This is a genomic window from Xenorhabdus hominickii, from assembly GCF_002632725.1.
Classification (GTDB): Bacteria; Pseudomonadota; Gammaproteobacteria; order Enterobacterales; family Enterobacteriaceae; genus Xenorhabdus; species Xenorhabdus hominickii.
The window spans coordinates 1,354,236-1,410,414 of the sequence record NZ_NJAI01000001.1; the positions used below are offsets into that span (position 1 = coordinate 1,354,236).

Below are 56,179 nucleotides of genomic sequence, written 5' to 3' on the forward strand. Positions count from 1 at the left end.
GATTATGTTGTTTATGATAACCTTCCCGAGGAAGATCACCTGACTGGAAAGACGTTTACTCAGCGTATAGAGAGAACGAATTTAACTCAGCGTACTCGAATAAAAAGACTGAATAGAAAAACTATCAGTTATTCAAAATCCGAAGAAATGCACGATAAGGTGATAGGAACTTTTATTGAGCGTGAGTACTATTTTTGATATTCAATCTAACTATTTAATACATGACCAATTATTTGGGTAAAGCTGTTATCACCATAAGTAAAATATAAGGAATTCATCTTAATTTCAGTCTGATTAACTTATTGGATTGTATTAAAATTAAACCATTCTCAATGCCTTAATAAATTCGTAATAATACATGGGTGTTAAACGGAAGAGTTAAATGCCTCTGTTTAATCCACAATTAGGTATTAAAACGCCTTGGCAAAGGGTTGCCAGCCGTTTATGAATGAAAGCAGTTTTTTACCCTTAATAATGAAAGGATTGAAACTGACAGCGGTATGCTTCATATGGGAAAATTAAAGCAATAAAAAATATTTTTACGGGAAAGTTTGCCTGAGTTTATTGGTAAAACGGAATTAACCAATGATATGGGGAAATTCCGCTTTATTGAGACTCAATGAATTTTAGAACTGGGGAAATACCAGATGTCTATCCAAAAATATAAGGCGATAATTAAGTAGTGGCAGCCCGTACAGGGAATATGAACCTCGATATATCCCGCTGTTAATAGACGCGTGGCTGACAGAGCTTTAAAGCGCTTAATGGGATATAACGCAAAAAGTTATTCAGAGTTAGCATTTTTAGAACTCATGGCTTTTTTGTATTTCAAGTGGCGATTAGGGAAGTAGAAAGCTAGGTGTCGTAATGTTCAGGAAATATGATAAATATCACGGAGAGGGATACGACAACGGTTCATTACCGTAGCGGTGTTAATCGGTTATACCTCATCTGCTACCAGGCGGTATCTTATGGGTATCCTAGAAAAAACTAAGGGTTGCACTTTTGATGCAACCCCTTGATAAATTTGGTGGCCCCTGCTGGACTTGAACCAGCGACCAAGCGATTATGAGTACCTATCAAAGCACCCGAAAATCAATGATTTATATTTAAAAACAGTTGGTTAGATTATCAAATATTATCTACGATTATCATTATTACTCATTTCTACCGCCACTCTATCGCCACTCATCGCCAACGGATTTAACTTAACTGCATCTTCTAAATGGTCAGGGGCAAAGTGTGAATATCGCATCGTCATTTTGATATCTGTGTGACCAAGTACCCGCTGTAATACAAGTATGTTTCCACCGTTCATCATAAAGTGACTGGCAAAGGTATGCCTTAGAACGTGAGTTAATTGGCCTGCGGGTAATTCAATACCTGTTCTTTCTAAGGCAGAACGGAATGCGCCGTAACAATCAGTAAAGAGCCTGCCTTTTTTATCGTTTGGAAGAGAATCATAAAGCTCTTTACTGATGGGTATCGTTCGGTTCTTTCGGCCTTTTGTATTCGTATAAGTCACTTTGTATTTTGCTAGCTGGCTTTTACGTAGTCCTTCAGCCTCTGACCATCTCGCACCAGTAGCAAGGCATATTCTGACCACAGTTTCCAAGTCAGTATGATCATGGCGGTTACATTCAGCAAGAAGCTGTGCAATCTGTTCTTGAGTAAGCCATGCCATTTCCACTTCTTCGGTACGGAAAGGGCGCATATTCTTTAGAGGGTTTTCCCCTTTCCACTCACCAAGTCGATTCAGTTCATTAAATACTGCACGGAAATAAGCCAGATCAAGGTTAAGTGTCCGAGGGGAAACTTCTTTAACACGATTAGAACGGGCGTATTCCCCTTTGAGTCTTTTTTCTCTGTACCGAGAAAACATCTGTGCATCAAAATCTCTGGCTAACGGTTCGCCCATGCAATCGAAAGCATGGTGCATTGCCAGTTGACGCTTAAGGCCATCTTTAAGTGTGATGCCATGAGCACTATACCAAGCATCAATCAGTTCTTTTAAAGTGCGCCTGTCTTCTTTTTCTTCCTGCCACGGGTTTTGTACCGTGTACTGTTCGAAAGCTAATGCTTCCCCTTTGGTGGCGAATTTCTTTCTAATGCGTTTGCCTTTTGCCCCATTTGGGTAAAGTTCACAAATCCAGCCACCCTGAGGGTTTTTACGAACAGTCATTGATTAATCTCACTATAAATACCTACAACACGACCTAACGTTTTTATATCATTAATGCTGCATTCAAAAGGTACATTACCACCTGAGATATGCAATCTTTTACCCGGCAATTTGGTTAACTCTCTAATGCTGACTGTATCTTCAATATCAACCAGCCATAATCCATCAGAAAGCGAGGTATCTTGTTCAACAAAGTGGAGTTTGCTATCAGAATATACTCCTATTGGGTTAATAAGAGATTTACTGAAAAACTTACCTGTGATTCCCAAACTGCTTTCATTTATGAGATTTCCATCACTTAATGTGAATAGATTCACTTTTTGTGTTTCTTCGCTCATTTTTTTTTCAAATTGAGGGCCTTTTCCTGTGAGCAACCAAGAAATATTTGCACCAGTCTCAAGTGCGCAGTGCACAACAAAATCATAAGAAATTGAGCCACGACTATACCGATTAGCAAGTGAACTTGACGCAATTTCAAAATGTCTAGCTAATTGAATTTTCTGATTAAAACCATAAACCTCACAAATTCGATCTAATACTTTTTCGTTGTCTAATCCTAGTTCCTCTATTCTCATTTCGCATTAACCTATTTACAAACTCCATTTATGGAGTTAAATTAAGCCTAAACCTAGATATCTAATGATAATCTCTGATAGTCGAAGATCATCAATGATAATTATTGATAAACAAGGAATGATGCAATATGGCTTCTGAAATTACAATTGTGAAAATTCCAAGTGAGATTGTTTCTCCTTATGAATTTTCAGCTTTAGAACGAGTTTCTATCGCTACAGTTCGCCGCTGGACTACTGGTAACAATCCTTGCGTACCAATCGAACCACGAGTCATTAAACCTGGGAACATCCGTGCAAGTGGTATGGTTCGCATCTATTACGCACGCTGGAAAGAAGAACAGTTGCGTAAGTCGTTGGGGCATTCCCGTTTTCAACTCATTATAGGTGATTGATTCATTTTATGTGAATCATGGGAGTGAAACATGTTTGATTACCAAGTATCCAAACAATCTCACGTCGATAATGAGTGTTGTGCGTTCTTTAATACTCATAATGGAAGTTTAGTTCAAATTGTGGAATCCATCGGGTTAATTCCGCAAGTACTGCAAAATAAATTGAACCATGAGCAGCCTCACATGCTGACTTGTGTTGACTTAATGAAGGGGGCGTGTCGATGGCTGGTCGTGAAAAAATAGAATTTAATACAGAGTCTAATCACTTTGAGAGTGATAGCATTTTTGAAAACGAACCTTGCAACGGACTTCTAAAAAAGCTATTGGAGCAATTAAAGAAAAATAATCACCTTGCAAAATTTTATTTTGAAAATGGCGCGAGAGAATTGAATGTAGAAATGATAGCTAAAGGTCACCATTATGAGGCTATTGCCGAAACGTTATACGCTATTATTCGGGCTTTTCCTGTTTCATCCCGTTATCACGATATAATCGATGGGAGTCTTGAGTTTCTCTGTGAATTGCCAGCGCCACCAAACCTATCTTTAATTCTAAAAGAAAATAATAAGTGGGGATAAAATGAACGCGTTAAAGCAACAGCAGCACCAGTACAAACTATCCAGTAAGTCATTCCACACAAAGCAAGGTAACGGATTTGTTTTCCCCATTGTCTTATGTTCCGTTGCTTATTTTATCTTGTTTCTAATTAGGTGAGGTTTTTATGAACACGGAATACCAATTTGAATCAACAGAACAGCGGGCGGTTAAACTTGCCTTTGATGTTCGTGTTAATGGTTTAAATCAACTGGCAAAAATCAGGCAGCAACATTTGAAAGCAGGTAACGAGCAATTAGCTGGCTTTATTGATGAGATGCGAAATAAACGCAGTTCGAATTATGTCGATAATATTCGCGTACTGGCAGCAATATTCTTTATTGCCAATATTAAAAAAGAACGGCATGGGCTGGAATTAGATCAATTTAACATCGAAGAGAGAAACGAGTTAATTAAAGCAATAAATAAAATTAAGGCAGCAGTTCCATTATTACCAAAAGATTTATTACTGCCTAATTAAATAACAATAATTACCGAATTAATTTTAATGACGTCAGCACGTCAGGGAATCCCTTTATCTAAAAATAGGAAATAAAAAAATGAATATACCCGACCCTATCTTTACCCCTGCTGAAATAAACACCGATGACCACGCTGTCATTATCGAACGCTGCATCAAACAAAATCGTGAAGATGAAAGACGTGTCAGGGCAGACGGTCACGCTTCGCGTCTGCGTCACTTCGCCATGATTGCGAAACGTGATCGTTTAGATTGCGATGCGATTGTTAGCCTGCTGGAAAGCGAAGCCAGTGAAATAGAGCGTCAAGTACAGGAATGGAATTATGTTTGATGTTCGCCTGCCAACACAACGAATAAACACAATGGAGATTAATAAAATGACCAAAGGCACAATGAATACAATACATAATTTAAAAATAAGAAGTGTTGATTTTAACGCTATAAATGGCGGTGATAAAAAAGCTGAATTTAGAATCAATGACCATGAATATAAAAAAGGCGATTTTCTTGGGTTACATGAAATTGATGATAACGACAATTTTACTAGTGATTCTATTTTCGTAAAAGTTACTGACGTCACAGTCATTGATAGTGATTTGTATCCGCAGATTGGCGGGGAATTTGTTTTGCTTTCGTTTGAATTATCTTCTATGAGTTATGTGTTTGCATGAGCTTTGTAGAAAAAGCAAAACAATATAGCAGCAAATTTCAGCCAGAGATGCCACAAAGCGCAGCTCTGGCTGCTGGCGTTTCTACGCCGTGGAATAAGCCTGTTCAGCCGATAGCTAGACCGCTTCCGACCTATGCCGAACAATATCAGAGGGAAGAAAAATACAAAGCGATTGAAAAGGAGATTGAGAAAGAGAGCATGGCATTCGCCCGTGTTCTACAGCGATTAAAACAACAGCCGACTGTTGTTCGTCTTGATGTTCAATACAAAGCAAGTGTTTTAGAAAAGGAGCAAGGGACACCACGCGCCGAGGCTTTTTTATCTAAGACATTCGTTGACCGTATCTTGCCCAGAGTGACGTTAGTGACCAACCGTTACCAGATTCAGGAAATTGAAGCGGATAACGCGCTGTATATGAAGCGCTTTAACCGTATCCCTGATATGTCACGGGAAGATATTGAGCTACTGGCAAATGATATTGCACAGTTTGTTTTTCAGAAACTGGAAACAACTGCAAACGAGATGCCAGAAGCTAGCGACCTGAAACGGGTGCATGTTCTCTATATGCGTGCAGCCGTGATTACTAAAGCCTACCGTCAGGATGTACCTTACTGGGATAAGCTGGCCGGACGCTTTTTTGATGAAAAGCAGGCTATTGCGGCTATTTCTCGCATGACCTCAGATAAATGGTGGTTAGGTCGTCTACGCCGTCTGGCGGCAGCATGGCGTGAGCACTTGCAGATCTCAATCAACCGTGTCAGCAAAAAGGCCAGTATCTACGCCAGCAAAACGACTATTTCTGAATGGAAAGAGCAGAAGCAACGCACAAAAGAATTTATCAAGTCTATGGAACTGGAAGATGAGGAAGGCAACCGCGTCAGCCTGATTGATAAATATTATGGCAGTGTGGCCAACCCTGCGATCCGCCGTACTGAAATGATGGTACGCATCCGGGGCTTTGAAAATATCTGTAATGAACTGGGCTATGTTGTCGAGTTCTACACCCTAACCGCTCCTTCTAAATACCACGCCACAACCCGCCACGGACACCGGAACCGCAAGTGGAACGGATGCAGCCCGGCAGATACGCAGCAGTATTTAAGCGGCCTCTGGGCAAAAATCAGGGCCAAACTGCATCGTAATGATCTGCGTATCTTTGGCATCCGCGTCGCTGAACCTCATCACGATGGCACACCGCATTGGCATATGTTGTTTTTTATGCAGCCAGACCAAGCGGAGCAGGTGCGCGATATTATCCGTGACTATGCCTTGCAGGAAGACCGCTACGAGCTGCGGACTGAAAAAGCCCTGAAAGCCCGGTTCCATGCCGAGAAGATTGATCCAGAGAAAGGGTCAGCTACGGGTTATGTGGCGAAGTACATTTCTAAAAACATTGATGGCTACGCGATGGACGATGAGCTGGATGATGAAAGCAATCGCCCGATGAAAGAAGCGGCGGTGGCTGCTAGTGCATGGGCGGGACGTTGGCGTATCCGTCAATTCCAGTTCGTGGGCGGTGCGCCCGTGACCGTTTACCGAGAATTGCGTCGCATGGCAGACCATGATGTTGCGATGGGTTTAAGTGTTGAATTTGCCGCAGTGCATGATGCGGCGGATAACGGTGACTGGGCGAACTATATCAATGCGCAGGGTGGCCCGTTTGTGCGTCGTGACGATTTGGTTGCACGTCTGTGGTATGAGACGCAGCAGGAAACTAACGCCCACGGTGAAGATGTGATCCGTATTAAAGGGGTTTTCTCGCCGTTAATCGGTATGGATACCCCAATCTTAACCCGTCTGAAAACGTGGCAGATTGTGCCGAAGTTAGCCGAAGCGTCAGCGGAGGCGGGTTTTAGCGATGCGCCCGCATCGCCTAGGAGTTCTGTCAATAACTGTACGGGGTTGTCTGATACAGCCAAAAAACCTAGTGAGGGGTTGATTGAAAAAATTATCGATTATGCCGATTCCATCGGGATGGATTTTAGCCGATTTATGGCGCAGTCATTAATTATCGGCGGAAAAATCAGCGTCAATGAACAGCCATTTAAGTTATGGACGAATGGCAGTTTTATTCCTATGGAGTCGGAACGGCAAAAAGAGATGCGCCGCGATGGGTTGCGGGCACGGATTAATCAACTTGGGGAAATGAGGAAGCTATGACTGTGTATAAATATGATCTGGTTTTAGAAAGTGAAGAATTAGTTCAACCATGTGATGAACTGGATTTATTGGTGTATCTGCATCGTGCACGCAGGCCATTACCTTATGAAAAGCATATTGATACAAGTGCCATGACTGATGTTATCTTGGAAATGAATCGACAAGATGAGAAATGGGGCGCAAATCGCAATTTATCCCCGTTTGTCTGGCAGACGATATTGAGTGAGGAGGTTGGCGAGTTCGCTCAGGCTATTTTGCATGATGAGTATGGTGGCAGTCATGCCGGAACGGCGCGGACTGAAATGGTACAGGTAGCAGCGGTAGCGCTGCAAATTATTGAGATGTACGACCGTTTAGAGCAGGAGAAACAAAAAAATACAAGGTGTGATTGTATTGGCAAAAGAGTGCGCAATTTTTTTAAAGCATGAACGATTTGATTTTGTCTGGTTATCTCACTCACGCTGGTACTTACATAAAACCATCCTGTATAGCGTCAGCACAATGCTGGCGTCATCAAAATAGCCTTATTGCTCTAATAAAAATCTAATATTACACATTGATTTAAAAGTAAATTTTCCAATAAAAAAAAGCGATTTGCGCGGTGTTTTTAGTGAAAAATTCTAGAAATATTAGATAGGTCACACAATTAAATATTGCCTAGTGCAATTAATTCAAAGGGTAATTATATTAATTTGTATCTGTTTATATATACAGTGTTATGAGTGTCGTATTTCAAATAGTAGGAATAAAATGTTAAATTCTTTAAACACCTCCATTCTTTTAGAACGTATTGAATTAATTTGCAAAATGGGAGGTTCGGAATATTTAAATGATAATGACAGGCAGATTGCATTGTTTTGGCTTGGCGAGTTGATTAAGCAAGTAAAAAGTGAGCTGGAAACCCAAATAGAAAAGCCACTCAATAGTGGCTCAACACTGAAATTATGCGGCACTGGTCTGCAATAAATCTAAGGCCATTTGACGCTGTTGCGGATTGAGGTTATTAATCACAGTCTGCAACAGAATATCGCCCGTTTTGGCACTGGGGCTGAGTGTGTGTGAAAATGTCAGATTCATGACAAAAGTGTGCCCACATTCCACATCAGAGCATGAACAATAGATATCAGCAATTTGGCGGTGCATCCGGTTGGTTTTGCGAATAACAGATTTAGCGCCGCACTCAGGGCAGATTATTTTTAATACGCGCATGTTCCTCATTCCTAATGTCTCGATTTTCCTCGATTTTACCATTTTCTTGCTCATTCTGCACCCGAACTTCCGTTATCTTGTTGAAAACGGATATGTAATATTTCGGGGAGTTCACGGCTGTTGATGGCATTCATGAACATATTTTGCACGGGGATCACTTCATCCTTGCGATAGGCGTCACGGGCTTTTTCCGGATCACCCAGACCGCCGACATTGGTCGGAATAATGCCCGCCAGTCCTGCCGGGAATCGGTGCGCGGTCAGCACGTCTTGCGAACTGATACTTTTCACATTGGCAAACTCATCATTAGCGGAAATATCGCCGACCGGAATAAATTTAATGCCGTCCGGATCGCCATTAGGAATACTCACAAACATCGTTTCAAAGTTGCCGATACCCTTGCTTTGTTGCAGTTTCCCAATGATTTCGTCTTCGGTTTCGTCCGAGATATTCGGATCATTGGTATAAATAATACCGCCTGTGTGAGCACCGTTATGGTAGTAGCGGCGGCGAAATATCGTGGCTTCCGAGTTGAGCAAAGCGGCATGAATACCGCCGATATAATCCGGCAGGCCATAAACTTGCTGCTGGGGATCATACTGCTTGATAAAAATCACCTCTTCGGGCGAATAGACCAAGGGTTCCCCCTCTTGCAATACGACAAAATCCCCGTCTTTACGGCGGCGCAGGTAGAGTGAGGGCAAGACTTCCAGTCTGACGATATCGCCCCAGAAGTTACGCACTTTCAGGAGGGCCACATCACCGAAAATCAGGAAGTTCATCATAGCTGACTTGAATTGCTCATGCGTCAGTCCGCCACCGAGATAATCCGAGGCAATCATATTGTGCCGGGCATAGAGAACGCCGCCATGCTGCCCGTTCATGTTGGTCAGTTGGGCCAGTGCCAGACGGTCAATCGGCAGGGTGTAGTGATCATAATCATTGTCATACCAGATTTTCTGGTAATCCGTCATGGACGTGAGTATCGGCTCCGGTTTACCCAGCGTAATCAGGCTCATTTTCCGTTGACGGTTGTTATTTGTCTGTGGCGCTTTGGCGGTCTTCCTTAACGTTTTCTTACTCATTATGCGGCCTTTGCAAATGTGTATTTAGAGGTGCGTTTCTTCTCATAGTTGAGAGGTTCATTCATCAGGGCATGGGCAATGGCCCAGAACACGTCAGCGTGTCCGGTTTCCTGCGAACGGTCAGCGACAAAGGTCATGGTACCGCCTTTGGCCGTGGTGGTGTGCCGGATAGCCAGAAACGAGGCCAGAATTTCTTTTTGTTCCCCGTCCCACTCAAGGCGTTCTTCGCTGACCACATCAATCATCTTCATCACCAACTGGTTTTTGCTTTGTTGGCTGTAGTGAATGGCCTGTGTTTGCCGTGGGGCGAAGTCCTGCACCATTTCATAAACCCCGTGCCCAATCCCCGTGGTATCAATGCCGATATGGGTAAAGCGGTAACGCTTGAACAGCTCTTCAATCAGTTTGGCCTGATGTTTCCAGTTCATGCCCTGCCAGTAGAATGTGGCTAGCACCCGAAAGGCTTCCCCCGCCATCAGCGGTGGAGCCACAATCACAAAAGTGGAGGTATCCCCGGAGCGAGCCGGGTCGAAACCGCCCCAGACTTCCCGCTCACCAAACGGGCGCGAGGCGTCAGGGTTGTGATCTTCCCACAGATTGATATCCACGCCGCATTTATCAACCTGACTGTAGGTAAATACTGATGCACCGCTGTCGACAAACACACACATAAACAACATGTTAAATGAGTCTTTATTGTACTTATTGCGCAGTCGGTCGATACTGGCGAGGTTAAAGCCGCCCTTGATGGCGTCTTCCAAGGTAATAACGTAACGCCACTGACCATCAGGGCAATCGCGCCCGCCATCGCGGTATTCATCAAAAGCAGGAAAAGCCACATTCTTACGTTTAGCATCATTGCCGCGCCATTCGTCTCCTGTCCAGAACGGATAGGCAGGGTGGGTTTTCGCACTGGGGGTTGAAAAATAGGTTGTGCGAAAATGATCTTGTGTTGCCATTGCTGAAGCCACTTCATTGAATCGTTTAAAATCGGGTATCCAGAAGTATTCATCGCAATAGAGATGGCCGTTGTAAGATTGTGCCGTGTTCTTATTAGTCGAAAGAAAACGCAATTCAGCGCCATTACTCAGGCGGATATGTTCACCCGTTAACGTTATTCCGAAAAGCTGTTCGGCAAAGTTCACAATATAAGAGCGGAACACTTGTGCCTGTGGTTTGGAGGCGGATAAGAAAACTTGCCTGTTACCGTTTAACACCGCATCTTCAAAGGCTTCAAACGCAAAATACCATGTTGCCCCGATTTGGCGGGATTTTAAAATATTGCGCACACTCTTGTGCTTGTTAGCGCGTAAATGCTTTTGATAACCAAATAAATTATCATCAACAAAGATCTGGAAATCTTCTTCTGTCAGCGCCGAAATATCATTTTTACGATAGCGTTTCTTTTTCTTCGGCTCACCGTCTCCGGTAGCCACATCATCACCCTCATTGCCTGATTGTGCCCGTGTTTTAATGTCAGCCAGCTTTTCCTTGTGCTTATTCTCCTGCGCCATCAGTTTCACATGATGGGCAATCAGGCGGTCGAGTTCGTCCAGCTCTACCGCAGTTTTATCGTTGCGTTCACTGAGCAAGGCAATACGGCGATTGACTGCATCAACTACACTTTCATGGCTGAGCATATCCGCCCAGTGCCATTTTTCCGCCCAGTAGTACACGATCCGTCGATTGGGCAAATTGAGTTCACTGGCGATTTCAGCCGGAGTACAGCGGCGCAGGTACAGCGACTTCGCTACTTGTATTAATTCATCAGAATATTTCGCCATGCTTCCTTTTCCTTACTATCCTTTATTCCTCAGGCCCTCATTATGCAGGGCGAATTTTCTTCTTACGCCCGGTCAACTTCGGTTGAATTCGGTTATGCGTCATATCCGAATTCAACCGCATTGAACCCCTCGCCGCCGCCGATTGGATCCGCAATACTGTGTTGGAAGCAAAGATAAGGAATGCGATATGTCTCAGTTAATGACGAACTGGATATGTATTGCCATGGAGGGCGACACCGTTGATGGCCGGGTGATGGAGCCGCAATGGATCATGGATGCAGCGGAACTTTATAACCCTCAACTGTATACCGCTCTTATCTGGCCGGAACATGAGCGCTGGACGGGAACGATGGGGGAAGTGCTCGCGGTTAAAGCCGAACCCGGTGAGGATGGGGCTTTGCGTCTCTATGCGCAATTGCGACCCAATCACCGCTTGTTAGAGGCCAACCGGGACGGGCAACTGTTGTTTACCTCCGTGGAGTTTACGCCGAACGGTAATTTTCGCGGCACAGGCAAATCATATCTGGAAGGGCTGGCAGTCACCAGTTCACCAGCCAGTGTGGGCACAACGCGCCTACAGTTTAATAAACGGAAAAAACATCGTCGATTCGGGGCCTATAAGCCACTGGTGATTGATGAAGTGAAATACATTAAGGATAGCGATATGGCTAAAGCAAAAAATAAAACATGGAAAAGTTATTTTGGCATTGAAGAGCCGGAAGAAACCCCGCCAGAAGCAGCAAATGATGATGCGTTACAGGCACTGGCTCAGGCCGTGGCGGATTTAGAAACACGTTTGGCGGCACTGGAAACCGCGCAGGAATCGACCGAGGAAGATCTTGAAACCGTTAAAGAGGTGGTTGATACCGAAGAATTTGCGCGTTTGCGTGACAACTTGCCGAATATCGTAAAAAACTTTAAAAAACTGGATGGCCTTGCAACCCCATTGCCTTCGCGTAATCCGAAAGGCAACAAGAACAAGAACTTTAATTATCTGTGATCCCCTAATGGGAAAAGGCAAAGGGAAGAGCTATGCAATTAAATCAACGGGCACGGGCATTTTTGCAAAAATATACGGCGGGATTGGCTGAAGCCTATGGGGTTGAAGATACGGAGCGTTATTTCTCACTGACTGACCCCAAAGAAACGTCACTGCGCAATGCGCTGCTGGAGTCGGTCGAGTTTCTGAACATGATTACCTGTGCTGATGTGGATCATCTCTCCGGGCAGGTGGTATCGGTCGGTAATCCGGGACTCTTTACCGGACGTAAAAAAGACGGTCGTTTTATCCGTGCCACGGGTGTCGATGGTAATGAATATAAATTGGTAGAAACCGATTCCGGGGCAGCGCTGAGATGGGACTTGCTCTCTATCTGGGCAAACTCCGGCAATGAACAGGAATTCTTCCAGCGAATGCAGGCCTTTACCAATGAATCGTTTGCGCTGGATATGCTGCGTATCGGTTTTAACGGCCAAGGAATAGCGGATACCACCAAGCCGGACGAGAACCCGAACGGAGAAGACGTTAACCGGGGCTGGCATCAGATTGCCAAAGACTGGAATAAGGGCAAGCAGGTAGTCACGACTGCCGTAAAACTGGATGAACACGGCGACTTTAAATCACTGGATGCGATGGCCTCCGACCTGATTAACACCCTAATTCCGCAGCAGTTTCGCCATGACCCGCGTTTAGTGATACTGGTTGGCGCGGATTTGGTTGCCGCCGAACAGTACCGGCTTTATCAGGCAGCCGACAGACCAACGGAAAAAATCGCTGCTCAGATGTTAGGTAGTTCGATTGCAGGGCGTCCGGCAATGGTGCCGCCCTTTATGCCGGGTAGACGCATGGTGGTCACCATGTTACCGAACCTGCAAATTCTGACCCAGCGCAATACCCGTCAGCGTAAAGCGGAGTTTGTCGATGACCGCAAGCAGTTCGAAAACAAATATCTGCGCAACGAAGGTTATGCGCTGGAAACGCCCGAATTGTACGCGGCTTATGATGAAGAGGCTGTGACGATTGGCAAGGTGGTTGAACCTGCTGAAAAACTGGGCACGGTAGCTAAACCTGCTGAAGAACTGGATCACGAGTAATGTTGTCACCTGCTCAACGACACCGGGCTGAAGTGGAACTTCGCCAGAAACTGGAACGGCAGCAGGCTGTCGCCATTGCCGATGGCGCCAGTATGCACCTGCAAGCCCGTGCCATTGAGCAGGATGTTAAGCGGCTACGCCAGCTCACACTGACAGCCGAAAAAGTCGAAATGAAGCGGCAGGAACTGCTGCCCAATTATCTGCCTACAGCACAGCGCTATCTGGATGAAGGCGAGGTGTACTGTAACCCGATTTTCGCCTACTGCGTGATTTGGTTATTTGATGTCGGGGAGTTTGCCCAAGGGTTGGACTGGGCGGATATCGCCATTGAGCAAGGACAGCTCACCCCCGACCATTTTCGCAGTGGTTTTCCGGCGTTCGTGGCCGACACCGTTTTACTCTGGGCACAGGCGGAAGCTGAAGCGGGCAACCCGGTGGAACCCTATTTTTCAAGGACATTTCAGAATGTCACGGAAAAATGGAAGATACACGAGAAAATCAAGGCGAAGTACTACAAATTTGCTGCCTTGATCCTGCTAAAAGGGGATAGCAACGAGATTAAGGCGAGTTCGGTTGACAGACTGGACGTGCTGGCGCAGGCCGATAGTTGGCTGGCGAAGGCTCATCAGTGCAACCCGAAATCCGGGGTAAAAACTTATCGGCAACGGATTGCCGCCCGCCTGCGGGCACTGGCAACCGAAACGCAACGACTACCGCAAGCCGGAGCGGGCGCGGTGGAGGCATAGCACAATGTGCTTATGGCCGTGGAAACCGGACAGCCCGCTTTTTATTCAGGGAGAGAGGCACGATGTTTAATGGCAACACCGTGGATTACCGGGATGCACCGCTGACCAATGACGGTTTTTGGCCGGACTTGAACCTGAAAGAGTTTCAGGTCAATCGCAAGCTGCCCGCCGATTTGGACAATGACATGCTCGCCAATGCACTGCTGGCAACGGTGGCTGAGATCAATCTGGACTTGCAGCGCCTGAAATCGCGCTTGCAGGCCAAAGGCTACCTACGTGCGGCTGAGGTGCCGGGCATTTCTATCAATGGCAACACGGCGTTGGTCAGCCAGTATAAAAAAGCGGTTTATGCCCGGGCCAAGGCCGATTTATTGGGGGAATACACGACATTAGTCAGCCGTGCCCCCCATCCGGGACAGGAAAGCCCCGAAGTGCGCAACCGGCTGCTGGCTGAGGCCGCCGTGGTACTGCGTAATATGAAAGGGCGCGGACGCACAACGGTACGGTTGATATGAGCAAATTACAGCAATTAACCGCCTTCTTGCGGGAAAATCTGCCGGAACGGATTTGCGAGACGGAATTTAGCAGTGAAATGGATGAAATCCAGTTTATTCCGGCCCAACGGGATTTGGGGCTGGGGCAATACCAGATGTTTATTCAGCAATATGAGGTGGTGATTGCGTGGGGGCGCTTCCCCTACCGGGACTGTGATCCGCGCAATATCCCGCTGCTGATAGATAGCTGGCTGACTGAGCAGGGTGAAAGTTTTAATGACGCGAATGTGGAGCAGGAACGGCCCTCACTGACGGTAGAAGTGGATGGGGATACAGCGGTGGTGGTGGTGTCACTGTCACTGGCTGAACCTGTGGTGATACGCGAAGACCCCGAAGGCATGATCCCGTTTGATGGTCAGCGTTGGTCACTGGCGGATACGGAAGTGTGGTTTGCTGAACAAGGCGCGGTGCACAGTGTCGATGAAACAGGCGCTCATATTGGAAAGCGGCCAGCATGATTCATGGGCAGTTAAACAGCAACCAGCTAAAGGTACTGCAAGAGGCGCTGAGCAGCCTTGATCTTCCGGAGAAAAAGCGCCAGCGCCTGTTATGGCGTATTGCAAAATACGGGCTGATCGATGCAGCAAAGCGCAATGTGCGCAATCAGCAATCGCCCGATGGCAGTAGCTGGCCTGCCCGAAAAAGTCCGTGGCGCAAGAAGATGCTGCGTAATTTACCAAAGTTGCTGCATATCCGGGAAATGCCCGAAATTGATGCGGTGCGGGTTTATCTGCAAGGCGGGCATTACCGCAATGGCAATCAGCAAGTCCCTGCGGGGGTTGTGGGGTATGCCCAGCAGCACGGGATGCGCTTTCAGGTCAGTCGGCGACAGGTGAAAAAGTCCGTTGACCCTGAACGGATGGCAACCATCAAACAGGCCAAAAAGCTGCGTGATTTGGGCTATCAGGTCAAAAAGGGGAAACGCTGGCGTAAACCGCCGGTAAAGGAAATGACCGCCCATATGAAGTTTATTCAGGCAGGCACATTGATCCGCGAATTAAGCGGTAAAGCCCCTAAAAGCGCATGGACGATTGATGTTCCTGCCCGTGCATTCTTAGGCATGAATGATGACGAGTTCAGCAAAGCGCTGGCTCGCCAGCTACAAGGGATTGGATACGGCGCAGGGTAAGCGCCTTAATAAGGAATGAAATTATGTGGCCACATGTTCAGGTTAACCAGGTTAACCAACTGCAAGGCGAAACCAAGGAGATTGAACGGGTATTGCTGTTCGTGGGAGCAGGCAAAACCAACGTGGGCAAGACGATTGCCGTCAATACCCAGACCGATTTTGATGCCGTACTGGGCACGGCACACACCGCCCTCAAACGCCACGTACGGGCGGCGATGGCTAACGCCGGGCAAAACTGGTCGGGCTACGTGCATATCCTGCCGGAACTGGCCGACGAACGAACCTTCGTGGAGGCCATCATCGCTGCCCAGACCATTGCCAGTGTTGAGGGCTATGTGCTGACCGTGGGAGCCACCAAAGAGATAATCAAGGCGGCACAAACCCTGCGGGCCAATACCATTGCTAAATTTGGCCGCTGGCAGTGGGCGATTCTGGCGGTGGATGGCCCACAGTCTAAAGAGCCGTGGGCGGATTACGTCACCCGTCTGGCCGAGCTGCAAAAAGGTGAGGCGGTATCTTCGGTGCAGTTGGTGCCGTGTCTGTGGGGCAATGAGGCCGGTGTACTGGCCGGGCGCTTGTGCAATCGCGCCGTGACGGTGGCCGACAGCCCGGCACGGGTGCAGACCGGGCCCTTGCTGGATTTGGGCGCGTCCGATTTTCCGAAAGATGGCACCGGCAAATCCATTGATCTGGCTACCTTGCAGGCACTGGAAAAACTGCGTTTCAGTGTGCCGATGTGGTATCCCGATTATGACGGCCTGTACTGGTCAGATGGTCGCACACTGGATGTGGAAGGCGGCGATTACCAGAGTATCGAAAATCTGCGCGTCGTCGATAAAGTGGCGCGCCGGGTGCGTTTGCAGGCCATCGCTAAAATTGCTGACCGTAGTTTAAACAGTACGCCGGGCAGTACCGCCACGCATCAGGCTTACTTTGCTCGCACCTTACGTGAAATGTCCCGCAGTACCGAGATTAACGGCGTGACATTCCCCGGTGAGGTGAAATCACCGAAAGACGGTGATGTGGTGATCACATGGCGCAATAAAAACACGGTGGAAATTTATATCACTATCCGCACCTATGAATGTCCGAAAGGTATTTCAGTGAGTCTGTTGCTGGATAGCCGTCTGGAGAAAAGCGCATGAGCCAACGTATTTCAGGCCAGTCGATTGATTTTAATATGGACGGGGATCTGGTTCATGCTGAAAAGGTCAATCTGTCCATTACCGATAACACCGCCGCCGCCCAGACGCAGGGCGTACCGGATGGCTATATCGCCGGGGATGTGGCAGCCGAGGGTGAGATTGAACTCAGCACCAAATATCTGGAAATCGTCACTGCTAAAGCGCGTTCGGCGGGGTCATGGCGGGGCATTCAGCCCGTTGACCTGATGTGGTATGCCAAAGCCGGTCACGAAGAAATCAAGGTGGAGGCTTACGGCTGCAAGCTGATTGTCAGCGACATTCTGGATGTTGACCCGAAAGGCGGCAGCGTCATGACCCACAAAGTGAAGTTTGTGGTGACCAGCCCGGACTTTGTGCGCATTAACGGCATTCCCTATCTGGAAGCGGAACTGACACAAAGCCTGATAGGGTAAGGATGGGATTCATGGACGAACATGAGAAAACCTTTGTCACGCTGGTGCTATTGGGGGCACTGATTGCGTTAGGCAAGATGCTGACCGGCAACGAACCGATCACTTTACGGCTGTTTATTGGCCGTATCATTCTGGGTTCAGCGGTGTCAGTCATGGCGGGGGCGTTGCTGATTTGGTGGCCGGGCATCAGCCCGATCGCGGTCACGGGCATCGGCAGTGCATTAGGGATTGCCGGATATCAGCTTATTGAGGTCTGGTTACGCAAGCGCGGCAGCGCATTACTGACAGGGAAGTTAAAGCAATGACACTGAGTGAAAAACAGCAGGTATTTGCCGTACAGGTTGCCCGGTTGATCTTATGGGCCGAAGAGCGCGGTTATCGCGTCACGTTCGGGGAAGCCTACCGCACCCCGGAGCAGGCCAAACGGAATGTGCAGAAAGGGACAGGCATTGCCAACAGTCTGCACACCCAGCGTCTGGCGGTTGATCTTAATCTGTTTATCCGGGGCGAGTATCAGACCCGCAGTGACGCCTATTTGCCACTGGGGGAGTATTGGGAAACGCTGGGTGGCACATGGGGCGGGCGTTTTTCCCGTCCGGATGGCAATCATTTCTCGCTTGCACATAACGGGGTGAAATGATGCCAAACACCCGGACGCTCTATGTCGTTGTGGTGGCGTTGGCGTTCGGTACGGGCTGGCGCGTCAATCACTATTACCGTGACAGCCTAGAACTGAACATCACACGGGCGGCGGCGCAAACTGGGGAGAAAATCCGGCAGGAATTGCAAGCCATTTCCAGCGCGTCCGCCCGGCAACTGGAAGATAAACTGGAGGGGATCGCCCATGCCGCCCCGCGAGAAATTCGTACTGAAGTGGTCAAGCCTGTTTTTACTGCTGTGTGTGTTAGCCCTGAGTTTGTCCGGCTGTACAACGAGAACGCCGACACTATCGAGCGTACCTTATCAGGAAAACTTACTGACAAAATGTCAGGGCACCTTACCGCGACTGACGGGCACGACCGGAAATAACTTAGCCAATATCTTAATGGACTATTCCACGTTATATGGAATGTGTGCCGCACGACATAATCAATTAGTGGATGAAATAAATAAAAGAAAGGAATTAACTCATGAAAGAAAATAAAGTCATTACCTTAATTATTGGTGAAAATGAAATTAATTTTGAGCCGAATATTATTGCCTATAACAGCATGATTAATGATATGACGATGGACAATAAAATTGTGCCGATTGTCACTTATCTGCGCCGCATTGTGTGGCCTGCCTCGAAAGCCGCGCTGGACGAACTCCTGCAAATCCCCGGTGCCGCCATGCAGATGGTGGAACGGGTTAATGCAGAATATGCGCCGAAACTGGATATCGAAATAAAAAACTAAATGCACGGGTTAAGGCCATTGAGCATAGTTTATTTGAACAGGCCTTAATATTACGCCGTCATTATTTACCGAATGAAACAGATAATACGGAAAATTTAGCCCGTGCCATCTGGCTGGATAATCGTTATTGGGAAAATACGCGCATTGCCACGGCCAATGGCATTGCGCTGGCGTTCAGGGGTGAACCATGAGTCAGGAATTAAATTTTACCTTAAGCCTGATTGATAAAATCACACAACCGCTGGCGGGTGCGAAAGCGGCGGTGTCCGGGTTTGCCCAGTCTTCACAGGGCGCATTTGAAAAACTGGCGATCGGCGGGGCAGGGTTGGCTGCGTCGTTCTGGTCAATCAAGAGCTTTCTTGATCCGGCCATTGAAATGGATGAAGCGCTGAAATCCGCTTCGTTGCAGGGCATTGACAGCAGCGTGATGGATAAAGTCGCCAAAGATGCTATGACGTTCAGTTCCCGGTATGGCAAATCGTCGATTGAGTTTGTGCAGTCGGCAGCGGAAATCAGCAAGGCGGTGAACGGGTTGTCACACAGTGACCTGCCCCAGATGACGAATATTGCCAATACCACGGCGGCCGCCCTCAAATCCAGCGCCAATGATGCCGCCAACTACATGGGGAAAATGTTCACGCAGTTTGCCAGCCATGCCAACGCGGTCGGTCACCTCCGGTTTGCCGAAGAACTGGCAGGCAAGGCGGTTTATATGTCGAAGACCTTCGGCACGTCCATGACAGAGATTGCCGATTTGATGGAGGGCGCCCGCGCCGCCGGAACCCACTTTGGTATCGGGATTGATGAACAATTGGCGGTCTTGGGGGAACTTAACCGCTCGCTGGGCGGGGAAGCCAGTGGCGCGTATGAATCGTTTATCACCAATGCCGAAGCCAGCGGGAAGAAACTGGGGGTCAGTTTTACCCATGCCTCCGGTCAGTTGTTATCCATGCCGGCGATGCTGGAAAAGCTACAGGCCAAATACGGCAAAAGCATTGAGGGTAATCTGAAAGCACAGGCGGAGATTGATGAGGCCTTCGGGGATTCCGCTGTGGTCATTAAACAGCTTTACGGCAATGTCGATGTGCTGCGCAAAAACATGACGGCTCTGGGCGCGAATGATGGCATGAAACGCACGAAGGAAATGGCCGAGCTGATGGCAAACCCGTGGGAACGGCTCCAGGCGATTTGGGAAAATATCCGTATTGCCATTGGCGCTACCTTGCTGCCGGTGATTAAACCCTTGATCAACAACATGGCTAATACCAGCCAAATAGTGGTGCGCTGGCTGAAATTGTTTCCCAATATTGCCCGCTGGGTCGGTTATATCACACTGGCGATGCTGAGTTTTGCTGTTGCAGGTGCTGCCGCCAATATCGTGATGGGCATGTCGAAGTTTATCTGGCTGGGCCTTAAGGGGATCTGGGCAGCCTGTACATTGGTAATGAAGCTGTGGACAGCCGCCGTCTGGCTGTGTAACGGGGCCATTATTGTCTGGAATGCCACCTTGCGTGTGTTACGCGGGGTTTTGTTGGCCGTCAGGATTGCTGCTTTCGCAGCGGGTATTTCATTCAGTTTTATGACATGGCCTATTCTGCTGATTATCGCCGCTATTGCGCTGCTGGCGGTGGGTATCTATCTGCTGATTAAACACTGGGATACCATTAAAGCTGCGATCATGAATACTACGGCGTTTAAGGTCGTTTCAGCCGCAGTGCAACGGGTCGGAGAAAGTTTCAGCAAGGTATTTGCGTGGATTGGTCAGGCATGGGATGACCTGTGCAACGGGTTCACTAATTTTTCACTGGCAGAGACCTTTTCCAGCATGGTGGACAGTATCAGCAATATGTTCGGTGCATTATGGGACAGTCTGAAAGGCTCTTTTGCCAGTGTCTATAACAGCATTGTCGGCGGTTTAAACAAGCTACCGGGTGTCAATATTGACATGATGGAAGTGCAAAAGACCGTGGTCGAACCCGCCACTAAAGCCAGCGCACCCAATGTAGGGATGCCAGAGAATACCCAGAAACTGGCAGCGCAGCCTGTGGCAATGTTACCGCAACCCGCGCAAGTCTTTGTCCAGCCGGTGAAAGCGATGAAGCCACCCGAAACGGAGGGAGTATTAACGGGCGGGAAAAAGCAGGGGATCGGCAAGCAGGGCCTGATGAAAGAGGCGACAACGCATTCACAGACCCTCATGGATAACAGCCGTCGCTTTGAAAATGTGACATTCAATGTCGCCAATGGCATGACGCCGGAACAATTAACGGAATGGGAACAGGTGGCACATGGATGAGCCTAAATACATTGATTTATGGATTACGAGCGGTGACTTCACGCTGAACGCCGGGAATGAGCCACGCTTTTGCAATAACCGCTTTTCGGTCGGTCAGGATTGTGTCCACGCCATGATGGAAAGTGGCCTTGCCACCGAGCTGGTCGCTGAACGCAGCCCGACCTTGCGGGCGGATATTCGCACCCAGATTGAAATTCTGGTTGAGGAAGATGATCGGATTATTCCGGGCACGGTCATTATTAATGAAGAGTCACCCACCAAACTATGGATCACGGCGGAAACCTACGATTTTGGCTGCCTGAATGTGAGTGTGGGACATGGACACTAAACCAACCATTGATTATGAGAAGGTGTTGCGTGACAGCGGGATGCCGACCACGGAAGCCGACATCAGCAAAGCCTTTGCCGACGTGGTGGATGAAGCCGGGCTGGTGACCAACACCTCGCGTATGTCCCCCTTTTGGCGGCTGATTAACACCCTTGTGACGCGGCCGGTGTTGTGGCTAAAAGAGGCGTTAATCCATGTCACCTTAAAAAACATGTATCTGGCGACGGCATCAGGTTCATGGCTGGATATGTTCGCTTGGGGCGTTAACCTGAAACGCAAGCCCGCCTCTGCCGCACAGGGTATGCTCCGTTTCTATAAGATAGCGGGCGCATCAGCGGTGACCGTGCCCACCGGAACGGTGATCCAGACTGAACGCATTAATGGCGAAATCTACCGGGTCAGCACCACGGAAAGCGCGGTGATAGCTGACGGGGTGTCCAGTGCTTTGTTGCCCGTCACCGCAGAGGCCGCAGGTGGCGCATTTAACCTTGCACCCGGTTATTTTCGACTTCTGCCTGTGTCGGTGTCTGGCATTGCGCGGGTACAGAATGAAGAAGGCTGGCTGTTAACCCCCGGCGCGGATGCGGAATCCGATGATGATTTGCGTGACCGTTGCCGCAACCAATATAACTTGGTCGGTAACTACCATACTGATGCGGTTTACCGGGGCATGATTGCGGCGGTGGCGGGCTTAAGCATTGATCGCATCTTCTTTCTGCATGACGCGCCTCGTGGGGCAGGCACGGCCAATGCCTATCTGTTGCTGGATTCCGGCGTGATTAGCCAGCCGTTTATGGAGGCGGTCAACGATTACATCACCAATCAGGGGCATCATGGGCACGGGGATGATATGCAGTGCCTGTCGATGCCGGAAACGCAGCATGATTTAGCGGTCACGCTGTTTGTGGTCAGTCTGGCGAACTACAGTCAGGAGCAGATAGCCAGCCTGAAACGGGATGTGGAAAACCTGATCCGCTGCGCATTCCGGGAAAACAGTCAGTATCCGGTGAAGAAAACATGGCCCTACTCGCGCTTTTCCTTTTCCAATCTGGGACGGGAAATCCACCGTGAATTCAGCGAGATTGCCTCCCTGAGCTTTTCACTGGGGGATATTCTCAGTGACTTAAGTGTGCCGCGGCTGAAAGCACTCTCCGTGGAGGTGAAACATGGCTGAGTTTACGGGACGTCTTCAGCGACTGGCCCTGCCCTCATGGATGGATAAAGGCGAACCGGCCAAATTACTGGGGGCGGCGCGGGCATTCTGGACACAAGTTTACGGTTGGCTGACATGGCCGCTGGCCCAACTGGACGCCGAAACCTGCACCGAGGCGCTGTTATCGGTGCTGGCCTATCAGCGGGATATCCAGCGTTTTAACGGCGAGCCGTTGCCGCTGTTTCGCAAGCGGGTGAAGTATGCGTTTATTAACGCGAAAGATGCCGGCAGCATCGCCGGGTTTATTGCCATCTTTGAACGGTTGGGTGTGGGATATGTGGAATTACTGGAGCGCCAGCCGGACATTGACTGGGATGTGATTATCCTGCGCCTCAGTGACGGGCAGATAGCGGCCAATCCGGATTTGCTGATGAATATCATCCGCCAGTATGGGCGTACCTGCCGCCGTTACCGTTTTGAAGTGATCGCCAAAAATCAGTTATTGATGCGGGTGGGCAGTATCGGTGCAGACTATTGCACGTATGCCGCGGCCATCCCGACCCCGCCATTATGGTTAAAAGTGGGGCATATCGCGGGCGTTGCCGTCTGTGACAGTGCCCGCCTCAAGGAAAGCCCCGCACCGAACGTGACCTACGGTGCGTCATTATAAGGAAATAAGAAACATGTCCTCCGTCATTACTTTGGACTTTGAAAAATGGAAGGCGCAGCAGGTGGCTGCAAGCCAGCCGGTTGTCTTGGATGAATTTGTTTTCGCCTATGTGCCGGATTTAGACCCTGCGCAGGCCATCAACCGTGATGAGAAATTGCCTGCGGAAAGTCAAATTGTTCACCGTCAGGCCGTCAACAAAACCGGACTCGCCAGTGAGAACGCAGTGGCTTACAGCGTCACGCTAGGCACTGAGGTTGGTAATTTTGATTTTAACTGGATTGGCCTGATGAATAAGGCTTCCGGTGTGATTGGGATGATCGCCCATGCGCCTGCGCAGAAAAAAATCAAAACCGCCCACGGCTTGCAAGGCAATGTGTTAACCCGTTCTTTCCTGCTGGAGTTTGACGGTGCGGCGACAGAAACCGCGATCACCACCACAGCGGAAACATGGCAGATTGATTTTACCGCCCGTTTGATGGGTATTGACGAAATGCAGCGCCTGATGAATACCGACAGTTACGGCGAAGCGGCCTTTTTCGGTGAGAGCTTTTCTGTGGTACGTCAGGGCGAGCAGTACATTGTGAAAAAAGGGTTGGCCTATGTGGGGGGATTGCGAGGGGTACTGGCGTTTGACCAGACGTTAAACAGCCTGCGCAATACCTGTGTGTATGCCAATTTTAGTTATCAGGGCAATCTGGTGAGTCAGTGGCAAACCGTAGTAAAAATCATAGCGATGAATGAAATGAAAAACTATGTGGATGCGGCAGGGTATCCGCATTATGCCTTTGCTATAGCCCGTATTGATAGTGACGGAAATGTGACTGATTTACGCCCCCAAGGATCATTGAGTGACCGCGAGATTGGCAGAATAAAACAGGATTATGCGACTCAGCAAGCATTAATCAATGGATTGAATGGCGTAAGAGAGCTAGCCCACACCGCTAACGACAACGCCAACCGTCGCCTCGAAAAATCGAAAAACGGGGCAGATATCCAAGACAAAAACGCATTTATTGATCACCTCGGCTTGCGGGATACTGTCAGAAATGCGGAGCGTCTCATTGGCCTGCCTGCTGGTGAGACACGGTTGCTCAGCGGAAACCACAGTACCTATTTGTATGTGACCGATAACAATCAGACCGGTTCATATAATACGCGCAGTGGCCATGTTTGGGCGTTTGACAGCACCGGAACGATGACGACAGGGTTGATACCCATTCAATGTGGCGGTACAGGGGCCCGCACTGCCGAAGCGGCCTTGTTGGCACTGGGCGCGGTTCCCGGCTATCGAGCTATCAATGGTAAGTCACTGACTGCCGATATTCAGTTAACGGCGGCCGATGTCAAGGCGTATCCGGCTGACGACCGCCTGATGAATTTACCCTCCGGTGAAACTCGGCTTCTGAGCGGCAATAAGAGCACTTATTTATACGTCACCGATGATCGTCAGACAGGGTCATATAATACACTTGGCGGATATGTCTGGTCGTTTAATGAAACAGGCACAATGGAGGCTGGATTAATTCCGATAAAGTGCGGCGGGACAGGCGCAAGAACGGCTGAGGAAGCGTTAGCCGCGTTGGGGGGACTGCCCCGTAATCGGGTCGGATACGCGTTACTGGATTTTGGTCGCATACAACGCTCGCAGCGGATTATCAGGCCTAACCCATTTGGCCATGATACGCCTTGCATTGTTATTGCTGAAGTTAACCGCGGCTATGAAAAAAATATATGGCTGGATACAAAGTGGGTGTACCAGAACGGGGGACATGGAGTGGCGGCCTCCTGTTCTGCTGAGGGTATTGTTGTTCAGGCCGGATCAGTTTCATTTTGGGCGACGGGGGCTGATTCTGGCTCTTCTGCGGGTGAGACCAGTGGTAAAGACAGTCGAGATTGGCCTGATGTTGCCTGTCGGGTACACGTTTGGAAGGTGATGTAATGAATATGAAAACAATCTATGTGTTAACACGGGATTACCGATCATACACTATTGGGATACGGCCGATAGAGCCTCACATTGATGTTAATGTTCCGGAGGATTTCTCAGGAGGGGCGAAAACCTATGATCCTGATACAAGGGAGTGGATACCGGATGAACCCTCTTCAAGAAAATAACCCTAACCACGTGGAAAAATACCGGGTACTGCTCAATTGGGTAGACGGTTCCACCGCCCTTATATCCACTGGCCGGAGCAACCCGAATAATGCACTGGCAGCGTAAATCCCTGCAATTTCCCCCGGATTTATCGGGGCTGTCTGCCGCCATTGTGCCCGTTCATCCGTTTCTCTACGGTATCGGGCAGCAGACTGACAGTGGCAGTTATCTCAGTCCGGCCAATGCCATTGAGACGCTGGCGAATAAACTCACGGGCGCGGGGAATATCAACAGTCTGATACTGATGGTCTGTGCCAAAACGCACGATGAATTTATGCAGCATCTGACGCAGTTCTCAGCGGTGCTGCCGCTGCCTGCGTTTGCCCAGGTCAAACGGATGGCAAAAACCGCAGAAAGTCTGGCCACGACGAAAATGCAACTGCCGGGCAAGCTGGGCGGTGGGCTACCACTGCCGCAACTGCTATCCACTGCGACCAGCCGTCTGGCGGTCAATGCGCAATTAATCGCCAACGCCAACGCACAGGCCAGCGCGGGTAGCAGTCTTGCCGGGTTAAAATCCCAGTTAACGGCGTTGACCTCCGCCCGGCAATCCGCGTTGCAGCACGTCACCGATGCCATGAGCGGGTTGGTGGGAAAATCGGCCACAGTCTGGGCGTTCTCTGGGAAAGGGAACGGCGCCCACGTGGCAGAAAAATTACGTCAGCATATCCCCGAACCGGACGCCGTTTACACGTTAGCAGTCCTGTTTGCCGGGGACGATATCCGTCCATTAGAAAGGATGCTCCATGAGCCAGATTATCACCCTCGCCCTTGATGGCGAGGCCATTCCGTTAAAAAGTCTGACCGTCACGCCTTCCATGATGTTTCAGGATCAAGACCAGAGTGGCCAGTCTTCCAGTACCGCCGTGGCTGAACAGGGTATTAAGCCCAAAGAGCTGCGTGTCACGGGCATTATTCCCTTTACCGAACAGAAAACCCTGTCGCGCCTGTTTGCACTGGCGGAAGCCAAAGACAATGGCAACCTGAAACGCTATCGGGTCGCTAACCTGACTGCTCAGGCCATTAACTTTCGTATCGGGACGTTTACGGGCACGATGGATGCCAGCAAGGTGGACGGCAAACAGGCATGGCAGGTGACGTTTACCTTGCGGGAGCATTTATCGGTGGCGGAAAAACGCGATGCCCGTGCCACTGGTTCTGTTCAGGCGAAAAAGCAAACCGGACAGGGGGGCAAGAAAGCCGGGGAAGACCCGGAAAAATTAAGCTGGTTTGAACGCAAGGTATTGAAGCCGATTAACGACGGCATCGGAGGTGCCAGCGAATGAAACCCATCCAGCGACTTTACTTATCCGGTGATGAGGTTCATGTGGTCGATGCCAATCTCATGCTGGAACTGTCCGCCTGTGGTCGGGGCTTTATCACGGCAGAGACGACCACCGATTACACCGGAAAGCTGGTGCGTCTTGATGTGGGCTATACGGATTTGGTGCTGCGCTGGTTTACCGGCTATGTGGAACGCGCACAGCCTGCCCAGAACGGCTATCAACGTTTGTTTGTGCGTGAGCTGGTCGGTGTGTTTGATAAAGCATGGCCGTGCTCGTTTCAGCATCCGACATTACGCCAGATGGTAGCGTGGTTACAGGCGCACAGCGGCCTGACGTTCACGCTACCGGATGCGCCTTATACCGATAAACCCATCCCGCACTATACCCATAACGGTACCGGCTATCAGTTACTGGGCAGTCTGGGGCCGCTTTTTGCCATTGAGGACTATATCTGGCACCAGTTGCCGGATGGTTCGGTCTATCTGGGCAGTTGGGCGCACTCGATGTTTGCCCAAAAACCTGTCGAAATCCCCAATGAATTCAGCCAGAGCCAGTCGGCCGGCAATGCCATGACTATTCCCATGATCCAATCCCTGCGCCCCGGTTTTGTGGTCAATCAGCAGCGGCTGACCAAGGTCAATCTGTTGAATGAAAACATGAGCATCACATGGCAGCCAAAAGGCCAGACGGTGAACAAAACCCCTGCCCAGCGCCAGATTGATGCGGCCTATCCTGAGTTATCCGCCGGGCTGCATCTGCCCAAACTGGCCCGTATTGAAGCCCACACCGAAAACACCGTCAGCGGCGATATGTCTGACCCGTTCCGCCCGCGCTATGCGGTTGATGTGCAATTGTTGGAGGATGACGGCAAAGACGCGGCTGCCCCGGTTTACCGTGCCGTGCCGCTGCCTCTGCCGATGGCGGGCGGTGAATCGGGGATGTTCCAGTATCCGCCCATTGGCACGGTGGTCGAAATTGCTTTCGAAGGTGGACGGCCGGACAAGCCGTTTATCCGTCAAACGTTGAGTCAGGGCAACACCCTGCCCGATATCCAACCCGGCGAACAATTGCAGCAGCAGCGGGCGGAAGTGTCGCAGCGGGTGACGCAAGAGGGCAGTTGGATTAGGCAGACTGACCAGACCATTAATGAATCTTCCATGCACCGTGAAATTAGGGCAGACACGGAAACACGCACCATCGTTGCACGGGAAACCACGGTACAGGCCACGGATAAAGTGACTGTCTTGGGAACGTCTACCCTACTGGCCGGGGCTATCCAGCAGGTTGCAGACGGCGATTACAGTGTGGCAACCTCATCGAATTTCGTCGCCAGTGTGGGGAAAGAGGCCAATATTGAGGTCGGGCAAAAACTGATAGAGAAAATTGGCCTGCTTAAGCAGAGCATCGCGGGAGTCAGGCAAGAGATTATTGCGCCCGTGGTTTGGTTGGGCAGCCAGCAAATTAACGTCATGGCATTGATGTTAGAGACGCTGGATGTGGTTAAGGAGCTGGCCGAACTGACCGCCGCCCATACTCACCACAACACAGGCACACCGGAGAACGCCAGCGCGATAAGAAACACGGCCCATAAATCCGAGGGGCTGAAACAGAAGTATTCGCCTGTGATTGGCTAAATCAATCGACCTCGCGCTAGCGGGGTTTATTTTTACCTCTTCAAAAGTGTAAACAAAAATGTTGACATGGTAAGCATAAATGTTTACTATAATTGCATGTTCAACAGAATGGAGGAGTGGTGAAGCAAAGCGAGTTTAGACGGTGGCTGGAAGCTCAAGGCGTTGAAGTTTCAAATGGGACAAACCATCTGAAACTGAAATATCAGGGGAAACGAAGCATCATGCCGAGGCACCCCAGCCAAGAGCTTAAAGAACCACTGAGGAAAGCAATCATTAAGCAATTAGGATTGTGATAAAAACCAGCCTCATAAGGGGCTGGTACTCGCAATGGATTCACCCTTAAAAATATGCGATATCCAGTCACACTAGAGCCAGTAGAAGAGGGCGGTTATTTTGTCTCGTTCCCGGATATCCCCGAAGCCTTAACGCAAGGGGAGACACGGGAAGAAGCGCTGGAGATGGCCCTTGATGCGCTAATAACGTCCTTTGAATTTTATTTTGAAGACAATGAGAAAATCCCATCACCAAGCCCTGTGGGGCAAGGTGATGATTATGTCGATGTGCCCTTAAGCGTGGCCTCAAAGGTGCTGATGCTTAATGCGTTTGTTGATTCCCGATTAACGCAAACTGAGCTTGCCCAGCGTATGGGGGTGAAAAAGCAGGAAGTCACCCGCCTCTTTGACTTACACCATTCGACCAAGATTGATACGGTAGCTAAGGCAGCAACAGCAATCGGGCATCAATTAACTGTGTCCATCCTATAACGATGATCACCTATCAAAAGGCTGCGTGAACCGTGGCCTTTTTCATGCTCTCATCAAGCGCAATCAGACGCCCTATAAACTATTCATCTATTAATGTATAGGTCATCTGCGTTTAATTTGGATCGCGTCCCTGCGTCGCGCTCATGCTGCGTAATCCCCACGAAATAAACGTAAACCTGACGTAAAACGCACTACACCGCACCCGCCTGCACGTTTTGGATCAAAAATTTTTTTCAGTTTGAAAATCCGACAAACCGAATCGCCAGACCGCGCCAGCGCTGGCGCGGTGGGAAAAATTCCAAACTGAAAAGATTGAAAGGATTTTCAGGCAATTTCAGTTTTTGGATCAAAAGCGGATCGCGGAGAAAATATCAATACAATGATATTAAAAGGAAAATTCTATTTTACGTGGGCAGTTAGATCACAAGGGCAGACTAAAGAAAATTTCAGAACAGAGTAGCCGTGCGGCTTTGAGTCTATTAGGAAATTGAAATGAATTGAACCCGTAAACATATTGTCACTGACTGAAAGAAAATTTTCGGTTGGGGAAAAAATACTCAATTAAAAAATTAAGATAGCGGAGGCTTAAAAATCCCTATCGCCATTTTGTCGCCACTGACTTATAAAAACAAAAAATCCACTTTTTAAAAGTGGCCTAATGTGCTGATTTCACAGCTAAAATTTGGTGGCCCCTGCTGGACTTGAACCAGCGACCAAGCGATTATGAGTCGCCTGCTCTAACCACTGAGCTAAGGGGCCATTAAAGTGGGGAGATTATACGGTAGAGTTTGGTACTAGGTCTAGTCCCCAAAATTCATATGCGTGTTTTATATACAAATATCAGTGTCTTTTGACGTATTTCAACTATTTATAAGTCTTCTAAAATGTTTTTTAGTGATTTGAGTTACCTTTTCAATAAATCTTTCTGATTATTTATTGTGTTTTGACCATACTCGGGTCCACAAAACGTCATCGATCAGGTTTTGTGCTGCTCATTGATTTTCAGAAACTTCTATTATTTTCCCATAAAGCTATTTTTTGTGAGTCAATATGAATAACTATTATTTATCAGAGGCTATTTTGGCACATCGTCAAATAGAAGATTATTTTTTCTCATCTATCAGCCAGATGTATCAACATATTGGCAACGGGGTTCGAGCCTATGTAACAGGTGTTGAGACTCATGCGTTAAATTTTTTGCTGGTGGCTGATGAGTGTGGTCAAACCGCAAAAGATCTGAAAATGGGTATCCGGCTGTTAGATGAAAAAATTAACGTTCCTTTTTCGATTGTTGTTATGGAGCCTGATAGCATGGAGCCAGATAATCAAATTTTGGCTGCTATCCAGCAGGAAGGTTTTGTGTTCGATCCTGATAGCATAACCACAGCCATGGAACTTGATTTGACGAGTTGGCAGGTAAAGGATGGGAATGCTGCGGGATATAAAATCCGGCGAGCAGATCACTGTTTGGCTGATTGGGCGATCCCGATAGAGAGCGCGTTTGAGACCGGAGGTTCAATCTCTGAGCAGTATCTTAAATGCCATCAGGCAGCATTGGATGCAGGAAAATGTTTGTACCATTACGCACTGTATGTGGATGGCCAGCCAGTTTGCTCTTTAACTTTATCAAGACTGGGTAATATCGTTCGTCTTGATGAGATTAGTACCGTGGTGGATAAACAGAGACGGGGATATGCTTCTACCTTGATCAACCATGTATTGAGCGAAGCTAAACAGCATGGTGCGACTGCGTGTTATTTGGATGCATCCCGTGACGGTAATGGATTGTACCAGAGCATTGGATTTAAGCCATTATTTGAATATCAGGGATTTATGCGCGAATAATAAAAAAGCGTCTGCCGGAACAGACGCTTTTCAGGTTTATGAACAAGTTCGTTGATTAGTCATCAAGGAAGCTGCGCAGTACCTCTGAACGGCTAGGGTGACGCAATTTACGCAGGGCTTTGGCTTCGATCTGACGGATACGCTCACGCGTTACGTCAAATTGTTTGCCCACTTCTTCCAGTGTATGATCAGTGTTCATGTCGATACCAAAACGCATACGAAGCACTTTCGCTTCACGTGCAGTCAGGCCAGCCAGTACATCATGAGTTGCAGAGCGCAGGCTTTCTGAAGTTGCAGAATCCAGCGGCAATTCGAGAGTGGTATCCTCGATAAAATCGCCCAGGTGTGAATCTTCATCATCACCGACTGGTGTTTCCATTGAGATCGGCTCTTTGGCAATTTTCAGTACCTTGCGGATTTTGTCTTCAGGCATCAACATACGTTCTGCCAGCTCTTCCGGTGAAGGCTCACGACCCATTTCCTGCAACATCTGGCGGGAGATACGATTGAGTTTGTTGATGGTTTCAATCATATGTACCGGGATACGGATGGTACGCGCCTGGTCAGCGATAGAACGGGTAATTGCCTGACGGATCCACCATGTAGCGTAAGTTGAGAATTTGTAACCACGACGGTATTCAAATTTATCAACCGCTTTCATCAGGCCGATGTTACCTTCCTGAATCAAATCGAGGAATTGCAGGCCACGGTTGGTATATTTCTTCGCAATCGAAATAACCAGACGCAGGTTGGCTTCAACCATCTCTTTCTTCGCACGGCGGGCTTTCGCTTCACCGATTGACATGCGACGGTTGATATCTTTGACCTGTTCAATTGTTAGGCCAGTTTCTTCTTCAATTTGGCGTAACTTTTGCAGGCTACGCATAATTTCTTCTTCAACTTCCAGCAATTTATCAGACCATGGTTTGTTCATTGCTTTTGCTGCAGTGAACCATGTGTCTGTCGTTTCATTGCCAGAAAATAGAGTGATGAAGTTTTTCTTCGGCATTTTGCACTGCTCAACACACATCTTCATGATCAGACGTTCTTGAAGACGGACGCGATCCATCATAGAACGCATGTTGTTGACCAGATAATCAAATTGTTTTGGTACCAGACGGAACTGTTTAAATACTTCGGACAGAGTTAAAATCTCTGCGGCAGTATTCGGATGGCTGCGGCCATGGCTCTTGATTGCCTGACGGGTAATTTCATACTGTTCATGCAGTTCCTGAAATTTCTGGCGAGCCAGTTCTGGATCGATGCTGTTATCATCTTCGCTGTCAGCATCATCTTCTCGATCTTCGTCGTCATCGTCATCGTCGTTAAGCTCTTCCTGAGGTAGTTCTGAGCCAACGTGAGTCGCTGTCGGTGCGAGCTCTTCTTCTGCGTTAGGATCGACGAAACCTGTGATTAGATCGGACAGGCGGCTCTCGCCTGCTTCGACGCGCTCGTACTGCTCCAGCAGATAGGTAATTGCTTCAGGGTATTCGGCAACGGAGCACTGTACTTGGTTGATGCCATCTTCAATGCGTTTTGCAATGTCAATCTCACCTTCACGAGTCAAGAGCTCAACCGTACCCATTTCACGCATGTACATGCGAACCGGATCAGTAGTACGACCGATTTCTGACTCGACACTGGATAACACTTGCGCAGCCGCTTCCGCCGCGTCTTCATCGGTGTCGTTTGTGTTTTCTGCCAACATGAGGTCATCAGCATCAGGTGCTTCTTCCATTACCTGAATGCCCATGTCATTGATCATTTGGATGATATCTTCTATCTGATCAGAATCGACGATATCTTCCGGCAGATGGTCATTGACCTCAGCATAGGTCAGATAGCCTTGCTCCTTACCTCGGGTGACAAGTAGCTTTAGCTGTGACTGCGGGTTTTGCTCCATAAGACGGTATCCACACTTCAGAGTATTGGTTGGTGTTGGTCGGCGAAACAGATATGCCAACAATAACATTTAGGGGCGTTTTCATTGCATTGCCGCTGCCCTCAATACGGCAATTGTAGGGTTATCTCCCCACCTAATGCGGCATTTAAGCCGTGAATTCTGTGTCTATGATCTTACATTTCGGGTTTAAAACCTGTTCCATCAAACTATATTACGACTACGAACTGTATTGCGACTGCGAACTATATTACGGCTACAAACGTATTGAGTGAGTAAGCCTGGTAATCAATAAACTCGGTAATATAGTATTGTTGAGACAGGCTCTTATTTCCTCGCGCCGGATTCCGTAATTAATCGGACTTCTTCGCGTTCTTCAGGTGTCAGACCTTCGGTTCTTTCTTTAGCAATGAGAAAATTAAAACGTTCATCAAGTGCTGACGCGAAAAGATGGTTTAGCGCATCGCTAAATGTTTTTTCAGCAATTTCCTCTACCTGTATATCGTTCCATGTAGCGAGTTTTTCAAGCTGTTTTGCGTACTTATTATCGCGGTACAGCTCTAAAAGTTGCCCTGTTGTTAAACCTGGTTGGGCAAGGCACGTGTCGACAAGCTCTATAAATAACGGCAATCCCGCTATCGGAGCAGAAAACATTCCTTGTAATGAAGGAACTAACGTCGCTAAATGCGGATTTTGCACCAACAATGCGATAAGGATACGCATTGTTGTTGGTTTCAGTTTTAGCGCCTGATATGCATCGGTATCTCTTTTGACAAGTTTTGCCAAGAATCGTTCCAATTGTGTTGTATCAGGTGTACCTAACAGATTTCCAAGTTCTTTAAGCAGGTAAAGTCGTAGTACTTCCCCAGGGATTTGACTGATCAGTGGCATGGCCAGCGAACTGAGTTTGGTCGCTCCTTCTGGGTTACTAAAATCAACCTGTGGTAACAGTGATTCGAACAAAAATGCAGATAAAGTCAGCGCCTTATCCATTCTTTGCTCGAATGCTTCTCGCCCTTCTTTGCGGATCAGTGAATCTGGATCTTCTCCATCAGGCAAGAACATAAAACGTAGTTGCCGCCCATCATTTAGATAGGGTAGGGCTGTTTCGAGCGATCGCCATGCTGCATCGAGACCGGCACGGTCACCATCGTAACAACAAATAACATTATCCGTTGTCCGAAAGAGTAACTGAATGTGTTCGGCTGTCGTGGACGTTCCCAATGAAGCTACGGCATAGTCAATGCCAAATTGGGCCAGCGCGACCACATCCATATAACCTTCAACCACTAATAGCTTTGAGAGTGCATTGTGGTTCTGCTGGGCTTCATAAAGACCATATAACTGGCGGCCTTTATGGAAAATTTCTGTTTCCGGTGAGTTCAGGTACTTGGGAAGAGCTTCTCCCAGTACTCTGCCGCCGAATGCAATCACTCGGCCACGGCGATCGCGAATTGGGAACATCACACGTTCGCGGAAACGATCATAAGTGCGGCCATTATCGTTCGTGACCAGCATTCCCGCATCGTTGAGCTGTTTTCGATCATCTTCGTTATGGGTAAACCGTTTCAGGGCGTTATCCCATCCCGCTGGCGCAAAACCAATGGCGAAGCGCTGGATAATCTCTTCACTGAGCCCACGTTGAGTCAGATATTGTCGGGCTGACTGAGCACTGGGTGTATTCAGTGACTGCTGATAGAAGCTATTGAGTTTATCCATCAACTGATAAAGATTTTGCCTTTGGTGGCGTTCGATATGACCGCCACCAGAGCCGGTTTCATAAGGTACTTCCAGCCCGTGCATCGCTGCCAGTTCTTCGATGGATTCGACAAAATCTAATCTGTCATAATTCATCAAAAAATCGATTGCGTTGCCGTGTGCACCACAACCAAAACAATGGTAAAACTGTTTATCGCCATTAACCGTAAATGAAGGGGTTTTTTCGTTATGAAAAGGACAGCACGCCTGATGATTTTTGCCTTTCTTTTTGAGAGGCACTCTGACATCGATCAAATCAATGATATCGGTTCTTGCTAATAAGTCATTGATGAATGCGCGTGGAATTCGTCCAGCCATAAGCCCTTTTACGCCTGTTGATGAACGAGAATAAGCCGCGCTTCCCTTGAGAAAGCACGGCCTTTAACTGCAGTAGTTTGTTAAAACAAACACTATGCGGATTAACCGCAAGAATTAGTACAAACGAGTGCGGCGTGCGTTTTCGCGAGCCAGCTTTTTAGCATGACGCTTAACAGCAGAAGCTTTAGCGCGTTTACGCTCAGTCGTTGGTTTTTCATAGAATTCACGACGACGAACTTCTGCTAATACGCCTGCTTTTTCGCAAGAACGCTTAAAGCGACGCAATGCTACGTCAAATGGCTCGTTTTCACGTACTTTAATTACTGGCATGTGCCTCTCACCTCAATAGAAATCGGGTTTGTCGCTGGCGGGATAGTGCCAGCCGTCTTTAAAATGGTGCGGAATTTTACTTCAATGAACACGGCTTTGTAAAGAGCCGAGGAAAATTGAAACCTATAACGGCACGGATTACAGCCTATATTTTTGAATATAAAATCAGCAATAGCAATCTGCATCGACGTTATTAACATTAACCACACGGGATATTCAAGTAGGGCACTGATTATAGACTAAACAGAAAAAATATCTAGCACCCAGTACGTAATATATTCAGTATATACCCAATAGATTTCGGGTTGATACCAACAACGCGGCAACTTGAAAGATATAGGGTATAGAGGTACATAATAAACAGATAGTGTTACACTGCTGCCCGTTGAGAAGAAGACGAAGAATATCGTAATACGAAAGCAGAGTAATACGAAAAACAACAAGATAGTAATACGAAGAACATAGTGACGAAACGACGAGACGAATAGCGCAATGCGAGTTTTAGGTATAGAAACGTCCTGCGATGAAACCGGAATCGCAATTTATGATGATAAAGCCGGTCTGCTAGCCAATCAATTGTACAGTCAGGTCAAGCTGCATGCTGATTATGGCGGTGTTGTGCCCGAACTGGCATCCCGTGACCACATTCGTAAAACGGTTCCCTTGATTCAGGCTGCTTTGAAGGAAGCCGGTTTGACGAGCAAGGACATTGATGCCGTTGCTTACACGGCGGGGCCGGGTTTGGTCGGTGCGTTGCTGGTTGGTGCAACTATCGGGCGTTCACTGGCATTTGCGTGGAATGTACCTGCTATTCCCGTGCATCATATGGAAGGCCATCTGCTGGCGCCTATGCTAGAAGAGCGTAGTCCTGAATTTCCTTTTGTTGCCTTGCTGGTTTCTGGTGGTCATACCCAGCTTATCAGTGTGACAGGTATTGGGGAATACAAACTGTTGGGTGAATCAATTGATGATGCAGCAGGTGAAGCTTTCGACAAGACAGCAAAATTGCTCGGGCTGGATTATCCCGGAGGGCCTTTGCTTTCCCGTATGGCACAGCAGGGTGAGGCAGGACGTTTTGTTTTCCCACGTCCGATGACAGATCGTCCGGGGATGGATTTCAGTTTCTCCGGTCTGAAAACGTTCGCCGCCAATACGATCCGCAATAACATTCATGGTCATGATGCTACTGAGGATGAACAAACTAAGGCGGATATTGCCCGTGCATTTGAAGATGCTGTTGTAGACACTTTAGCGATTAAATGTAAGCGAGCACTAGAACAGACTGGGTTCAAGCGTCTGGTAATGGCCGGAGGCGTCAGTGCAAACCGAACATTGCGTGCCAAGATGCAGGAAGTAATGGAAAAATTGGGAGGCGAAGCCTTCTATGCCCGACCTGAATTTTGTACTGATAATGGGGCGATGATTGCATTAGCTGGCATGATCCGTTTACAGGGAAATACTGACAGTGAATTGGGTGTCACGGTAAAACCACGTTGGCCGTTGGCTGATCTCCCTTCATTGCAAAAATGAAAATGTAAAAGTGAAAATTCAAGGTTATTTAACTGTTTGATACAGTGTAGTTTAAAAACTATTACTGCCAACGGCATAATATCAATGATCGCTGATTTCTAGCGATCATTGATTCCTTATTAATAGTTTATTTTTTCATCTCAATGATATACTGGTTACTTCCCGTTTTGGAAAAATCCAGACTGTATGTGTTGGTGATAGAAAATCCAGCCTGTTTTGCTAATGATTCAAATTCGAATAGATACCGTTCTTTACCTGACAGAAGGGCATCCATATATAAATCAAAAGACTCTGCTTCTGTATTGTTTTTTTCTTTAATCATATCAATGATATATATAACTGAATCTTCACTCATGGCTTTATGGCAATTTTTCAGAATATCAATAGCTTGATTATCTGGCCAATTATGCAAAACATTTTTTATGCAATAAGCATCATATCCTGAAGGAATAGTGGAAAAAAAATCGCCATTGATGAAGGTGATCCCTTCTGATTCTTGTTTGGAAAAATCATATTGATCCATGACGTGACATTGGATATGTGGATAGTGCATTTTTATATTTTTGGCTAAAGAGCCTTTACCTCCTCCTATATCGATAATTGAGAAAATATCATTCAGTGGAATATGTTTGATAATATGTTCATTCATTATATCGGTAACTTTTGACATTAAATTATCAAAAGTAGTTTTGAGGGTTTTATTATGTTCATGACTGAAATAATCAAAAAACTTTTCATGATGATTAAGCTCAAAAGCAGATTGACTATTCGCTTTATTTAAAGATGCACTGTATTGTGACCAAGCGCTCCAGCAGGTTGGACTTAATTCAAATTTTATATGCAATGTTTCAAGGCTGTTTGGATCACTTAGTGATGAACACTGTTCAGTAAGATAAAATTTGTCACCTTTTTTCGTTAATACATTGAGTGATTGCATGTAATTCAATAGCCGATGAAATCTCTCTTGAGAGGCATTACATAGTTTCGCAAGTTGCTCCTCAGTCTTACCGTCTTGGGTGCTTAAATATTGTGGAGCATTGCTTTCCACAAAAGCAAACAACGCATTGGATTTACGATAAGCAGTGATCATTTCCGATAGCATTATTCATGTTCCTTATTCAAATTTTATAAATGTTTCTTTTTTGGAAGGTAAATGACTGATGTATTTGATTGATGGATACTGTTTTTTGATTATCACACTTATTGAGTCTGACATCAGGGATGTCATCTTAAATCTGCTTATAAAATCATTTCTTATGATTGCTTATACCCGATGGGCTTCAAAATGCAGAACTTGGTCAACAAAGTACTAATTTGAAAGACGACAGTATATGTCATTAAATAGCTTATCTATTAGTTTCTTTTGTTAATTTTTTAGTTTAATTGAGAGTAAATTGAATTATAGATTTTTATAGTACTTAATTAAATGTTTTAATGTGTTTAAAAATATTACTTTCTTATTAAGAAAGAATGGCTTTTTGTGGGTGGGTTTCATGATACTTAATCGTGTTCTTAATGTGAAAATTTATTTTTTTATTTTTTCTATGAGTTATTTTTATTGGTGTGATTACAAATGTATTTGATGAGGAAATATGCTGAAATTGGTAAAAAATCCCAGTCAAATTGAATTCACTGGGATCTTGTTTTTAATTGAAAGAATTAGTTTTGCTCAGAATTAATATATTACTTGAACCAACCACTGGATTGCTTCTCACGAGCACGGCCTTCACTTTCTAACAGAGCTTTACCACCTGATGATAAATTACGATTAACATCAGCTTCTGACTGGATAACATCTGTTTTTGCCGCTTGGGTTTTCAACTCTTGATCAATGAAATCATTTTCACGTTTCACTCTGGCTACACGTTTTTCCAACTCAAGTTTTTTCATCTCTAATTCGAGTTTGCGCAGCTCATCTTCATAAGTTTGATCTCTTTTTTTATCTGCCGCTGCGTCGGCAAGTCGTCTTTGCTTCTCCACTGATTGCGCAGCCTCGTGCTTTCTTATTTTTTCTGCTCTAGTCGCGGCTTCTTTTTGTTTTTTTGCTTTTTCTGCTCTGGCTTCTTTTTCTAATTTAGCCTGTAGAGCTACTTGTTGTTTCTGCTCTTCAGTTTTGCCTTCATTTTCTGCTTGGGCAATGGCAGAAAGCTGGCTTTGAAGAGATGAAGAAAAAGCTGGCATGGATAGAGTAGCCAGTAAAGATGCAATAAAGATTTCCTTAACCATAATTCACCTGCTTATTATTTTTTATCTGGGCAAGCGGCATTAGGCTGGATGCGCGTTTCGTTTGCTTTGGTTGAAATGATTACAGCTAATCCTGGCGTGAATTGACATATGCGGCCAACCTGAGTTGATGTGTAAATTTTAGTTTTTTCTTTGTATGTCAGGGAAACGCCTTCTACCAGCACTTTATCTTTTATCATCGAACCTGCTGCCGCACCAACGGCACCACCACCTACTGCACCAGCAGCAATACCCGCACCAGAACCAGAGCCGACGTTATAACCGACAACACCGCCTGCTACAGCACCAAGAATGGCACCAAATGTTTGGGCTGCTTCTTTGTTTGATTTGTTTTCTACAACTATTTTTGCAGGAAGTACAGAAATAATATTGACTGTCGTTGTTTCTTGCTTTCCATTTAATTGAGTCGTGTCATAAACATCCGCTGCAAATGAATCGGCATTGGATTGGCATCCGCTCATAACAATAGAAGAAGCAGCCATTACTGAGATGCATAATGATTTAATTTTCACTTTTATTACCTATAAAACCGCAAAAAAGAGATGATACTGCATCCTTTTGTGATAATAAACAAGATAATATATAGGTTATATTGAATTAGGTCGTTATTTAACCTTGAAGCAAGTTGAGGTTACCTATTTATATGTATTTATTTGAAAGATAATTGAGGAATTTTTTTGAGTAAATAAAGAGCAATTTTTTCGAGGCAGAAGATCATAATTGTTGTTATGAAATAGAATATCTAAAAATAATCTTTCTTTTATAGAGGTAAGCAGGGAAGTTAATAATTTTAGCAGGAAGGATTATTTAAATTTATCCTTCCTGCTTTGTTTGTACGCTTATTCTGCTGTCAGGACAATTTTCAGGGCTTTTTCCTTTGCTGCGTTACCAAAAATGTCATAAGCCCTCTCTATTTCACTCAGTGGATAATGATGAGTAGCAAGTTTTTCAGGTGAAATTTTGCCGGATTGGACACTTTTCAGCAGCATTGGTGTACTGCTGGTGTTGACCAATCCTGTCGTAATGGAGATATTCTTGATCCAAAGCTCTTCCAAGTGCAATTCGACGGATTTTCCGTGAACACCAACGTTAGCGATAGAACCTCCAGCGGTAATGATATCCTGACATATCTTGAATGTTGCGGGGATGCCAACGCACTCAATTGCGACATCCACACCAATGCCATCAGTAATTTTGTTAATCTCTTCCACTATGTTTTGATGTGCTGGGTTGATAACGGTATTGGCACCAAACTGTTGTGCGACGCTAAGGCGATTATCATCGGTATCAATCATGATGATATGTGCTGGTGAATAGAATTGTGATGCCAGTAACGCCGAAAGACCAACTGGCCCCGCACCAATCAGGGCGATGGTATGACCTGGTTGCACTCTGCCATTCAAGACGCCGATTTCAAACCCCGTAGGCAAGATGTCACTGAGCATTAATGCTGCTGCTTCATCTACCCCGTCTGGCAGACGATGCAGGCTATTATCTGCATGAGGAATGCGGACTTTCTCTGCCTGAGTACCATCGATTTTATGTCCAAGGATCCAACCACCGTCCTTACAGTGTGCATAAAGCTGGCGTTTGCAATAACGGCAGCTACCGCAGACAGTGATACAGGAGATGATTACCTTATCACCCACTTTGATATTACGGACAGAGCTTCCAACAGATTCAACAATTCCAATACCTTCATGGCCCAAAATTCGTCCTGCGTCTACAGTAGGAACGTCTCCTTTGAGGATATGCAGATCTGTTCCACAAATAGTGGTTTTGACGATGCGGACAATTGCATCGGTTGACTCGATGAGTTGAGGTGGTGCTTTTTCTTCCCAGAACTTTTTTCCCGCTCCGTGATAAACGAGTGCTTTCATAAGATCTCCTCACAGATTATTGGGTTTTTGCAATGTGAATCCGGTCTTTTGGATGGTTCAAATTGGTGGTTAAAAAATGACAAGTAATTTAAAAGGTGTCGTTTGATTTATAAAATAATTGAAATTATGGGGCAATTCACGGTGTAGAAATAGTAAGTATAGTATGTGATTTATCGGTGCTTATGGTTTTTTAAGTGCATTTTTCCATTTTTTACCATTAATTTTTATAATGTTTTTGTGTGGTAAGCTAATTTCTTTGGCACTATTCCATAATCTGATCCACATTATGGCTTACGAGATGGTTTGCGCGATGATTTGCACTGTGTGTCTGGTGCCTGTATTACGCTGATACTTTTTAGGACGCTCGACACGAAATACGCTCGTCACGAAATAGAAGATGGTGGCGTTTTTTTGGAGGGAAGGTCATGGAATAGAGGTTATGGAATAGAGAAGCCCCTTGTGGGGGCTGTCCGCTCTCAATCGTCTTGTTGCTCCTGCTTGGTTGCTTGAAGTTTCTCTTGGTCTGTCATTTCTTGTTTCTTTTTCAATTTCTGCCAGATACGGCTCTCCTGTCCTCGCCAAAGGCGCTGGATATTATCGTGGTGGCGAACCAGCACCAGACATGACAACATTGCGACGGGAAAAGTGAATTCAGGTTTGAACCACCAGACGTAGAAAGGCGCGATTAATGCGCTAACGATAGCACCTAATGAAGAATAACCACTTAGCAATGCGGTCATCAGCCATGTGCCAGCAACTAATCCCATGAGATCCCAGCCGATGGCGGCAATGGCACCAAAGGCTGTTGCTACGCCTTTTCCCCCCTTAAAATGGAAGAAGACGGGGTAAATATGCCCCAGACAGGCAGCAATGGCGACAATACCTAAATAAAATGGGGGAATATTGAGTTTGTATGCCAGCCAAACCGGGATCATTCCTTTTAGGACATCACAGACCAATACTGACAATGCCGCCCATTTACCACCAATGCGTAATACATTCGTTGCCCCTGGGTTACCAGAACCATGTTGACGGGGGTCGGGAAGTCCTGCCAAACGGCAGATCAATATCGCGCTGGATATGGAGCCACATAAATACGCGAAGATGATCATGCCAAGCGCGATAGCACTCATAAGATATCTCCAATGAATAGGGGTCGTTTTCTTAACTCTAACAATGGATAATACGCACATTTCGCCGGAAGTGGTATCCGGTGAACTGAAAAACGGGGGAAGGGCGTGATGGATATCGTATTTATTGAAGAATTAACGGTTATTACTACTATTGGTGTTTATGATTGGGAACAGGCAATTAAGCAAAAATTAGTGTTCGATATCGAAATGGGATGGGACAACCAGCGAGCCGCTTCCAGCGATAATGTGGGACACTGTTTAGATTATGCTAAGGTCAGCGAAGCGGTGATCCACCATGTGGAAAGCCAGCGTTTTGCCTTGGTTGAACGTGTGGCAGAGGAAGTGGCAGATATTTTGCTGAACCAATTTCATTCACCTTGGGTAAGAATCAAAGTCAGTAAACCGGGAGCCGTTGCACATGCCAAAAGTGTAGGGGTAGTGATTGAGCGGAATGCGGGTTAATTGGTGAACTCCTCATACGGGCACATTAAAAAGCGTCTCCAATTAATGAGCTATTCGGGACGCTTTTATACAATGCTAGTTTTAACGTTAAAATTAATTTCTGGATATTAATCTGCCAATGACTGTTTCCAGTCCGCGATAGCCATTTGTCGCTGACGTTCTAATTCGGTACGGATCTGCGCTCCCTGAAATCCTCGGGCAATCACCGCTTGGACGCTGACCTGACTGGCAATGGTAAACACTGTGCGCAGGTAATTACCTTGTGGATAGGGCGCTGTTGCTAACCCTGCGCATCCACGGATGTCTGCTTCGCTACAGATAATCAACTGCTCAATGCGCTGTGGCTTGCGCCAAGCATCCACGGCGTTAAATAAAGTCAGTAAAGCTTCTGGAGATAATTGCTCTGCGCTATGAACCCAATCGTGGTATTGCGTCATGATGACAGCGAGGTCACGCGCTGAGTTGGGAATGCGGAGTCGTTCACACATCTGTTTTACTGGCATGATTCCGACATGGCTGCATAGTGAAGCGAAACGAATATCTGTCTCTCCGCTCAATTGAGTGGATATTTGCAACACTTGTAATGAGTGAAGTCCTGCATCAGGTTCAGAATGTGTTTTTTCCCGTAGAGAAAGGCCGAATAAGCTCTCAATTTCAGGAAAGAGGGCAGCTAATGCTCCACAATCACGTAGAATCTGAAAATAGACCTTTGGTGATTGTGAGGTGAGCGCCTTTTCCGTTTCACGCCAAACTCGTTCGGGAGTCAATGATGACAATTCACCACTCGCGACCATTTCCGCGATGAGTAATTGAGTTTCTGGTGCAATTGTGAAACCCAAATGAGCAAAGCGGGCGGCAAAGCGAGCCAAACGCAGTACGCGTAATGGATCTTCTGAAAATGCCGCGGAAACATGGCGTAAGGTCCGATTTTTGAGATCATTGATACCATGATAGGGGTCGACTAATTCACCTTCTGGCGTTTGGGCGATGGCATTAATCGTTAAATCACGGCGCAGCAGATCTTCTTCCAATGTCACATCGGGAGCGGCATAACAGGTAAAACCCGTATATCCTTGACCTGATTTTCTTTCCGTCCGCGCCAGCGCATATTCTTCATGGGTTTTGGGATGCAGGAAAACGGGAAAGTCTTTCCCAACCTGTTGATATCCTTCTGACAGCAGTTTTTCTGGGTTACCGCCAACGACAACCCAGTCTCTTTCAGTCACGGGCAGATCCAATAATTGATCGCGAACTGCGCCGCCAACTAAATAGATTTTCACTCTAGTGCTTCCTTAAATCAGCTCATCCAACGATCTTTATTTTTGCGACGCGGGATAATGTGTGGCAATAGCAGCCCCAAGATCAGGCCGAACCCCGCAACACCACCGCCATATGCAAACCACTGCAAGATGATTTCTCTTTGTTTATCATCTAATTGCAGATTGGCTGCATCTACTTTTTTCTCAGCCACTGTCAGCTTACTCAAAAGCTGGGCATTCTCTTTTTTGAGGTTATTGATGATCTTATCGCTGGAAGCAACTTTGTTTTGCAATTCAGCGGTACGTGTATTCCACGTATCATCAATGTTTGTCAGCTCATCGGTCAGTGTTTTGATTTTTTGTTCCATGGCGGGAATACGTTCGCGCAGACTTGGAATAGTACTGAGTTCACTGGAAAGCATCCAGCTTGTACGCCCTTTGCTATCCCTCACTTGCAAGAAGCCATTCTCTGACTTTTGGCTGAGCAAAGAAACTTCCTCACCGGAATTTAGTGAACCAATGATGCGGTGTTGATTGCTTGGGCCGCTACGAATATAGGCAGATAATTCGTCAGAAACATAACGTTTTTCTTCAGCATGCACGGATAACGGGAGCGTGAAACCCAGTAACAGGATAAATAATCGATGTAGTTTTTTCATTCTGTGTTCAACTGTTTTTTTGTATATGGATCAATCGTGATTCAAACTACTCAAAGAATAGTAAAGAGTTAAGTTTGCGGGTGCAATCAGTAAACCAGAATGAGCACTCTCTCAACTGACCGAATACAGACCTTGTTAGGGTTTTTTTTAACAAAGTAAGCATGATGTTTGTTGAGGTAATCCCCTATTGTGGTTTATTTTTCTCTTTTACTGCATTTTCTCTGTTATCAAATAATGTATGAACAGGGTTATAAAAAAGAGCTCTGTTGTATGGATTGAGGAATAAAAATATGCGTTCTATAGAAGTAGAGTTGAAACTGTCTGTTAAGTCTGACGCGATACCAGCAGTTCGCCAGCAATTATTTCAATTTCCTCATACTTATATTTCACCACAACACCTGACTAATATTTATTTTGAGACGCCAGATAACCAATTACGACGTTGGGATATGGGGCTGCGTATTCGTGGTTTTGATGGGCATTATGAGATGACCATCAAAACCGCAGGTCAAGTAATTGGTGGCTTGCATCAGCGCCCTGAATTCAATGTTCCTTTGCAGCACCCAAAGTTGGATTTGGCACAATTTCCCAGCCATATCTGGCCTGAAAATACTGATCTTGCACTGCTACAATCTCAATTGACCGAGTTATTCAGCACTGATTTTACCCGTGAAAAGTGGCTTGTGACTTATGGAAAAAGTGAGATTGGCGGACAAAGTAAAATTGAAGTGGTGTTGGATCAGGGATGTGTTAGTGCCGAAAATACGTGTTCTGAAACCCAGACATCACCCATTTGTGAGTTTGAGCTGGAGCTACAAAACGGACATGTCACGGATATTCTGTCACTGGCGGATCAACTGGCATCACTGAATGGTTTACGATTGGCGAATAAAAGTAAGGCTGCACGAGGATATGCACTGGCTTATGGCTCGCCGCGTAATGCGTTGCCCAGTGTCCCTGATAAGTTAGAGTGGCAGCAGCCATTATCTGTTCTTCTGACTCAGATTTTGGCGCAATGGCAGGAACAGGAAGAAGGATGGTTATCGGGTTTGGCTGAAGGTCAAACGGGATTGGTGCAGGTTTTGCATTGGGTAACCCAGTTGACAGAAAAACAGGCGGAACGTTTACCGGAATTTGGCTTACTGTCTGATTTATTACCAACATTAAAGGATGCTTTATCCACTGTTGGCGCAGAGGCCGAAACGTTATGCTACAGCTCTGCTTGGTTGCAATGTAAGCTGGCATTAACTCGATGGTTGATAGCTCAGTCTCGATAAGCTCACGCTCAGGGTAATTAGGGGAACCCAGTTATGTCGCTACTTTTATTGCCATTATCATCTTTAGCTTTAGCACCACTCTCACCGCCTTTAGTTCAACAAGCAGAACATGTCGTTGCGAATTTTCAGTTATTAGGGGAAACGATTGTGTATTTTGCTCCCCATGAGCAGGCTGTACTATCACTGAGTGATTTTGTGGCTGAAAATTTGCTGTCACATCCAACATGGTTAGAAGATATTCGCCAGAATCCGCCTTCACCAGAGGAATGGCAATATTATTCCGATTGGCTGGAGCAAGTGTTATCTATGGCTGATGATGAAAATGGATTAATGCGGGTTTTGCGTCTGTTTCGTCACCGAATGCTGGTCAGGATAGCATGGTTGCAGGCACTGCAAGGTAGCACGACGGAGCAGACGTTGCAGCAGTTAAGTATGTTGGCTGAAACCTTGATTGTGGCTGCCCGTGACTGGCTTTACCTACGTTGCTGTCAGGATTTGGGAACACCGACCAATGGTGATGGAATGGCACAGCCATTGTTGATTCTGGCGATGGGTAAATTGGGTGGTGGGGAGCTCAATTTTTCCTCTGATATCGATCTCATTTTTGCTTATCCAGAGAACGGCGTAACTCAAGGGGGGCGTCGCGAAGTGGACAACTCCCAGTTTTTTACCCGATTGGGACAGAAGTTGATTAAGGTGCTGGACCAACAAACTGTGGACGGATTTGTTTATCGTGTGGACATGAGATTACGTCCATTTGGTGACAGTGGCCCTTTGGTATTCAGCTTTCCGGCATTGGAAGATTATTATCAGGAACAGGGGCGTGATTGGGAACGTTATGCGCTGGTGAAAGCGCGTATTCTGGGCTATGACGAGCAGACTTATTGTCAGGAATTGCGCCAAATGTTGCGCCCATTTGTTTTCCGCCGTTACATCGATTTCAGCGTGATTCAATCTTTGCGCAATATGAAGGGCATGATTGAGCGGGAAGTTCGTCGTCGAGGATTGAAAGACAACATCAAACTGGGTGCGGGAGGGATCCGTGAAATCGAGTTTATCACACAAGTTTTTCAGCTTATTCGCGGTGGAAGGGAGCCCGACCTGCAATTGCGTTCATTACTGCCGACACTGAAAGTCATTGAAGAGCAGGCTTTATTAATACCGGAACAGGTGCGGCAACTGGAAGACAGTTACCTGTTCTTACGTAGGCTTGAAAACCTACTGCAATCGATTCATGACCAGCAAACGCAAACTTTACCGGATAACACTCTGGATCGTGCCCGTCTCTCCTGGGGAATGAACTTTGCCGATTGGGATGCGCTGATAACTGAAACCGAGCATAAAATGAAGGCGGTCCGGGACATTTTCCAGCAATTGATTGGCGATGAATCGGAGGAGAATGGTGATAAAGCCAGTTATGTGCCGTTTAAAAGTTTATGGTTGGAAGCTTTGAACAGGGATGAATTAATCGCATTGGCTCCGCAGCTTGACGAGTCCGAAGCCCAGAAGATGCTTGATGGAATAGCACTTTTTCGCCAAGACATCAGTAAACGTACTATTGGGCCGCGGGGGCGGGATGTGCTTGACCAATTAATGCCGCGTTTGTTGGCAAAAATTGGGGAGCGAAAAAATGCCAATACTGTCTTGGCCCGGCTTATTCCGCTGTTGATGAGCATCGTCAGCCGAACGACTTATCTGGAACTGATGCTGGAATCAGAACAGGCCATGACCCACGTTATCCGCTTGTGTGCTGCTTCTCCGATGATTGCCAATCAATTGACGCTCCATCCAATGTTGCTGGATGAACTCCTCGATCCAAAATCGCTGTATCAGCCGTTGCCGCTGGAAGCCTACCGTGACGAACTTTATCAATATCTACTGCGTATTCCTGAAGATGATGAAGAACAATTGCTGGAAGCATTGCGTCAATTCAAGCAGGCCCAATTATTGAGAATTGCAGCAGAAGATATCACGGGTATCCTGCCTGTCATGAAAGTGAGTGATCACCTGACCCATCTGGCGGAAGCCATTATCGGCGCAGTCGTGCAGCAGGCGTGGAAGCAGGTGGTAAAACGCTATGGTGTTCCCGCTCATCTATCCGAGAGGAAAGGGTTGGGGTTTGCCATTATCGGTTATGGCAAATTAGGGGGCTGGGAACTGGGTTATGGTTCTGATTTAGATCTGGTGTTCTTGTTGGATTGCCCTATGGGGGTGATGACAGATGGAAATCGCTCCATCGATGCCCGCCAGTTCTATGTCCGCCTTGCCCAACGTATCCTTCATTTATTCAGTACTCGAACGGCATCGGGGATATTGTATGAGGTTGATGCCCGCCTGCGTCCATCGGGTGAATCGGGTATGTTGGTCAGTACTTTTGAAGCCTTTGACGATTACCAAAAACATGAAGCGTGGACGTGGGAGCATCAAGCATTAATTCGCGCTCGCATGGTTTTCGGTGATGATAAAATGAGTAATGATTTTGAGCGTATTCGCCGTGAAACGTTATGTCTCCCCCGTGATCCCGATCTTCTTCGTCAGCAGGTGCGTGAAATGCGAGAAAAAATGCACCGGCACTTGGGCAGCCATCGGCATGAGCAATTTGATATCAAGGCTGATCCGGGCGGGATCACCGATATTGAATTTATCGCTCAATATCAGGTGTTGCGTTATGCACCGGAAAATGCCGATTTGACTCGTTGGTCTGATAATGTGCGAATTTTCGAATTAATGGCGAAGCATAATATTATGGATGAACATGAAGCGATGGCGCTGACGCAGGCTTACACTACCATGCGTGATGAACTGCATCATCTTGCCTTGCAGAAGTTATCCAGCAGTGTTTCTGTCGAATATTTTAGCCAGCAGCAGGCTTTGGTGCGTGATAGCTGGCAAAAGTGGCTTGGTTAGTTGATATCGTTGGATGATCGCTTTTCTTACTGGATCTTGCTGGTCTTTAATTTGGTTATGGTAATATCCGCAACAGTTTATTTTTATATTTGGAGTATGGGATGAAAGTAACACTCCCTGATTTTCACCGCGCAGGTGTTTTGGTTGTTGGCGATGTTATGTTAGACCGCTATTGGTACGGTCCGACCAGCCGAATTTCACCGGAAGCTCCGGTTCCTGTGGTTAAGGTGGAAACGATAGAAGAGCGGCCTGGTGGTGCGGCCAATGTTGCCATGAATATTGCATCATTGGGGGCAAGTTCACATTTAGTTGGCTTAACCGGCATTGATGATGCAGCACGTGCATTGAATGAAAAGCTCAGTAGTGTGAAAGTCCAATGTGATTTTGTTTCTGTCCCGACTCATCCCACTATCACGAAACTGCGAGTTTTATCGCGTAACCAGCAATTGCTTCGTCTGGATTTTGAAGAAGGTTTCCAAAATGTAGACGCTCAGCCGATGTTGGAAAAAATCCAGCAATCTCTGCCAAATATTGGTGCGTTGGTACTATCTGATTATGCCAAGGGGGCACTGAATCAGGTTCAGGCAATGATTAAGTTGGCTAATGAAGCGAATATTCCCGTTCTGATTGATCCAAAAGGCAGTGATTTTGAACGCTATCGTGGCGCGACCCTGCTCACACCAAACATGTCAGAATTTGAAGCTGTCGTGGGACAGTGCAAAGATGATGAAGATCTGGTACAGAAAGGTACAAAACTGGTACAGGATCTGGAGCTGAAAGCGCTACTGATCACGCGTTCTGAGCGTGGCATGAGCTTGCTACGCGTCGGGCAACCCCCTTTGCATCTGCCGACTCAGGCGCAGGAAGTCTTTGATGTCACTGGTGCGGGAGATACCGTGATTGGCGTGTTGGCTACGGCACTTGCCGCCGGTAAGCCGCTGAACGAAGCGTGTTACCTTGCCAATGCGGCTGCGGGTGTCGTTGTTGGCAAACTGGGGACATCCACCGTTTCGTCGGTAGAGCTGGAAAACGCAGTGCGCGGCCGTGCAGCAACCGGATTTGGCGTGATGAGTGAAACGCAATTGAAAGACGTCGTTGCACTAGCCCGTCAGCGCGGTGAACGCATCGTCATGACCAATGGCTGTTTTGATATTCTCCATGCCGGGCATGTTTCTTACTTGTCCAATGCGCGTAAGTTAGGAGATCGCCTGATCGTTGCTGTCAACAGTGATGCTTCCACCAAACGGCTGAAAGGAGAAACGCGTCCGGTGAATCCTTTGGAGCAGCGTATGATTGTGTTATCTGCATTGGAATCCGTGGATTGGGTTGTGGCATTTGAAGAAGATACGCCTCAACGTTTAATTGCAGGTATCCTGCCGGATATTTTGGTCAAAGGCGGTGATTACAAGCCCGAAGAGATTGCGGGTAGCGAAGAGGTTTGGGCGGCTGGTGGCGAAGTTAATGTATTGAACTTCGAAGATGGTATCTCAACATCGAATATCATCAAGATCATAAAAAGCCAGTAAACAGGTATCATATACTGGCTTATCGCCGGGCACTAAATCTATGGAGGAGAATGAGGCAACGGTGGCTATTCTCCTCACTTAATTAATACCTTACGCAATTTTACTCACACAATCATTCAGCCTGTTCCGTTTTCTTGTTTGTTCCTTCCAGACGGGCTTCCAGTTCATTCAGACGTTGTTCCATCGCGACTAACTTTTCACGGGTACGCAGCAAGACCTGTGTTTGGATATCAAATTCTTCACGGTTCACGAGATCCAGCTTGCTTAATTGGGATTGCAGAGCGGTACGCAATTTTTTTTCTACGTCATCACCAAACTCTTTGACACCTTTCGGCATGGAATTGTGGATTTGGCGGGCAATTTGTTCAATTTTCTTTGGATCGAGCATGATGATCATCCTTTTACGACATAATTGTGTTGGCTGTATTTTAATACCTGATGATGAAAGCATAAATGATTGAGAGCCAGGTTTCATATTTGATTTTGTTGATTGCCCCTATAAGTTATTAGCGCTATAGTGAAAATGTTTATCTCAGGGCAGGGTGAAAGTCCCTACCGGCGGTAACATGAAGTGGTTGAGTAACCATTTTATGAAGCCCGCGAGCGCTCTGTTTGTATTTATTCTTTTAATTAAGGATAAAGACAGAGGTCAGCAGATCCAGTGTAATTCTGGAGCCGACGGTGATAGTCCGGATGGGAGAGAATAACAGCATCAATCGAGTGCTTGCGCTCGTCTGTTGTTTTTGCTGCCGTATTTTTGTGCAGTGCTAACTCCTCAAAATTGCCCTGATTCTGGTAATCCATACATTTAAAAGAGGTTTCTTTACCATGAATCAGACGCTACTTTCCTCATATGGGACGCCATTTGAACGTGTTGAACGTGCGCTTGCTGCTTTGCGTGCAGGTCAGGGCGTGATGGTATTGGATGACGAAAATCGTGAGAATGAAGGTGACATGATTTTCGCTGCTGAAACAATGACGATAGAACAGATGGCATTGACTATCCGTCATGGCAGTGGAATTGTTTGCCTTTGCCTGACGGAAGAACGCCGCCAGAAACTCGAATTGCCAATGATGGTGGAAAACAATTCCAGTCAATACCAGACGGCTTTTACTGTCACGATTGAAGCTGCACAGGGTGTAACAACGGGTGTTTCTGCGGCTGACCGCATTACCACTATTCAGGCAGCCATTGCTGATGATGCACAGCCACATGATTTGAATCGGCCCGGGCATGTTTTTCCTCTGCGCGCGCAACCGGGAGGGGTTTTGACTCGCCGTGGTCATACCGAAGCCACTATTGATTTGGTTAAGATGGCGGGTTTCAAACCTGCTGGAGTGCTGTGTGAATTGACGAATGAAAATGGTTCAATGGCGCACGCACCTGAAGTGATTGAATTCGCTAAACAACATGATATGCCGGTCGTCACGATTGAAGATTTGGTGAGCTATCGTCGGGAAATGGCAAAGGCAGCGAGTTAGTCGCCTATCCCAGTAGAAAGCAGATCGGAATAGAAAACAGATCGGAATAGTAAACAGATCGGGATAGAATATATCGGTTATACCCAAGAGATTTCGAGTTGCAGTGTCGCCGGCAAAGCAGCACAATAGCTTGAAATATTAGGGATATAATGCATGCACGTTTGAGAGGCTACAGTCCACACCCTGTAGCCTTTTAGTATTTTTGAAGCATACCATCATTTTTGATTGACTGCATTCAGGGAAGAAAAGCCCTAATCTTGTCATAATCTTTTTATCATAACTCACTATTCGAAATGTTTAATCTGCTGTATGAGAGGCGAGAATGAGTCTCCTGAGAATGCCTGCTTTATTCATTGGTCATGGTACTCCAATGAATGCCCTTGAAGATAATTGTTACTCACGAGCGTGGTTTGATCTGGGGGAAATGTTACCCAGACCAAGGGCGATTCTGGTTATTTCTGCGCATTGGTACACAAATGGTACAAAAGTGACAGCAATGGCAAAACCCAGAACTATTCACGATTTTGGTAATTTTCCGCGAGAACTGCATGAAAAACAGTATCCAGCCAGAGGTTTTCCTGAACTGGCGGTGTTAGTACAGGATATTCTTGAGCCGATTGAAGTTGAGACTGACTTTGAACAATGGGGATTGGATCATGGCTCTTGGGGGATATTGGCGAAAATGTATCCCGATGCAGACATTCCGGTTATCCAACTGAGCATGGATCGTAATCAACCCGCTTCTTTCCATTATGAAGTCGGTAAAAAATTATCTTTGCTGCGAGATGAAGGGGTCTTGATTATCGGAAGTGGAAATGTCGTGCATAATTTGCCAGCCGAAATAGTAGGGGCAGAACCTTTTCCGTGGGCTGTGTCTTTTGAGCAGTTTGTACGTGAAAATTTAACCAGTCTTGAAGAACCTCATCCTTTGCTCAATGCGCTGGACAGAGAAGATGGTCAATTATCTAACCCAACGCCAGAGCACTTCCTGCCGTTGTTCTATATACTGGGAACATGGAATAAAAAAGAGCCGGTTTCAACCCCTGTTGAGGGTACTGAAGATGGCTCTTTAAGTATGTTGTCGATTCAGGTTGGCTAATTAATCCAAAATCCAATTAATCTAAAATAATGTGCGGGTAGAAACGTGATAGATCTTGAGTAATTAACTCACGATCTTCACGGACACAGATACCCGCAGATTGATCATCTACCAGCCAGCTACCGATCAAGGTATAGCTATCACCGAATTTTGGCAATGAATGGAATTGCTGAACGATCATGCCTTCTTCCCCATAAGGGCCATCGGCACTGGCAACTTCCCGGCCATTTTCAATAATGCGAATATTGGCTCCTTCACGGGAGAACAAAGGCTTAATGACATAGCTATCCATGTCTGAAGGGCGTTCATCGGCAAAATAAGCAGGCAGCAGGTTAGGATGATTTGGGAACATTTTCCACAACATTGGCAGAAGAGCTTTGTTGGAAATAATGCTTTTCCATGCCGGCTCCAGCCAACGGACACCTGCATCAGCCAGTTTGGTGGAAAACATTTCGCGCAGCATAAATTCCCACGGATACAGTTTGAATAGATTGCTGATCACTTGATCCTGCAAATCTGTAAACTGCCCCTTTTCACCCAGCCCGATATCCTCAATAAACAGGAATTCGGTTGGAATACCGGCTTCTGCAGCACAATCCTGCAAATATTGGATAGTGCTACGATCTTCTTCAGTATCCTGACAGCAGGCCATATGCAGCAGGCCAAATCCATGTTTTTCACGTAACTGTACAAAACGCTCAATCAACTTTTCTTGCAGGCTGTTGAACTGATCAGCATTTGACGGCAGATTGCCCGCATTGATCTGGTCTTCCAACCAGATCCACTGAAAGAAAGCGGATTCGTACAGGGACGTTGGGGTATCGGCGTTGTTTTCCAACAACTTGGGTGGGTTTTTGCCATCGTAGGCGAAATCCAAACGTGAGTAGAGCGAAGGTTGGCTGGTCACCCATGAAGAACGGATAAACTCCCAGCAATGTTTTGGGATCTGGAATTTAGCCAGTAGCTCGTCGCTATCGACCACTTTTTCTACGACCTGCAAACACATTTGGTGCAGTTCTGCCGTCGCATCTTCAATTTCTTCAATCTGACTCAGTGTGAACTGATAATAAGCCTCTTCACTCCAGTAAGGTTGCTCATACATGGTGTGAAAATTGAAACCATATTCTGCTGCTTTTTCGCGCCAATCCGGGCGCTCGGTAATACCAATGCGTTTCATGTTTGATTAACCACCCATCGAGCGGGAAGAACTGGAACTTGAGCTGGCAGACGAACGCTGCATAGTTGATTGTTTCGCCACAGATTCACCGAAGCCGCCACGGGTAATGGTACTTGTTGTCGCGGGTTTGGGTGCCATTGCGGTTTTTGGTACAGTCATGCTGCGACCACCGGCAGTGGCTGGGCCATAACTTTTACCCGTTGCATCAACAAATTTGCCATTGGCTGGGCTGGCGGCTGATTTTGACGAGAACAGTGGCTGTGATGGTGCAGCGCTGCCGCCCATCAAGCGACCCATCATGTAACCTGCCATCAACGGCATCCAGAAACTGCCGCTACTGTTTTGTGCCTGAGCCTGACCGACTCCCGCCTGAGCAGGTGTCTGAGTACATTGCTGTTCACCAAATTCAGCAACACACTCTTCGCGGGAAGCATATTTCGGTGCGGTTTTCTCCGCTTCTTTCAGGGCGTTGTTGTAAGCGATTTTACACTGTTCGCTTTGAGAAGGATTTGCCTGAGAGCACTCATCGGCATTTGTATAGAGTGATACCGTTTCATCATTCTGTTCACAGGCTGATAGCATGAAAACAGCACTGACAGCGAGTGCTATAGGTGCTAAACGATAGCTTCGCCACGTTTTTCGGAAAGAATCGCGGTTTATCTCTTTTGTCCGTTTCCTAGGTGTTAAAGAAATAATTGTCATAGGGGGCATCCATCTTGAAGGTATCTGATTAAGATTAAGAGCGTACCCCATTTATCGTGCCCAATGGGAGTGGCTCTCAGGAAGATTTTTAAAAATAATCTTAAAAAACAGCCCACTCAAGGCGGGCTGCTTTTCTTATTAGTATAACGTTTTTAATCTGGAACGATAGAGCATTAAATCAGCGAACTGATGGTGTTTTCATCTCTTTAATAATATGGCTGGCAGAGGTTGAGATCTGCGCACCCAACATTTTGTTCAATGCTGCCAAATCGTTCTCATTCAAGGTGCCACGAGCTTGTTGGATCTTTAATTGGGAAACCAGATAATCGTAACGAGCTTCGGACAACTTTTGCTTGGCATTATACAGAGTGGTTGTCGCGTCCAGCACATCCACGATGGTACGGGTTCCTACCTGATAACCGGCTTCCATTGAGTCCAATGAACTTTGCGCAGAGAGGACGGCCTGTTTGTTGGCCTCAACACTACTGATGGCAGCAGAAATATCATTGGAAGAGGAATGCACCACTTGTATTACAGTGCGATAGGTATTTTCCAAGTCCTGACTGGTGCTGACAAATTTATATTTTGCCTGTTCCACTTTAGAATAGGTGAGTCCGCCGCTAAACAGAGGCAAGCGCAGGGATAATTCAACGGAATTATTTCCGTTGTACGTATCTTCTCGTGTATTTCCGCGACCATGGTTGTTAATGATACTTGTGTTAGCGGTTAACTCAATGGTTGGCATATAGCCTGTTTGTGATTCTTTGAGCTGTTCGCGACTTAAATCCTGATTTAAACGCGCTGACAGCAGGCTCAGGTTACGGGTTTCTGCTTCTTTCAGCACCACATTAGCTGGCTCAGGTTGTTTGGTTTTGAATTGATCAATGTTTAATGCTGCCAGCTGTGGGTAGTAATTTCCCGTAATCAGGCGCAGTTGTTCCAATGCGTTATCCAGATTGTTGCGATTGGTAACTTCGGTTGCCAAAATGGAGTCATATTTGGAACGGGCATTTTGGACGTCAGTAATGGCTACCAAACCGACATTGAAGCGTTGGGTGGCCTGATCCAACTGACGGTACAGAAAGCCTTTATTCGCTTCAGTATGTGTCAGGGTATCAATTTGCTTCAGGACGCCGAAATAGGCTTGGGCGGTGTCCAGAATTAATTTTTGTTGTGCCGTTTGGTAAGTGATATCTGCGATACTAGCATTTTTTTCAGATTGATTCAGTAGGTTCCATTTTGTCATATCAAAGATGGTCTGAGTCAGTTGCAGACTGGCACTTGTACCGTGGCTTTCTGAATTTCTGTTATCGCGAAAACCCTTGCCATATTTAGCGCCTGCATTCAGCCCCAATTGAGGCAGTAAGTAACTGCGAGTTTCGCGAATTTTTTCAACAACTGAATTACGGGTAGCTTGTGCCTGAAGCAATACGGGATTTGTTTCTTTTGCTTGCTGATAAATTTGTAATAGATCTTCAGCATGGCTTGACGTACTGAAACCCACCAGATTCATAGCGATAAAAAGAGAGAGCAATTTTTTCATTTGCGTTCCTTGTTGTGCAGCTATTTTGCCTAAGTTGCCTCTGCATAAAAACTAATACCACAGATTCTAGCAGAGAATGCCAGCAAGGTAGGGTGGCTGTTTGTGCCATATTGCCTCATTTTTCAACTTGTTTGTATCATGAATATGAATTTATTTAGATCAATGTAGAAAAATACATTTTAATAATAGGAAATTTTAAAATAATCAGGAGAT

General features: G+C 46.7%; 61 protein-coding genes, 1 tRNA gene and 1 riboswitch. Of the genes, 42 read left to right on the forward strand and 20 right to left on the reverse strand.

Annotated features, from left to right (window positions below; translation table 11 throughout):
- On the forward strand, positions 1–198 hold a 198-nt coding region (locus Xhom_RS06125; protein WP_244590771.1), incomplete at its 5' end, for an IS1 family transposase.
- Between the two features lie 940 nt (positions 199–1,138).
- On the opposite strand, the gene Xhom_RS06130 is transcribed toward Xhom_RS06125, so the two are convergent.
- Both Xhom_RS06130 and Xhom_RS06135 read right to left on the reverse strand, forming a co-directional pair.
- A complete protein-coding gene (locus Xhom_RS06130; RefSeq protein ID WP_069317851.1) occupies positions 1,139–2,182 on the reverse strand; it encodes a phage integrase in 1,044 nt (347 codons plus the stop codon).
- Positions 2,179–2,757, reverse strand: a complete 579-nt coding sequence (locus tag Xhom_RS06135) for a phage repressor protein CI (protein WP_069317852.1) — start codon at positions 2,755–2,757, stop codon at positions 2,179–2,181. Before Xhom_RS06135 ends, Xhom_RS06130 begins: the two co-directional genes overlap by 4 nt.
- A 128-nt stretch (positions 2,758–2,885) precedes the next feature.
- On the opposite strand from Xhom_RS06135, the gene Xhom_RS06140 reads away from it, so the two are divergent.
- From Xhom_RS06140 to Xhom_RS06180, 9 genes are all read left to right on the forward strand, one after another.
- On the forward strand, positions 2,886–3,149 hold the full coding sequence (locus Xhom_RS06140; RefSeq protein ID WP_069317853.1) for a hypothetical protein: 264 nt from the start codon (positions 2,886–2,888) through the stop codon (positions 3,147–3,149).
- Positions 3,150–3,179: 30 nt separating this feature from the next.
- Complete coding sequence (locus Xhom_RS06145; RefSeq protein WP_069317854.1) at positions 3,180–3,392, forward strand: phage regulatory CII family protein; 213 nt, start codon at positions 3,180–3,182, stop codon at positions 3,390–3,392.
- Positions 3,371–3,727 carry a hypothetical protein gene (locus tag Xhom_RS06150; RefSeq protein WP_069317855.1) on the forward strand — a complete coding sequence of 119 codons (357 nt, stop codon included), beginning with the start codon at positions 3,371–3,373 and terminating at the stop codon, positions 3,725–3,727. The genes Xhom_RS06145 and Xhom_RS06150 overlap by 22 nt, the downstream gene beginning before the upstream one ends.
- A gap of 143 nt (positions 3,728–3,870) precedes the next feature.
- Complete coding sequence (locus Xhom_RS06155; protein WP_069317856.1) at positions 3,871–4,224, forward strand: DUF5347 family protein; 354 nt, start codon at positions 3,871–3,873, stop codon at positions 4,222–4,224.
- A gap of 79 nt (positions 4,225–4,303) precedes the next feature.
- Complete coding sequence (locus Xhom_RS06160) at positions 4,304–4,555, forward strand: DUF2732 family protein (RefSeq protein ID WP_069317857.1); 252 nt, start codon at positions 4,304–4,306, stop codon at positions 4,553–4,555.
- The gene (locus Xhom_RS06165; RefSeq protein ID WP_069317858.1) at positions 4,548–4,895 is read left to right on the forward strand and encodes a DUF3850 domain-containing protein; all 348 of its coding nucleotides are present in this window, start codon (positions 4,548–4,550) and stop codon (positions 4,893–4,895) included. Before Xhom_RS06160 ends, Xhom_RS06165 begins: the two co-directional genes overlap by 8 nt.
- Before the next feature lie 47 nt (positions 4,896–4,942).
- A complete protein-coding gene (locus Xhom_RS06170; protein WP_232326382.1) occupies positions 4,943–7,054 on the forward strand; it encodes a replication endonuclease in 2,112 nt (703 codons plus the stop codon).
- A complete protein-coding gene (locus Xhom_RS36390; protein WP_069317860.1) occupies positions 7,051–7,482 on the forward strand; it encodes a MazG-like family protein in 432 nt (143 codons plus the stop codon). Before Xhom_RS06170 ends, Xhom_RS36390 begins: the two co-directional genes overlap by 4 nt.
- Before the next feature lie 322 nt (positions 7,483–7,804).
- On the forward strand, positions 7,805–8,020 hold the full coding sequence (locus Xhom_RS06180; RefSeq protein WP_069317861.1) for a hypothetical protein: 216 nt from the start codon (positions 7,805–7,807) through the stop codon (positions 8,018–8,020).
- Here Xhom_RS06180 and Xhom_RS06185 read toward each other — a convergent pair.
- The 3 genes from Xhom_RS06185 to Xhom_RS06195 are packed head-to-tail and all read right to left on the reverse strand — an operon-like array spanning position 7,997 to position 11,132.
- Entirely contained in the window at positions 7,997–8,317 is a 321-nt protein-coding gene (locus Xhom_RS06185; RefSeq protein WP_069317862.1) for an Ogr/Delta-like zinc finger protein, read from the reverse strand. The two genes, Xhom_RS06180 and Xhom_RS06185, sit on opposite strands and share 24 nt — an antisense overlap.
- Positions 8,314–9,348: a phage portal protein gene (locus Xhom_RS06190; protein WP_069317863.1), complete on the reverse strand. Its 1,035-nt coding sequence runs from the start codon at positions 9,346–9,348 to the stop codon at positions 8,314–8,316. The genes Xhom_RS06185 and Xhom_RS06190 overlap by 4 nt, the downstream gene beginning before the upstream one ends.
- Positions 9,348–11,132: a terminase large subunit domain-containing protein gene (locus tag Xhom_RS06195; protein WP_069317864.1), complete on the reverse strand. Its 1,785-nt coding sequence runs from the start codon at positions 11,130–11,132 to the stop codon at positions 9,348–9,350. Before Xhom_RS06195 ends, Xhom_RS06190 begins: the two co-directional genes overlap by 1 nt.
- Before the next feature lie 187 nt (positions 11,133–11,319).
- Here Xhom_RS06195 and Xhom_RS06200 point away from each other — a divergent pair, with 187 nt between their 5' ends.
- The 24 genes from Xhom_RS06200 to Xhom_RS06310 all read left to right on the forward strand — a co-directional run bounded on the left by Xhom_RS06200 (position 11,320) and on the right by Xhom_RS06310 (position 28,935).
- Positions 11,320–12,132 (forward strand): GPO family capsid scaffolding protein, encoded by an 813-nt coding sequence (locus tag Xhom_RS06200; RefSeq protein WP_069317865.1) that lies wholly within the window; start codon positions 11,320–11,322, stop codon positions 12,130–12,132.
- Between the two features lie 32 nt (positions 12,133–12,164).
- Positions 12,165–13,226, forward strand: a complete 1,062-nt coding sequence (locus Xhom_RS06205) for a phage major capsid protein, P2 family (protein ID WP_069317866.1) — start codon at positions 12,165–12,167, stop codon at positions 13,224–13,226.
- Entirely contained in the window at positions 13,226–13,972 is a 747-nt protein-coding gene (gpM, locus tag Xhom_RS06210) for a phage terminase small subunit (RefSeq protein WP_069317867.1), read from the forward strand. The genes Xhom_RS06205 and gpM overlap by 1 nt, the downstream gene beginning before the upstream one ends.
- A 62-nt stretch (positions 13,973–14,034) precedes the next feature.
- Positions 14,035–14,487 (forward strand): head completion/stabilization protein, encoded by a 453-nt coding sequence (locus Xhom_RS06215; RefSeq protein WP_069317868.1) that lies wholly within the window; start codon positions 14,035–14,037, stop codon positions 14,485–14,487.
- Positions 14,484–14,984 (forward strand): phage tail protein, encoded by a 501-nt coding sequence (locus tag Xhom_RS06220; RefSeq protein ID WP_069317869.1) that lies wholly within the window; start codon positions 14,484–14,486, stop codon positions 14,982–14,984. The genes Xhom_RS06215 and Xhom_RS06220 overlap by 4 nt, the downstream gene beginning before the upstream one ends.
- Positions 14,981–15,655 carry a phage virion morphogenesis family protein gene (locus Xhom_RS06225; RefSeq protein WP_069317870.1) on the forward strand — a complete coding sequence of 225 codons (675 nt, stop codon included), beginning with the start codon at positions 14,981–14,983 and terminating at the stop codon, positions 15,653–15,655. Before Xhom_RS06220 ends, Xhom_RS06225 begins: the two co-directional genes overlap by 4 nt.
- A 20-nt stretch (positions 15,656–15,675) precedes the next feature.
- Positions 15,676–16,800 (forward strand): DUF2586 domain-containing protein, encoded by a 1,125-nt coding sequence (locus Xhom_RS06230; protein ID WP_198148790.1) that lies wholly within the window; start codon positions 15,676–15,678, stop codon positions 16,798–16,800.
- Positions 16,797–17,252: a DUF2597 family protein gene (locus Xhom_RS06235; protein WP_069317872.1), complete on the forward strand. Its 456-nt coding sequence runs from the start codon at positions 16,797–16,799 to the stop codon at positions 17,250–17,252. The genes Xhom_RS06230 and Xhom_RS06235 overlap by 4 nt, the downstream gene beginning before the upstream one ends.
- Positions 17,253–17,263: 11 nt before the next feature.
- A complete protein-coding gene (locus tag Xhom_RS06240) occupies positions 17,264–17,557 on the forward strand; it encodes a phage holin family protein (RefSeq protein ID WP_069318555.1) in 294 nt (97 codons plus the stop codon).
- Positions 17,554–17,892, forward strand: coding sequence for a M15 family metallopeptidase (locus Xhom_RS06245; RefSeq protein WP_069317873.1), 339 nt, complete (start codon positions 17,554–17,556; stop codon positions 17,890–17,892). Before Xhom_RS06240 ends, Xhom_RS06245 begins: the two co-directional genes overlap by 4 nt.
- Entirely contained in the window at positions 17,889–18,281 is a 393-nt protein-coding gene (locus tag Xhom_RS06250) for a hypothetical protein (protein ID WP_418384814.1), read from the forward strand. The genes Xhom_RS06245 and Xhom_RS06250 overlap by 4 nt, the downstream gene beginning before the upstream one ends.
- Positions 18,282–18,382: 101 nt before the next feature.
- On the forward strand, positions 18,383–18,649 hold the full coding sequence (locus Xhom_RS06260) for a putative phage tail assembly chaperone (protein WP_069317875.1): 267 nt from the start codon (positions 18,383–18,385) through the stop codon (positions 18,647–18,649).
- A gap of 47 nt (positions 18,650–18,696) precedes the next feature.
- Complete coding sequence (locus tag Xhom_RS45705; RefSeq protein ID WP_420855257.1) at positions 18,697–18,840, forward strand: DUF6890 family protein; 144 nt, start codon at positions 18,697–18,699, stop codon at positions 18,838–18,840.
- Positions 18,837–20,945: a phage tail tape measure protein gene (locus Xhom_RS06265; RefSeq protein ID WP_069317876.1), complete on the forward strand. Its 2,109-nt coding sequence runs from the start codon at positions 18,837–18,839 to the stop codon at positions 20,943–20,945. The genes Xhom_RS45705 and Xhom_RS06265 overlap by 4 nt, the downstream gene beginning before the upstream one ends.
- Positions 20,938–21,273, forward strand: a complete 336-nt coding sequence (locus Xhom_RS06270; protein WP_069317877.1) for a DUF2590 family protein — start codon at positions 20,938–20,940, stop codon at positions 21,271–21,273. The genes Xhom_RS06265 and Xhom_RS06270 overlap by 8 nt, the downstream gene beginning before the upstream one ends.
- Complete coding sequence (locus Xhom_RS06275) at positions 21,263–22,447, forward strand: baseplate J/gp47 family protein (protein WP_069317878.1); 1,185 nt, start codon at positions 21,263–21,265, stop codon at positions 22,445–22,447. The genes Xhom_RS06270 and Xhom_RS06275 overlap by 11 nt, the downstream gene beginning before the upstream one ends.
- Positions 22,440–23,096 (forward strand): phage tail protein, encoded by a 657-nt coding sequence (locus Xhom_RS06280; RefSeq protein ID WP_069317879.1) that lies wholly within the window; start codon positions 22,440–22,442, stop codon positions 23,094–23,096. Before Xhom_RS06275 ends, Xhom_RS06280 begins: the two co-directional genes overlap by 8 nt.
- Before the next feature lie 13 nt (positions 23,097–23,109).
- The gene (locus Xhom_RS36395; protein ID WP_069317880.1) at positions 23,110–25,035 is read left to right on the forward strand and encodes a phage tail-collar fiber domain-containing protein; all 1,926 of its coding nucleotides are present in this window, start codon (positions 23,110–23,112) and stop codon (positions 25,033–25,035) included.
- A gap of 123 nt (positions 25,036–25,158) precedes the next feature.
- The gene (locus tag Xhom_RS30020) at positions 25,159–25,317 is read left to right on the forward strand and encodes a hypothetical protein (RefSeq protein WP_157104628.1); all 159 of its coding nucleotides are present in this window, start codon (positions 25,159–25,161) and stop codon (positions 25,315–25,317) included.
- The gene (locus tag Xhom_RS06290; RefSeq protein ID WP_069317881.1) at positions 25,301–26,026 is read left to right on the forward strand and encodes a hypothetical protein; all 726 of its coding nucleotides are present in this window, start codon (positions 25,301–25,303) and stop codon (positions 26,024–26,026) included. The genes Xhom_RS30020 and Xhom_RS06290 overlap by 17 nt, the downstream gene beginning before the upstream one ends.
- The gene (locus Xhom_RS06295) at positions 25,998–26,537 is read left to right on the forward strand and encodes a baseplate complex protein (RefSeq protein ID WP_069317882.1); all 540 of its coding nucleotides are present in this window, start codon (positions 25,998–26,000) and stop codon (positions 26,535–26,537) included. The genes Xhom_RS06290 and Xhom_RS06295 overlap by 29 nt, the downstream gene beginning before the upstream one ends.
- Complete coding sequence (locus Xhom_RS06300) at positions 26,534–28,171, forward strand: hypothetical protein (RefSeq protein ID WP_069317883.1); 1,638 nt, start codon at positions 26,534–26,536, stop codon at positions 28,169–28,171. Before Xhom_RS06295 ends, Xhom_RS06300 begins: the two co-directional genes overlap by 4 nt.
- Positions 28,172–28,290: 119 nt before the next feature.
- On the forward strand, positions 28,291–28,464 hold the full coding sequence (locus Xhom_RS06305; protein WP_045959536.1) for a type II toxin-antitoxin system HicA family toxin: 174 nt from the start codon (positions 28,291–28,293) through the stop codon (positions 28,462–28,464).
- Positions 28,465–28,518: 54 nt separating this feature from the next.
- Positions 28,519–28,935, forward strand: a complete 417-nt coding sequence (locus tag Xhom_RS06310) for a type II toxin-antitoxin system HicB family antitoxin (protein ID WP_069317884.1) — start codon at positions 28,519–28,521, stop codon at positions 28,933–28,935.
- 683 nt (positions 28,936–29,618) lie between these two features.
- Here Xhom_RS06310 and Xhom_RS06315 read toward each other — a convergent pair.
- Positions 29,619–29,694: transfer RNA gene (locus Xhom_RS06315), tRNA-Ile, on the reverse strand.
- A gap of 291 nt (positions 29,695–29,985) precedes the next feature.
- On the opposite strand from Xhom_RS06315, the gene Xhom_RS06320 reads away from it, so the two are divergent.
- Positions 29,986–30,780 carry a GNAT family N-acetyltransferase gene (locus tag Xhom_RS06320; protein WP_069317885.1) on the forward strand — a complete coding sequence of 265 codons (795 nt, stop codon included), beginning with the start codon at positions 29,986–29,988 and terminating at the stop codon, positions 30,778–30,780.
- Positions 30,781–30,835: 55 nt separating this feature from the next.
- Here Xhom_RS06320 and rpoD read toward each other — a convergent pair whose 3' ends face one another.
- The 3 genes from rpoD to rpsU all read right to left on the reverse strand — a co-directional run bounded on the left by rpoD (position 30,836) and on the right by rpsU (position 35,086).
- Positions 30,836–32,683, reverse strand: coding sequence for an RNA polymerase sigma factor RpoD (gene rpoD / locus Xhom_RS06325; protein ID WP_069317886.1), 1,848 nt, complete (start codon positions 32,681–32,683; stop codon positions 30,836–30,838).
- Between the two features lie 324 nt (positions 32,684–33,007).
- Positions 33,008–34,756: a DNA primase gene (gene dnaG, locus Xhom_RS06330; RefSeq protein ID WP_069317887.1), complete on the reverse strand. Its 1,749-nt coding sequence runs from the start codon at positions 34,754–34,756 to the stop codon at positions 33,008–33,010.
- 114 nt (positions 34,757–34,870) lie between these two features.
- The gene (gene rpsU / locus Xhom_RS06335; RefSeq protein WP_001144069.1) at positions 34,871–35,086 is read right to left on the reverse strand and encodes a 30S ribosomal protein S21; all 216 of its coding nucleotides are present in this window, start codon (positions 35,084–35,086) and stop codon (positions 34,871–34,873) included.
- A gap of 492 nt (positions 35,087–35,578) precedes the next feature.
- Here rpsU and tsaD point away from each other — a divergent pair, with 492 nt between their 5' ends.
- On the forward strand, positions 35,579–36,616 hold the full coding sequence (tsaD, locus tag Xhom_RS06340; protein WP_069317888.1) for a tRNA (adenosine(37)-N6)-threonylcarbamoyltransferase complex transferase subunit TsaD: 1,038 nt from the start codon (positions 35,579–35,581) through the stop codon (positions 36,614–36,616).
- Positions 36,617–36,743: 127 nt separating this feature from the next.
- On the opposite strand, the gene Xhom_RS06345 is transcribed toward tsaD, so the two are convergent.
- The 5 genes from Xhom_RS06345 to plsY form a co-directional block, all read right to left on the reverse strand.
- Entirely contained in the window at positions 36,744–37,718 is a 975-nt protein-coding gene (locus Xhom_RS06345) for a methyltransferase (RefSeq protein WP_069317889.1), read from the reverse strand.
- Positions 37,719–38,299: 581 nt separating this feature from the next.
- Positions 38,300–38,842 (reverse strand): DUF5384 family protein, encoded by a 543-nt coding sequence (locus Xhom_RS06350; RefSeq protein WP_069317890.1) that lies wholly within the window; start codon positions 38,840–38,842, stop codon positions 38,300–38,302.
- A 14-nt stretch (positions 38,843–38,856) separates the two neighbouring features.
- On the reverse strand, positions 38,857–39,342 hold the full coding sequence (locus Xhom_RS06355) for a hypothetical protein (RefSeq protein ID WP_069318556.1): 486 nt from the start codon (positions 39,340–39,342) through the stop codon (positions 38,857–38,859).
- 357 nt (positions 39,343–39,699) lie between these two features.
- The gene (locus tag Xhom_RS06360; RefSeq protein ID WP_069317891.1) at positions 39,700–40,740 is read right to left on the reverse strand and encodes a zinc-dependent alcohol dehydrogenase family protein; all 1,041 of its coding nucleotides are present in this window, start codon (positions 40,738–40,740) and stop codon (positions 39,700–39,702) included.
- Between the two features lie 476 nt (positions 40,741–41,216).
- A complete protein-coding gene (plsY, locus tag Xhom_RS06365) occupies positions 41,217–41,873 on the reverse strand; it encodes a glycerol-3-phosphate 1-O-acyltransferase PlsY (RefSeq protein WP_069317892.1) in 657 nt (218 codons plus the stop codon).
- Positions 41,874–41,981: 108 nt separating this feature from the next.
- On the opposite strand from plsY, the gene folB reads away from it, so the two are divergent.
- Positions 41,982–42,335, forward strand: coding sequence for a bifunctional dihydroneopterin aldolase/7,8-dihydroneopterin epimerase (folB, locus tag Xhom_RS06370; RefSeq protein WP_069317893.1), 354 nt, complete (start codon positions 41,982–41,984; stop codon positions 42,333–42,335).
- A gap of 107 nt (positions 42,336–42,442) precedes the next feature.
- Here the strand turns inward: folB and Xhom_RS06375 are convergent, their stop codons facing one another.
- Both Xhom_RS06375 and Xhom_RS06380 read right to left on the reverse strand, forming a co-directional pair.
- On the reverse strand, positions 42,443–43,615 hold the full coding sequence (locus Xhom_RS06375; RefSeq protein WP_069317894.1) for a multifunctional CCA addition/repair protein: 1,173 nt from the start codon (positions 43,613–43,615) through the stop codon (positions 42,443–42,445).
- A gap of 17 nt (positions 43,616–43,632) precedes the next feature.
- Positions 43,633–44,253 (reverse strand): TIGR04211 family SH3 domain-containing protein, encoded by a 621-nt coding sequence (locus Xhom_RS06380; protein WP_069317895.1) that lies wholly within the window; start codon positions 44,251–44,253, stop codon positions 43,633–43,635.
- Positions 44,254–44,543: 290 nt separating this feature from the next.
- Between Xhom_RS06380 and Xhom_RS06385 the strand changes: the two genes are divergently transcribed.
- From Xhom_RS06385 to hldE, 3 genes are all read left to right on the forward strand, one after another.
- Positions 44,544–45,530, forward strand: coding sequence for a CYTH domain-containing protein (locus Xhom_RS06385; protein ID WP_069317896.1), 987 nt, complete (start codon positions 44,544–44,546; stop codon positions 45,528–45,530).
- Between the two features lie 33 nt (positions 45,531–45,563).
- On the forward strand, positions 45,564–48,437 hold the full coding sequence (gene glnE / locus Xhom_RS06390) for a bifunctional [glutamate--ammonia ligase]-adenylyl-L-tyrosine phosphorylase/[glutamate--ammonia-ligase] adenylyltransferase (protein WP_084023235.1): 2,874 nt from the start codon (positions 45,564–45,566) through the stop codon (positions 48,435–48,437).
- A 101-nt stretch (positions 48,438–48,538) separates the two neighbouring features.
- Positions 48,539–49,963, forward strand: coding sequence for a bifunctional D-glycero-beta-D-manno-heptose-7-phosphate kinase/D-glycero-beta-D-manno-heptose 1-phosphate adenylyltransferase HldE (gene hldE, locus Xhom_RS06395; RefSeq protein ID WP_069317897.1), 1,425 nt, complete (start codon positions 48,539–48,541; stop codon positions 49,961–49,963).
- Between the two features lie 112 nt (positions 49,964–50,075).
- Here the strand turns inward: hldE and ubiK are convergent, their stop codons facing one another.
- Entirely contained in the window at positions 50,076–50,351 is a 276-nt protein-coding gene (gene ubiK, locus Xhom_RS06400; RefSeq protein ID WP_069318558.1) for a ubiquinone biosynthesis accessory factor UbiK, read from the reverse strand.
- Between the two features lie 136 nt (positions 50,352–50,487).
- Positions 50,488–50,672: riboswitch (FMN riboswitch) on the forward strand.
- Positions 50,673–50,791: 119 nt separating this feature from the next.
- On the opposite strand from ubiK, the gene ribB reads away from it, so the two are divergent.
- Positions 50,792–51,445 (forward strand): 3,4-dihydroxy-2-butanone-4-phosphate synthase, encoded by a 654-nt coding sequence (gene ribB / locus Xhom_RS06405; RefSeq protein WP_069317898.1) that lies wholly within the window; start codon positions 50,792–50,794, stop codon positions 51,443–51,445.
- 322 nt (positions 51,446–51,767) lie between these two features.
- A complete protein-coding gene (gene ygiD / locus Xhom_RS06410; RefSeq protein ID WP_069317899.1) occupies positions 51,768–52,544 on the forward strand; it encodes a 4,5-DOPA-extradiol-dioxygenase in 777 nt (258 codons plus the stop codon).
- 16 nt (positions 52,545–52,560) lie between these two features.
- On the opposite strand, the gene Xhom_RS06415 is transcribed toward ygiD, so the two are convergent.
- The 3 genes from Xhom_RS06415 to tolC form a co-directional block, all read right to left on the reverse strand.
- Complete coding sequence (locus Xhom_RS06415) at positions 52,561–53,721, reverse strand: glutathionylspermidine synthase family protein (RefSeq protein ID WP_069317900.1); 1,161 nt, start codon at positions 53,719–53,721, stop codon at positions 52,561–52,563.
- A 6-nt stretch (positions 53,722–53,727) separates the two neighbouring features.
- Positions 53,728–54,423, reverse strand: a complete 696-nt coding sequence (locus Xhom_RS06420; RefSeq protein ID WP_069317901.1) for a DUF1190 family protein — start codon at positions 54,421–54,423, stop codon at positions 53,728–53,730.
- Positions 54,424–54,601: 178 nt separating this feature from the next.
- Positions 54,602–55,966, reverse strand: a complete 1,365-nt coding sequence (gene tolC / locus Xhom_RS06425) for an outer membrane channel protein TolC (protein WP_069317902.1) — start codon at positions 55,964–55,966, stop codon at positions 54,602–54,604.
- Between the last annotated feature and the right edge of the window lie 213 nt (positions 55,967–56,179).

What these genes read in the sequence shown, in the direction of transcription:
- Xhom_RS06360 (WP_069317891.1), bottom strand. Translation starts at nt 40,740, where the DNA reads ATGAAAGCACTCGTTTATCACGGAGCGGGAAAAAAGTTCTGGGAAGAA.
- Xhom_RS06345 (WP_069317889.1), bottom strand. Translation starts at nt 37,718, where the DNA reads ATGCTATCGGAAATGATCACTGCTTATCGTAAATCCAATGCGTTGTTT.
- Xhom_RS06200 (WP_069317865.1), top strand. Translation starts at nt 11,320, where the DNA reads ATGTCTCAGTTAATGACGAACTGGATATGTATTGCCATGGAGGGCGAC.
- Xhom_RS06300 (WP_069317883.1), top strand. Translation starts at nt 26,534, where the DNA reads ATGAAACCCATCCAGCGACTTTACTTATCCGGTGATGAGGTTCATGTG.
- plsY (WP_069317892.1), bottom strand. Translation starts at nt 41,873, where the DNA reads ATGAGTGCTATCGCGCTTGGCATGATCATCTTCGCGTATTTATGTGGC.
- Xhom_RS06385 (WP_069317896.1), top strand. Translation starts at nt 44,544, where the DNA reads ATGCGTTCTATAGAAGTAGAGTTGAAACTGTCTGTTAAGTCTGACGCG.
- Xhom_RS06180 (WP_069317861.1), top strand. Translation starts at nt 7,805, where the DNA reads ATGTTAAATTCTTTAAACACCTCCATTCTTTTAGAACGTATTGAATTA.
- Xhom_RS06155 (WP_069317856.1), top strand. Translation starts at nt 3,871, where the DNA reads ATGAACACGGAATACCAATTTGAATCAACAGAACAGCGGGCGGTTAAA.
- Xhom_RS06195 (WP_069317864.1), bottom strand. Translation starts at nt 11,132, where the DNA reads ATGGCGAAATATTCTGATGAATTAATACAAGTAGCGAAGTCGCTGTAC.
- Xhom_RS06290 (WP_069317881.1), top strand. Translation starts at nt 25,301, where the DNA reads ATGCACTGGCAGCGTAAATCCCTGCAATTTCCCCCGGATTTATCGGGG.
- Xhom_RS36395 (WP_069317880.1), top strand. Translation starts at nt 23,110, where the DNA reads ATGTCCTCCGTCATTACTTTGGACTTTGAAAAATGGAAGGCGCAGCAG.
- ubiK (WP_069318558.1), bottom strand. Translation starts at nt 50,351, where the DNA reads ATGCTCGATCCAAAGAAAATTGAACAAATTGCCCGCCAAATCCACAAT.
- rpoD (WP_069317886.1), bottom strand. Translation starts at nt 32,683, where the DNA reads ATGGAGCAAAACCCGCAGTCACAGCTAAAGCTACTTGTCACCCGAGGT.
- Xhom_RS06415 (WP_069317900.1), bottom strand. Translation starts at nt 53,721, where the DNA reads ATGAAACGCATTGGTATTACCGAGCGCCCGGATTGGCGCGAAAAAGCA.
- Xhom_RS30020 (WP_157104628.1), top strand. Translation starts at nt 25,159, where the DNA reads ATGATCCTGATACAAGGGAGTGGATACCGGATGAACCCTCTTCAAGAA.
- Xhom_RS06170 (WP_232326382.1), top strand. Translation starts at nt 4,943, where the DNA reads ATGCCACAAAGCGCAGCTCTGGCTGCTGGCGTTTCTACGCCGTGGAAT.
- ygiD (WP_069317899.1), top strand. Translation starts at nt 51,768, where the DNA reads ATGAGTCTCCTGAGAATGCCTGCTTTATTCATTGGTCATGGTACTCCA.
- hldE (WP_069317897.1), top strand. Translation starts at nt 48,539, where the DNA reads ATGAAAGTAACACTCCCTGATTTTCACCGCGCAGGTGTTTTGGTTGTT.
- Xhom_RS06310 (WP_069317884.1), top strand. Translation starts at nt 28,519, where the DNA reads ATGCGATATCCAGTCACACTAGAGCCAGTAGAAGAGGGCGGTTATTTT.
- glnE (WP_084023235.1), top strand. Translation starts at nt 45,564, where the DNA reads ATGTCGCTACTTTTATTGCCATTATCATCTTTAGCTTTAGCACCACTC.
- Xhom_RS06350 (WP_069317890.1), bottom strand. Translation starts at nt 38,842, where the DNA reads ATGGTTAAGGAAATCTTTATTGCATCTTTACTGGCTACTCTATCCATG.
- ribB (WP_069317898.1), top strand. Translation starts at nt 50,792, where the DNA reads ATGAATCAGACGCTACTTTCCTCATATGGGACGCCATTTGAACGTGTT.
- Xhom_RS06380 (WP_069317895.1), bottom strand. Translation starts at nt 44,253, where the DNA reads ATGAAAAAACTACATCGATTATTTATCCTGTTACTGGGTTTCACGCTC.
- Xhom_RS06220 (WP_069317869.1), top strand. Translation starts at nt 14,484, where the DNA reads ATGAGCAAATTACAGCAATTAACCGCCTTCTTGCGGGAAAATCTGCCG.
- folB (WP_069317893.1), top strand. Translation starts at nt 41,982, where the DNA reads ATGGATATCGTATTTATTGAAGAATTAACGGTTATTACTACTATTGGT.
- Xhom_RS06320 (WP_069317885.1), top strand. Translation starts at nt 29,986, where the DNA reads ATGAATAACTATTATTTATCAGAGGCTATTTTGGCACATCGTCAAATA.
- Xhom_RS36390 (WP_069317860.1), top strand. Translation starts at nt 7,051, where the DNA reads ATGACTGTGTATAAATATGATCTGGTTTTAGAAAGTGAAGAATTAGTT.
- tsaD (WP_069317888.1), top strand. Translation starts at nt 35,579, where the DNA reads ATGCGAGTTTTAGGTATAGAAACGTCCTGCGATGAAACCGGAATCGCA.
- Xhom_RS06185 (WP_069317862.1), bottom strand. Translation starts at nt 8,317, where the DNA reads ATGAGCAAGAAAATGGTAAAATCGAGGAAAATCGAGACATTAGGAATG.
- tolC (WP_069317902.1), bottom strand. Translation starts at nt 55,966, where the DNA reads ATGAAAAAATTGCTCTCTCTTTTTATCGCTATGAATCTGGTGGGTTTC.
- Xhom_RS06225 (WP_069317870.1), top strand. Translation starts at nt 14,981, where the DNA reads ATGATTCATGGGCAGTTAAACAGCAACCAGCTAAAGGTACTGCAAGAG.
- dnaG (WP_069317887.1), bottom strand. Translation starts at nt 34,756, where the DNA reads ATGGCTGGACGAATTCCACGCGCATTCATCAATGACTTATTAGCAAGA.
- gpM (WP_069317867.1), top strand. Translation starts at nt 13,226, where the DNA reads ATGTTGTCACCTGCTCAACGACACCGGGCTGAAGTGGAACTTCGCCAG.
- Xhom_RS06145 (WP_069317854.1), top strand. Translation starts at nt 3,180, where the DNA reads ATGTTTGATTACCAAGTATCCAAACAATCTCACGTCGATAATGAGTGT.
- rpsU (WP_001144069.1), bottom strand. Translation starts at nt 35,086, where the DNA reads ATGCCAGTAATTAAAGTACGTGAAAACGAGCCATTTGACGTAGCATTG.
- Xhom_RS06420 (WP_069317901.1), bottom strand. Translation starts at nt 54,423, where the DNA reads ATGACAATTATTTCTTTAACACCTAGGAAACGGACAAAAGAGATAAAC.
- Xhom_RS06135 (WP_069317852.1), bottom strand. Translation starts at nt 2,757, where the DNA reads ATGAGAATAGAGGAACTAGGATTAGACAACGAAAAAGTATTAGATCGA.
- Xhom_RS06205 (WP_069317866.1), top strand. Translation starts at nt 12,165, where the DNA reads ATGCAATTAAATCAACGGGCACGGGCATTTTTGCAAAAATATACGGCG.
- Xhom_RS06260 (WP_069317875.1), top strand. Translation starts at nt 18,383, where the DNA reads ATGAAAGAAAATAAAGTCATTACCTTAATTATTGGTGAAAATGAAATT.
- Xhom_RS06250 (WP_418384814.1), top strand. Translation starts at nt 17,889, where the DNA reads ATGATGCCAAACACCCGGACGCTCTATGTCGTTGTGGTGGCGTTGGCG.
- Xhom_RS06235 (WP_069317872.1), top strand. Translation starts at nt 16,797, where the DNA reads ATGAGCCAACGTATTTCAGGCCAGTCGATTGATTTTAATATGGACGGG.
- Xhom_RS06245 (WP_069317873.1), top strand. Translation starts at nt 17,554, where the DNA reads ATGACACTGAGTGAAAAACAGCAGGTATTTGCCGTACAGGTTGCCCGG.
- Xhom_RS06150 (WP_069317855.1), top strand. Translation starts at nt 3,371, where the DNA reads ATGGCTGGTCGTGAAAAAATAGAATTTAATACAGAGTCTAATCACTTT.
- Xhom_RS06280 (WP_069317879.1), top strand. Translation starts at nt 22,440, where the DNA reads ATGGCTGAGTTTACGGGACGTCTTCAGCGACTGGCCCTGCCCTCATGG.
- Xhom_RS06265 (WP_069317876.1), top strand. Translation starts at nt 18,837, where the DNA reads ATGAGTCAGGAATTAAATTTTACCTTAAGCCTGATTGATAAAATCACA.
- Xhom_RS06215 (WP_069317868.1), top strand. Translation starts at nt 14,035, where the DNA reads ATGTTTAATGGCAACACCGTGGATTACCGGGATGCACCGCTGACCAAT.
- Xhom_RS06130 (WP_069317851.1), bottom strand. Translation starts at nt 2,182, where the DNA reads ATGACTGTTCGTAAAAACCCTCAGGGTGGCTGGATTTGTGAACTTTAC.
- Xhom_RS06270 (WP_069317877.1), top strand. Translation starts at nt 20,938, where the DNA reads ATGGATGAGCCTAAATACATTGATTTATGGATTACGAGCGGTGACTTC.
- Xhom_RS06295 (WP_069317882.1), top strand. Translation starts at nt 25,998, where the DNA reads ATGAGCCAGATTATCACCCTCGCCCTTGATGGCGAGGCCATTCCGTTA.
- Xhom_RS06275 (WP_069317878.1), top strand. Translation starts at nt 21,263, where the DNA reads ATGGACACTAAACCAACCATTGATTATGAGAAGGTGTTGCGTGACAGC.
- Xhom_RS06160 (WP_069317857.1), top strand. Translation starts at nt 4,304, where the DNA reads ATGAATATACCCGACCCTATCTTTACCCCTGCTGAAATAAACACCGAT.
- Xhom_RS06190 (WP_069317863.1), bottom strand. Translation starts at nt 9,348, where the DNA reads ATGAGTAAGAAAACGTTAAGGAAGACCGCCAAAGCGCCACAGACAAAT.
- Xhom_RS06140 (WP_069317853.1), top strand. Translation starts at nt 2,886, where the DNA reads ATGGCTTCTGAAATTACAATTGTGAAAATTCCAAGTGAGATTGTTTCT.
- Xhom_RS06355 (WP_069318556.1), bottom strand. Translation starts at nt 39,342, where the DNA reads ATGGCTGCTTCTTCTATTGTTATGAGCGGATGCCAATCCAATGCCGAT.
- Xhom_RS06240 (WP_069318555.1), top strand. Translation starts at nt 17,264, where the DNA reads ATGGACGAACATGAGAAAACCTTTGTCACGCTGGTGCTATTGGGGGCA.
- Xhom_RS06165 (WP_069317858.1), top strand. Translation starts at nt 4,548, where the DNA reads ATGTTTGATGTTCGCCTGCCAACACAACGAATAAACACAATGGAGATT.